Here is a 55,558-nt window from a genome sequence, read left to right on the forward strand (position 1 = left end):
ACGGCGGAACCGGACGCCGGACCGGCGGCACCGGCCGACGGCGGGTCGGCAGCCCGGGTGCCGGTGTCCGTGGCCGTGCCGGACGGCGGCGCGGGGGCGGGCGGCACCGGTTCACCGGCCGGTGATCCGAACGCCTCGGACACCGGTCGGCCGGAGCCGTCCTGCGCGGCGGTCGGGCGCCCGGGCGCCAGTGCCCAGGTGCCGAGCGCGGCGAGGAGGACCAGCAGGGCTGCGGCCCCGGCCAGCCTCCGACGGCGCCGGTCGCGGCTCGCCGGGGAGGCCGTCCGCACGGCGTGCGCCGCAGCCCGCGGCGCCGCCCCACCTACCGGGAGCGCGGCCGCACCGCCCGAAACCGCCGCCACGCCGCCCGAACCCACGGTCACGTCGGTCGTCGCCGTGGGCGCGTCGACCGCCTCGTCCACCGGGCTGGCGACCGCCGGCCCAGAATTCCCGTCGGTCGCCAGCGCCGGGTCGGCCGTGCCCCCGCCCGCCGGAACGGCGTCCCCGCCGGCCGCCGGATCGGCCGTGACCGCACCCGCCGGATCGGCCTCCGCGCCCGGCGCCGGGTCGGCCCCGACGCCGGTCGCGCTGGTCTCGGCCAGTCGCGGCCACACCGTGTCGGCGACGACCAGGAAGGCCGGGGCCGTGTACGCCGACAGCAGCGCGGCCGGACTGAGCTGTTCCCGCCGGAGCAGCCCGCACACGGCGCAGCTCTCGATGTGCCGCGAGACCCGCTTGCGCAGGGTCGGGGTGAGCCGGCCCTGCCAGCCGTCGATCAGGCCGGCGAGGGTCGGGCAGTCCCGGGCTCCGGTGCGGGCCACCAGCAGCGCCCCCAGCGCCCGTTCGAGCTGTGAGCGGGCGCGCGACAGGCGGGCGTGCGCGTGGTTCGCGGGCACCCCGAGGGCCGCGCCGATGTCGGCCGACGACAGGTCGTGGCGGATGGCCAGGTGGACCACCTCACGGTCGCCCGGGTTCAGCGCGGCGACGGCGGTGTGCACCAGGTCGCGTACCTGATCGGCGTTGACGCCCGTGCCCGGGTCGGCGGTGTCGGCCGCCGGTTCGTCGGCCTCCTCCAGTGGCAGGAAGCGGGACCGCTCCCGCAACTGCCGGAGGCACTCGTTGCGCACGATCGCGTACAGCCAGGAGCGCAGCCGGTCGGGCTCGCGGAGCTGACCGATGCGCTGGCTGGCGGTGAGGAACGCGTCGTGGACGGCGTCCGCGGCGGCCTCCGGCTCGCGCAGCATGGTCCGGGCGTACGTGTAGAGCCGGTCGGCGTACCGCCGGTACATGCCCTCCAGCCCGGCCCGATCACCGCGGCGCACCGCCTCGACCAGTGCGGTGTCGTCCCGTGCCGCCGTGTCCATCCGTCTCCCTCGCTGCTCGTCGACGGGTCCAGTAGAACCGCGGATTTTTTTCTTCGGGTCTTTCTGTTGGCATCCCGACCCGACCGCGCTCCTACCGGTGTCAGCAATACCGAACAGCCCCGAGAAAGGTAGAGACACCATGCGAGAGGGATCGAACCGCACCCGGTGGACGCGTCGGACGGCCGCAGTGGGGGGAGCCGCGCTGAGCGCGCTCGTACTCGGCCAGCTGGCCCTCGCCGGGCCGGTGGCGGCGGTGCCCGGGCTGAGCGTCAAGACGACGACCGGCCCCAGCAACAGCTCCGCGAAGACGCAGAACACGACCTGCCCGGCCGGCACCAAGGTCATCGGCGGCGGTGGCGCGATCACCGGTTCCGGCCTCGGGCAGGTCGGCATGGACATCATGCGTCCGCTGATCGGCGGGGACGCGTACTCGGTGACGGGCCGGGAGGACGAGAACGGCGTCGGCGGCAACTGGGCGGTCACGGCGAACGCGATCTGCGCCACGCCGCCCGCCGGCCTGGTGATGGTGTCCGGCAGTTCGGCGCCCAGCTTCGGCACGTCGAACTGGTTCGAGAAGTCCTGCCCGGCCGGCAAGCACGCCATCGGGGTCGGTGGCGCGGTCGTCGGGGCGGCGAACAGCGAGGTCGTCCTGGAGGACCTGCGCATCCACCAGAACAGCGTCGTGGTGGCGGGTGCCGAGGACGGCACCGGATTCGCCGGCAGCTGGTGGCTGGACGCGGCGCGATCTGCGCCGACCCGCTGCCCGGCGAGCAGCGCGTGATCGACGACAGCGTCTACAGCTCCGCCGCCACCCGGTCGGTCACGGCCACCTGCCCCGCCGGGACGCGGGTGCACGGGGTGGGCGGCGAGATCCTCGGCGGCGACGGGCAGGTGCGCCTGACCCAGATGCGGGCCACCACCTCGACCGTCGTCACCGTCTCCGCCGCCGAGGACGAGGACGGCTTCAGCGGCAACTGGAAGGTCCGCGCGTACGCCGTCTGCGCGAGCTGATTCGCCGATCGAGGAACTGGGACGGGCCGCCGGTCATCCGGCGGCCCGTGCCCGCACCGGTCGTAGTTCGTCGCGGCAGCCGGCTCGGGTCCGACTACCGCGTCACCGTGGCCGGTCAGCCGGTGCGGCGCTTCGGGCCGCGTCGGCGTCACCGGCGCGCAGGCGGCGGGAGCGGGCCAGAGCCAGCCCACCGAGGGTCACGGCGATCAGCCCCACCACCAGCGCCACGATGGCCCCGCCCAGACCGTTGCCGGTGCCGACGGCACCGTCGGAGGTGGCCATGACCAACCCACCGAGGGCCATGCCGACCACCCCCGCCGCGACGGCCACGATGACGCCGAGTCGCCCGGAGCCGGTGCCGAAACGACCGGCGGGGCGAGCCAGAGCCAGCCCACCGACGACCACACCCGACAGCCCCAGCACGACGGCCACGGTGGCCCCGAGTCGCCCCGAGCTCATGGCGGTGACGCCGGCGGCGACCGGCTGGGCCGAGCCGTCCGCGGCCGCCGGTACGGCAGGCGCGAACACCCCGAGCAGGGCCGCCCCGACCACGGCAAGCACACGTCGGACTGACGACAGGGCTCCTGATGACCTCATGTCGTTCTCCTCTTTCCTGGGTCCCGTTCCGGGATCCGGTGTCGCCCGATCATGCCGCCGGGCGTACCGCGGGTCGTCCCGCAGCCGGATGCACTTCGTGCTGCCGCCGCTGGGGCATCCGGCTGCTACGGACGCCGCAGGCGCCGGGAAGGTACCGCGGACGCGGTACGCGACCGCTCGTTCGCGAGCGGGATTCGCCTGCGGCGGCATCCGGCTAGGGTGCGCGCATGAGCACGAAGCGGTCCGAGGTCCGGGCTGGCGTCGGAGACTGGGCGTTCGCCGTCGGTGTGGCAGCGGCGCTGCTGGTCACCGGGCTGTCGAGGAACTCCGCCACGAACCTCGATCTGCTCGGCTACGCGCTACTGACCGGCGGCGGTCTGGCGGTGGCGGCGCGCCGCCAGGCGCCAGTTGCCACCCTGGCCGTCACCGGACTGTGCGCGGTGGGCTACCAGGCGGCTGGCTTCGACGTACCCGCCGTCGCGTACCTGTTCGCGGTGTACACCGCCGTACGGGCGGGGCACCGGGGCATCACGGTGGCGGCAAGCGCGGTCATGCTGGCCGCTCTCCCCCTCGCGGCCCTGGCCTCGGGCCTGCACGACACGGGCGAGGCGTTCGCGCGGGCCCGGGGCGCCCTCGAGTTGGCCTGGCTGGTCGCGGCCGGGGCCGCGGGCGAAGCGTTGCGGCAGGCCGAACGGCGGGCAGAGGAAGCCGAGCGCACCCGGGAGGAGACCGCGCGGCGCCGCGCCGACGAGGGACGGCTGCACATCGCGCGGGAGCTGCACGATTCGCTCACCCACCAGATCTCGATCATCAAGGTGCAGGCCGAGGTCGCCGTCCACGTGGCCCGCAGGCGCGGCGAACACGTGCCGGAGGCCCTGTTGGCGATCCAGCAGGCCGGACGTGAGGCTACCCGGGAGCTACGCGCGACGCTGGAGGCGCTGCGCGGCGACGACACGGCCCCGCCGCGAGGGCTCGACGACGTCCTCGAACTGGTGGAGGGGGCCCGCACCACCGGCCTGCACACGACACTGACGATCGAAGGACAACGACACGGCGTGCCGGCCACGGTGGACCGGACCGGCTACCGGATCGTTCAGGAGTCGCTCACCAACATCGTCCGCCACGCCAACGCCGCCACCGCGTCGGTACGGATCGACTACCGTCCGGACACCCTCGCCATACGAGTCGACGACGACGGCAAGGCCACGCCGGGCACCGCCCCGGTGTCCGGCGTCGGGCTACTCGGGATGCGCGAACGGGTCAGCGCCCTCGGCGGCAGCCTGCGAGCGGAGCCACGCGGCGAGGGCGGGTTCACCGTCCAGGCTGAACTCCCCGTGGACCGCACCTCATGATCCGTGTCCTGCTGGTGGACGACCAGCCGCTCATCCGCAGCGGCTTCCGCGCACTCCTCGACCTCGAGGACGGCATCCAGGTGGTGGCCGAGGCCGCCGATGGGGAACAGGGCCTCGCCCTGGCCAAGGAACACCTGCCTGACATCGCTCTCATCGACATCCAGATGCCGGTCGTCGACGGCATCGAGGCGACCCGGCGCATCGCCGCGGACCCGGCCCTGGCCGGGGTGCACGTCGTCATCCTGACCAACTACGGCATGGACGAGTACGTCTTCGACGCGCTGCGCGCCGGCGCAGCCGGATTCCTCGTCAAGGACATCGTGCCGGAGGACTTCCTGCACGCCGTACGCGTCGCCGCCCGCGGCGACGCGCTGCTCGCACCGTCGATCACCCGCAGGCTGATCGACCGGTACGTCGTCCAGCCGCTCCCCGCCCGTCTCGACAGGAGACTGGAGGGCGTGACCGCCCGCGAACGCGAGGCCGTCGCCCTGGTCGCTCAGGGCCTGTCCAACGACCAGATCGCCGAACGCATGGTCATCAGCCCGATGACCGCGAAGACCCACATCAATCGGGCCATGAGCAAGCTCCACGCCCGGGACCGAGCCCAACTCGTGGTCCTCGCCTACGAGTCCGGCCTGGTCACCCCCCGCAACCGCTGACACCACCGGTCACGGGCCGATCAGCTCGGCCCGCAGACCGCCCACGGGGGTGCGACGGCGCACGATCCGCCATCCCGATGCTCCTGTCGACCCGTCCCGGGCCGCCATGCTCTTCGGGCCGGTGACGGTTCTGGTGGTGAATTGGGTGGGCGCGGCAGGTTTCGAACCTGCGACCCCTCGCTTGTAAGGCGAGTGCTCTCCCACTGAGCTACGCGCCCGGAACGCCCGTACGGCGGGCCGGAGGGTGGCAAGCTTACCCTGCCCTCCACCGGCCCGGTCGTACGGCGTGCCCGGTTGGTCAGGCGGCGACGGCCTCGGCGAGGGCCTTGCGCCAGCCCTGCTGGTCGCGCGCCTCGCCCGGCATGTTCATCTCGGCGAAGCGGACCACGCCCGCCTTGTCGATCACGAAGGTGCCCCGGTTGGCGATGCCGGCGACGTCGTTGAAGACGCCGTACGACTGGGCCACCGCTCCGTGCGGCCAGAAGTCGGCCAGCAGCGGGAACTGGTAGCCCTCCTTGTCGGCCCAGATCTTGTGGGCGTAGACCGAGTCGACGCTGACGGTCAGCACCTGGACGTCGTCGTTGACGTAGTCGTTGAGGTTGTCCCGCACCTCGCACAGCTCACCCTGGCAGATCCCGGTGAAGGCGAGCGGGTAGAAGACCAGCAGCACGGTGCGCTTGCCACGGAAGTCCGAGAGCCGGACCTCCTGGTTGTTCTGGTCCTTGAGCACGAAGTCCGGCGCCTCGGCGCCAACCTCGATCGGCATGCGAGCTCCTCAGGATGGGGTCGGATGGGCAACAGCCTGCCACACCCGGCAGCGGGCGCCGCCGGGTGATCGCCGGCGGCGGCCTACTTCTTGCCCTTGGCCCCGCGGCGCAGGACGAGGCGGGCGCCGCTCCAGTCCCGGCCGGCGTTGACGGTGGAGGTCTGCTGGAGGCCGGCGGTGGGCGCGGACTCGGCGACCTCGCTCGGCTCGACGTGCCCCTCGCGCCCCGCCTTGGGCGTGAGCAGCCACACGACACCGTTGTCGGCCAGCGGGCCGAGGGCGTCGACGAGAAGCTCGAAGAGATCACCGTCGCCGTCGCGGTACCAGACCAGCACCGCGTCGACCACCTCGTCGGTGTCCTCGTCGACCAGATCTCCACAGCGGTCGGTCAGGGCGTCACGGAGATCCTGGTCGACGTCGTCGTCGTACCCCATCTCCATGACGACCATCCCCGGTTCGATCCCGAACCGGTCCGCCAGGCTGCGTACCCCGTCGGCGGCCTGACCAGCGGTCGCGCTCACTGTCGCGTGCCTCCTCATCTCATCCCTGCCCGCAGCGCCGCGTCGACGCCGTCAGGCAAAGTCCACACAGTTGTGGCTCCCCGCGCAAGTGGCGCACCGGGTGGAACGGAATTTACCGTGCCAGAAGCGTGCGGGCACCCTGGGTAATTGCTTCCTCGGAGACCAGAACCTGACGGGCCGCCGGACCTAATGGTACAAACGAGTCAACTCCGGCCACTCGCCGTGCCGCCCCGACATATCCGGCATCCACCAGGGCCGCGATGACCCCCTCGCCGACCCCGCCGGAGCGGCGGGTCTCGTCCACGACCAGCACCCTGCCGGTCGCCGCCGCCTCCCGGATGACGTCGGCCACCGGCAGCGGGGACAGCCAACGCAGGTCCACCACCCGGGTGCCGATCCCCTCGTCGGCGAGCGTCGCCGCCGCGCGCAACGACATCGGCACGCCGTTACCGAAAGTGATGATCGTGACGTCCTCGGCGGAACCGACGCCGTAGACGCGGGCCCGTCCGATCGGCACGTGGCCGCCGGTCCAGGCGCCGGGCTCGGTGTAGTGGGCCAGCCACTCACCGTCACCGTCGCCGTACAGGTCGCGGGTGTGGTAGAGCGCGGCCGGCTCCAGGAAGACGCAGACGCTGCCGTCCACCGCCGCGCTGGCCAGGCAGGTGCGCAGCATGGGCGCGGCGTCGTCCGGCCGCGCCGGCACCGCGATCACCAGGCCCGGCACGTCCCGGAGTACGGCCACCGAGTTGTCGTTGTGGAAGTGCCCGCCGCCCTCCTGGTACGCCAGGCCGGCCACCCGCACCACCATCGGGTTGCGGAAGGCACCCTGCGAGAAGAACTGCATCGTGGCGGCCTCGCCACGCACCTGGTCCTCGGCGTTGTGCAGGTACGCCAGGGACTGGATCTCGGGCACGGGCAGCATCCCGGCCAGCCCGGCGCCGAGCCCCAGCCCGAGGATCGAGGTCTCGTCGAGCAGCGTGTCGAAGACCTGGGCCGCGCCGAAGCGGTCGCGCAGCCCCCTGGTCACCCCGTGGACGCCGCCCTTGACGCCGACGTCCTCGCCGAACACGGCCATCTGCGGGTGGTCGAGCATCCCGTCGGCGAGCGCGGCGTTGATGCTCTGCGCCAGCGTCAGCGGGCCGGTCAGCTCGGGCGGCCGGCCACCGAACGCCTCCGTACGGGCGGCGGCGCCGGGGCCTGCGGCGCGGGCCGCCGCGTCGGCCACCGCCCGGGCGAGGCGGACCGGCCGGCGCGGGGCCAGCGGGGCCAGCACCTCCGCGGGTGCGGTCAGCTTCGGCTCGTCCAGCACCTCCTCGGCGATCCGGCGCACCTGCCAGCCGATCTCGTCGTAGCGGGCCAGCAGTTCCCCGCCGGTGGCGATCCCCGCCCCGACCAGCAGCCGCGCGGTGCCGGCCAGCGGGTCGCGGTCGAGGTCGGCGGCGATCTCCTCGGCGCTGCGGTAGGCGGTCTCGGCGTCCGCGCCGGCGTGCCCCATCAGCCGCACGGTCGACAGGTGGAGCACGGCGGGGCGGCGGTGCCGGCGCACCCAGGCCGCCGCCTCGGCCGCCACCTCGTACGCCCGCACCAGGTCGTCGCCGTCCGCGGCGAAGTAGCGGACACCCGGCTTGGACCGCAGCGTGGTCTCCACCCACCCCTTCGGGGAGCGGACGCTGAGGCCGAGGCCGTTGTCCTCGCAGACGAAGAGCACCGGGATGCGCAGGCCGGTGTGGTCGTACCAGCCGGCGGTGTTGAACGCGGCGGTGGCGCTGGCGTGGTTGACCGAGGCGTCGCCGAACGAGCAGACCACGATGGCGTCCGGCGGCCAGGACGCCTGCGCGGTGTCCCCACCGCTGCCTACCCGCACCCCGTCCCGCCGGCCGGAGGTCTCCAGCCGGCGGAGCCGCTCCACCGCCAGTCCCATGCCGACGGCGCGGGGCAGGTGCGAGGCGATGGTGGGGGTGGTCGGGACGACGGCCAGGTCGGCGCGGCCGAAGACCTTGTGCCGCCCGCCGGCGAGCGGCTCGTGACTCGAGGCGACCATGCCCCGCAGCACGTCGCGGGCCGCCTCGGCGTACCCCGGTTGGAGCGGCCGGTCCACGACGGCCCCGGAGCCACCGGTCGACTCCTCCGGGTCGGGGGCGTCCGGTGCGGAGGAGTCGCCGGGCCCGTCCGGACCGGCCGGCGCGGCCTCGACGGGCCGGTCGGCCGCGGCCGGCTGGTCGACCCCGTCCTGCTCCGCCCCGGGCCGCTCGTCCGGCACCGACCGGGCGGCCTGGGCGGCGCGGACGCAGTAGAAGGCACCCGAGCGGTAGTGCAGCAACGCCGGGTCGGTGGCGCGCAGCGCGGCGGCGACCGCGGCGTTGCCCTCGTGGCCGGCGGAGCCGATCGTGTGGAAGCCCTCGCCGAAGCTGTGCAACCACCGGCCGGCCAGGTCGAGCTGGCGGCTGGTGGCCTGCGCGTCGAAGAGGTCCAGCGCCCGCGCGCCGGTCAGCGTCGTGTCGTCGGTGACCGGCCGTGCGGGGTCACGCCGCTGCGGCGGGGTGTCCAGCGCGGCCAGCGTCTCCCGGAACCGGTCGTCGAGATCTTGCGGGGTGGTCACGTCGGACAGCATTACCGACGAGCGGCCCGTGCGCCCACTCGGACACGAACGACGTGGTGTGGGTCAGTCGTCGTCGCACCGCTCGGGGCAGCCGCCGTCGGAGACCTTCCAGACCAGCTCGCGCAGAATCGCCAGCTCTTCGACGGTGAGCCCGGCGAGCAGCCGGGAGTCCGTCATGACCTGCTGCACCCGGGCCCGTACCTGCCGCCCCGGCCCGGTCACCACCAGCGTCTTCTGCCGCCGGTCGGCGGGGTCGGGGCGCCGCTCGACCAGCCCGGCCCGCTCCAGCTTGTCGACCAGGGCGGTCACGTTGGAGCGGTCGCAGCCCAGCCCTTCGGCGAGGTCACGGGCCGGCAGCGGCCGGTCGGGGTCCAGCTCGTGCAGTGCCCGCGCGGTCGCCGGCGTCAGCCCCAGCTCCGCGATCTCCAGGTCCTGGTGGTGGCGCAGCGCGGCGGCGACGTGCGTGATCCGGCGCACCACGTCGCCGGCCAGCGCCGCGCGGTCGGCGGAATGCGGCGGGGTGGAGGGGGCGGTGTGCTGCGCCATGCCCCACATCCTACTTGCGGCCAATAGTTTAACAGCTCTACTGTTTAGCTGCTCACGCAAATCGCGTCGAGCGCCGAACGGAGGCACCCCGCCATGTCCGACTTCTCGGTCCTCGCCATCTCCGGCAGCCTGCGCCACGCGTCGTACAACACCGCCCTGATCCGGGCCGCGCAGCGCCTCGCCCCGGAGCGGCTGACCATCGAGCTGTACGAGGGACTGGGCGCCATTCCGCCCTTCGACGAGGACGTCGAGGCCACGCCGCCTGCGCCCGTGGTCGACCTGCGCCGGCGGGTGGCGGCGGCGGCGGACGCGCTGCTCATCGCCACCCCGGAGTACAACTACGGGGTGCCCGGGGTGCTGAAGAACGCGCTCGACTGGGCGTCCCGGCCGAGCTTCCCGGTCACCTCCTGGGTGTCGCCGCTGGCACACAAGCCGGTGGCCGTCATGGGCGCGGCGCCGACCGGCATGGGCACCGTCCGGGCCCAGCTCCAGCTCCGGCAGCTGTTCCTGTGGACCGACTCCACGGTGCTCAGCAAGCCGGAGATCATCGTGACCAACGCGCACGAGAAAATCGCCCCGGACGGCACCGTCACGGACGAGACCACCCGGGCGCTGCTGCGCGGCCTGCTCGACGCCCTGACCACCCGCATCCGCATCAGCCAGCTCGCCGCCGCCTGACCGCTCCCGCCGCTCCCGCACGCCGCACCCCTTGCTCCGGTGCCCCCCTCGCACGTATCCTTCGTTCAGAACATATTGAACGTTCGAAACGGGGAGCCCATGACGGAACTCTCCGCCCGGCGCCACTACGCAGAGGAAGCCGCCGTCGTACTGAGTGGGCTCGGCCTGCCACCGGCGTACGGCAAGCTGCTCGGGTGGCTGCTCGTCTGCGAGCCGCCGTGGCAGACCAGCGCCCAGCTCGCCGAGGGGCTCGGGCTCTCCAAGGGTTCGGTCAGCACCGGCATGCGGATGCTCGAGACCAGCGGTCTGGCCCGGCGGGTGCCGGTGCCGGGCCATCGAGGACACGCCTACGAGGTCAGGCCGGACGCGATCATCCGGATCGCCGCCGACGCCGCCAAGTTCCGGGTGTTCCGCCAGCTGATGGAGCAGGGTCTGACCGTCGTCGGCGGGGAGGACGCGCCCGGCAGCGAACGGCTGCGGGTGATGCGCGACTTCTATGCGTTCGTCGAACGCGAGGTGCCGAAGCTCGTCGAACGCTTCGAGTCCGAGTACGCGGAGAGGGGAGGCAGGGATGGCTGACCCCGCCATCGAGACCGGGAACCTGATCAAGACCTACGGGCGCAACCGTGGCCTGACCGGGCTGGACCTGCGGGTCGAGCGCGGCGAGGTGTACGGGTTCCTCGGGCCCAACGGCGCTGGCAAGTCCACCACGATCCGGCTGCTGCTCGACCTGATCCGCCCGACCAGCGGCCGGATCAGCGTCCTCGGTGCCGATCCCCGTCGCGACGGGGTCGCCCTGCGCCGCCGGATCGGCTACCTGGCCGGCGACTTCGTCGTGGACGGCCGGCAGAGCGCCCGGGAGCTGCTGACCTACCTGGGCAACCTCCGTGGCGGGGTGCCCCGGGCCCGGATCGACGAGCTGGCCGCCCGGCTCGACCTGGACCTCGGCCGGCGGATCAGAGGGCTCAGCAAGGGCAACCGGCAGAAGGTCGGCGTGGTGCAGGCGTTCATGCACGAACCGGAGCTGCTGATCCTCGACGAGCCGACCAGCGGGCTGGACCCGTTCCTCCAGCAGGAGTTCCTGTCGATGGTGCGGGAGGCTCGCGCCGACGGCCGGACGGTGTTCATGTCCTCGCACGTCATGAGCGAGGTGCAGCAGACCGCCGACCGGGTGGGCATCATCCGCGAGGGCCGGCTGGTCACCGTGGCGCGGGTCGAGGAGTTGCGCGAGCGTGCCGTACGCCGGGTGGAGGTCACCTTCGCCGAGCCGGTCGTCCCGGCGGAGTTCGCCGCCCTGCCCGGCGTGAGCGAGGTGACGGTCACGGGAGCGACCCTGCGCTGCCGACTCGACGGACGGGCCGACGCCCTGGTCAAGGCGGCCGCCGGGCACACCGTGGTCGGGCTGCTCTCCGAGGAGCCCGACCTGGAGGAGTTGTTCTTCGGCTACTACTCGCGGGAGGAGTCCGCCCGTGCTGCTGCGTGACCCGTTCACCAAGGCCCTGCACGACGCACGCCGCTCACTGCTCGGCTGGACCGTGGCGATCGTCGCCGTCGGGGCGATGTACGCCTCGTTCTGGCCGACGATGCAGACGCCGGAGATGACGAAGGCGTTGGAGGCGTACCCGGAGGGTCTGCTGGAGGCGTTCAACTACAGCGACCTCACCAGCGCCGCCGGCTACCTCGGCAGCGCCGTCTACGGCCTGCTGGTCCCGCTGCTGGTCGCCGTGTTCGCCATCGCCGCTGGCGCCCGCGCGGTGGCCGGCGACGAGGAGGCCGGCACGCTCGACCTGGTGCTCGCCCATCCGGTCGGCCGGACCCGGCTCGTCCTGCTCCGCTTCGCGGCGGCGGCGGTCGGCATCGTGGTGGTGACCATCCTGCTCGGCCTGGCGATGGTCGTGCTGAGCGGCCCGGCGCAATTCGACGGCATCAGTGTCGGCGGCTTCGCGGCGATGACCCTGCACCTGGCCCTGTTCGGGCTGGTCTTCGCCGCGCTCGCCTTCGCCGTCGGCGCGGCCACCGGGCGGCGGGCCGTGGCCCTCGGCACCGGCGCCGCGGTCGCCGTGCTCGGCTATCTGGCGAACTCGGTCCTGCCCCGGGTGGAGGGGCTGACCTGGGCGCGGGAGCTGTCCCCGTTCCACTGGTACCTGGGCGGCTCGCCGCTGGTCGACGGCGTGCAGCCGGTCGGGGCGCTGCTGCTCGCCGGCGCCACCGTGGCGCTGGGCGCCGTCGGCGCGGCCACCTTCGCCCGGCGCGACGTGGCGGTCTGACCCGAAGCGCGGAACGCGCCGTCGCGGTTCGGACCGGGCGGCTCGGGGCGCGCCGTCAGCCGGGCAGGAACGAGAAGCGGACGCTGCGGGTGGGGTTGTCGCCGTTGGGGTCGACCAGGCAGACCGACTGCCAGGTGCCCAACGCCAGCCGGCCGTCGACGACCGGCAGCGTCGCGTACGGGGGGACGAACGCCGGCAGGACGTGGTCGCGCCCGTGGCCGGGCGAGCCGTGCCGGTGCCGCCACCGGTCGTCGGTGGGCAGCAGGTCGTCGAGCGCGGCGAGCAGGTCGTCGTCGGACCCCGAACCGGTCTCGATGATCGCCAGCCCGGCGGTGGCGTGCGGCACGAAGACGTGCAGCAGGCCGTCGCCCTGCCCGGAGACGAACCGCTCGGCCTCCGCCGTGATGTCCCGGACGGTCGGCCGGGCCCCGGTCTGGACGGTGATGACCTCACTGCGCATACGACGCATTGTGCCCGAGGGGGTCGACGGCCGCCCACTTCCCACCGAGCGGTCCCGTTGCGCAAAGTTACCGGCGGGTACCTGTGTCGCGCGTCGCGTCTCCGGGCGGTGGGCGTGACGGCGGGTGCCACCAGGAGGCAGGATGGCGCTAGAGACCTATCCCACACAGAACCGAGGGAACGCCTGTGGCTACGGAACGCAAGCGCCCGGTGATCACCGCTGGTCTGCCGAGCCAGCTTCCGGACATCGACCCTGAAGAGACCAGCGAATGGGTCGAGTCGCTCGACGGTGTCATCGACGAGCGCGGGACAAAGCGCGCCCGCTACGTCATGCTGCGCCTGCTGGAGCGGGCCCGCGAGCGCCAGGTCGGGGTGCCGTCGCTGACCACCACCGACTACATCAACACCATCCCGCCGGAGCGCGAACCGTGGTTCCCGGGCGACGAGCACGTGGAACGGCGGATCCGGGCGTACGTCCGGTGGAACGCGGCCATGCTGGTGCACCGGGCGCAGCGCCCCGAGATCGGCGTCGGCGGGCACATCTCCACCTTCGCCAGCTCGGCCTCGCTCTACGAGGTGGGCTTCAACCACTTCTTCCGTGGCAAGGACCACCCGGGCGGCGGCGACCACATCTTCTACCAGGGCCACGCCTCGCCCGGCATGTATGCGCGGGCGTTCCTGGAGGGGCGGCTGACCGAGCACCAGCTCGACGGGTTCCGCCAGGAGCTGTCGCACCCGGGCGGCGGCCTGCCGTCGTACCCGCACCCCCGGCTCATGCCGGACTTCTGGGAGTTCCCCACGGTCTCGATGGGCCTGGGCGGGCTGAACGCGATCTACCAGGCGCGGTTCAACCGCTACCTGCACCACCGGGGCATCAAGGACACCTCGGACCAGCACGTGTGGGCGTACCTGGGCGACGGCGAGATGGACGAGCCGGAGACGCTCGGCGCGATCGGTGTGGCCGCCCGCGAGGAGCTGGACAACCTCACCTTCGTGATCAACTGCAACCTCCAGCGGCTCGACGGGCCGGTGCGCGGCAACGGCAAGGTCATGCAGGAGCTGGAGGCGTTCTTCCGGGGTGCCGGCTGGAACGTCATCAAGGTGGTCTGGGGCCGCGAGTGGGACCCGTTGCTCGCCGCGGACACCGACGGCGCGCTGGTCAACCTGATGAACACCACGCCCGACGGTGACTACCAGACCTACAAGGCGGAGTCCGGGGCGTACGTCCGGGAGCACTTCTTCGGCCGCGACCAGCGGACCCGCAAGATGGTCGAGGACCTCAGCGACGACGAGATCTGGAACCTCAAGCGGGGCGGGCACGACTACCGCAAGCTCTACGCGGCCTACAAGGCGGCGATGGAGCACACCGGTCAGCCGACCGTCATCCTCGCAAAGACGATCAAGGGCTGGACGCTGGGCTCGCACTTCGAGGGCCGCAACGCCACCCACCAGATGAAGAAGCTGACGCTGGAGGACCTGAAGACCTTCCGCGACCGGCTCTACCTGGACATCCCGGACAAGGCGCTGGAGGACAACCCCTACCTGCCGCCGTACTACACGCCGGGCGAGAAGTCCGACGAGATCGCCTACCTCAAGGAGCGGCGCCAGCAGCTCGGCGGCTACCTGCCGTCGCGGCGCTCCGGCCAGAAGCGGCTGGCCATCCCCGGCCCGGAGCGCTTCGCCGACGTCAAGCGCGGCTCGGGCAAGCAGAAGGTGGCCACCACGATGGCCTTCGTCCGCCTGCTCAAGGACGTGATGAAGGACAAGGAGTTCGGCAAGCGCTGGGTGCCGATCATCCCGGACGAGGCCCGCACCTTCGGCATGGACTCGCTCTTCCCGACGCAGAAGATCTACTCGCCGCACGGCCAGCGCTACACCTCGGTCGACCGGGAGCTGTTCCTGTCGTACAAGGAGTCCACCGGCGGGCAGATCCTGCACGAGGGGATCAACGAGGCCGGCTCGGTCGCCTCGTTCACGGCGGCGGGCTCGGCGTACGCCACCCACGACGAGCCGATGATTCCGATGTACATCTTCTACTCGATGTTCGGGTTCCAGCGCACCGCCGACGGGCTGTGGGCCGCCGCGGACCAGATGGCCCGGGGCTTCCTGCTCGGCGCCACCGCCGGCCGGACCACGCTCAACGGCGAGGGGCTCCAGCACGAGGACGGCCACTCGCTGCTGATCGCCGCCACCAACCCGGCGGTGGTCGCGTACGACCCGGCGTTCGCGTTCGAGATCGCGCACATCGTGGAGAACGGCCTGCACCGGATGTACGGCGAGGCGCAGGAGAACGTCTTCTACTACCTGACGATCTACAACGAGCCGATCCTCCAGCCGGCGGAGCCGGAGGGGGTGGACGTCGAGGGCCTGCTCAAGGGCATCTACCGCTACTCCCCCGCCCCGTCGGTGGGCGACGACGCGCCGAAGGCCAACGTGCTCGCCTCGGGCACCGGCATGCAGTGGGCGCTCAAGGCGCAGCAGCTGCTGGCCCAGGACTGGGGCGTGGCCGCCGACGTCTGGTCGGTGACCTCCTGGACGGAGCTGCGCCGGGACGCGGTGCAGTGCGAGGAGCACAACCTGCTCAACCCGGGCGCGGAGCAGCGGGTGCCGTACATCCAGCAGAAGCTGGCCGACACCGAGGGCCCGAAGGTCGCGGTCAGCGACTGGATGCGCGCGGTGCCGGACCTGATCGCCCGCTGGGTGCCCGGCGACTACACCTCGCTCGGCACCGACGGGTTCGGCATGTCCGACACCCGGCACGCCCTGCGCCGGCACTTCCACGTCGACGCCGAGTCGGTGGTCGTCGCGACGCTGCGGCAGCTCGCCCTGCGCGGCACGGTACCGGCGAACGTGCCGGCCGAGGCGGCCAAGAAGTACGCCATCGAGGACGTGAACGCGGCCCCGGTCGGCGAGACCGGCGGCGACAGCTAGGACGTACGCGACGAAGGGCCCGGCGCACCCGCGCCGGGCCCTTCGTCGTCCGACGAGCGAAGCGGCGGTGGTCCGGAGCCCCTGGCGGGGACACCGGGCCACCGCCGTCGCGGGTGACGCCAGGACGTGCCCGGCTCAGCCGACGGCGGCCAGATCGGTCAGCCGGGCGAGCGAGTCCTCCAGGTCGGCGCCGACCCTGCGCAGGCCGAGGCGGAGCAGGGCGGCCTTGACCGGACCGGCCGGCCAGCGTACGACGATGAGTCGCACGATCGTCCCGCCCTCCTCCTCGTCCGCGGTGAGCTGGACGTAGATCTCGGTGCGCGCCTCCGCCCGGGCACCGGCGCCCTTGGCGCGTTCGCGCCAGCCGATCAGGGTCGGCGCCTGATAGGCGATGACCTCGGCCTCATGCGCGGCGCCACGTCCGGCCTGGACGAGTTGTCGTCGCCCGAAGCCCTCTCCCGAGAGCACCTCGGCCGCACGGACCCCCGCCAGCCAGGCCGGCAACTGCTCGGCCCGCTGCACGACGTCCCAGACCGCTTCCACTGGCGCCATCACGTGCGCACTGCGTTCCACGAGGATCATTTCCGTCTTTCCTCCAGTGAGGACATCCCACGATATCGGCACTCTATGCGCAAATTCGGACGTACTAGGACGGGTTTGGAAAAGACACGCCGAAATCCATTGCGCTGCGGCGCCGTACGGCCTATGGCGCATCGATCGACGGCGCTCTAGAGTCGCGAGCACGATTCACGTAAGACGGGAGGGCGCATGTCGACCGCAGCGATGCCCGAGTTCCCCGCCGGATTCCGCTGGGGAGTGTCCACCTCGGCCTACCAGATCGAGGGCGGCGTCGACGAGAACGGGCGGGGAGCGTCCATCTGGGACACCTTTGCCCACACCCCTGGACGGATCGCCGACGGCAGCACCGGCGACGTGGCCTGCGACCACTACCACCGGCACGCCGAGGACGTCGCGCTGCTCGCCGGGCTGGGGGTCTCGGCGTACCGCTTCTCGATCGCCTGGCCCCGGGTGCGACCCACCGGTGACGGCCCGGTCGACGCGCGCGGGCTGGACTTCTACGACCGGCTCGTCGACGACCTGCTCGCCCACGGTGTCGACCCGGTCGCCACGCTCTTCCACTGGGACCTGCCGCAGGCCCTCGAGGACGCGGGCGGCTGGCTGAACCGGGACACCGCCCACCGCTTCGCCGAGTACGCCGACGCGACCGCCGCCCGCCTCGGCGACCGGGTGAAGCTCTGGATCACCCTCAACGAGCCGTTCATCCACATGAGCCTCGGCCACGGCACGGGCGAGCACGCCCCCGGCCGGACGCTGCTCTTCGACGCCTTCCCGGTGGCCCACCACCAACTGCTCGCCCACGGCCTCGCCGTCGCCGCGCTGCGGGCGCGCACCGCCAGCCCGGTCGCCATCGCCAACAACTACTCGCCCGTGCGGCCGGCCGGGGACACCGACGCCGACCGGGCGGCCGTCGCCGCGTACGAGGCGCTGCACAACCGCCTCTTCACCGACCCGCTGTTCGGCCGGGGCTACCCCGACGGGCTGGGCTTCGACACGGGCGTGGTGCGCGCCGGGGACCTCGACGTGATCGCCGCGCCGATCGACGTGCTGGGGGTCAACTACTACAACCCGACCGGCGTACGTGCCGCGCAGGAGGGCTCGCCGCTGCCGTTCGAGCTGGTGCCGCTCGACGGATACCCGCGCACCGCCTTCGACTGGCCGGTCGCCCCCGACGGGCTGCGCGAGCTGCTCGGCTGGCTGCGCCGCACGTACGCCGACGACCTGCCGCCGATCCAGGTCACCGAGAGCGGCTGCGCGTACGACGACACGCCCGACGCCGACGGCCGGGTGCACGACCCGGAGCGCATCGCCTACCTCGACGGGCACCTGCGCGCGGTACGGGCGGCGATGGACGAGGGCGTCGACGTGACCGGCTACTTCGTCTGGTCGCTGCTGGACAACTGGGAGTGGGCGGAGGGCCTCACCAAGCGCTTCGGCCTCGTGCACGTCGACTTCGACACGCAGCTCCGTACGCCCAAGTCCTCGTACGCCTGGTTCCGTGACCTGATCGCCCGGCCGTGACCACCGTCGATCCGACGCCCGCGTCGCTGCCGGCGGCGCTCGCCGAGCCGACCGTGCCGGTGCGGCGGGGCTGGATCGCGCTGATCTTCGCGGCGAACCTCGGGGTCTGGATGGCGTTCTTCACGCCGATCCAGGTGCTGCTGCCGCAGCAGCTGGGGCGGATCGCACCGGCCGACAAGGAGACCGCGCTGGCCCTGGTCACCGGCCTCGGCGCGCTCGCCGCGGTGCTCGCCAACCCCCTCGCCGGGGCGCTGTCGGACCGGACCTGCCTGCGGCTGGCCGGGCGGGAGTTCGGCCGGCGGCACGTCTGGACCGCCGGCGGCGCGCTGCTCGGCGCGGCGGCCCTGGTGCTGCTGGCGCAGCAACGCACCGTCGCCGGGGTCGCGCTCGGCTGGGTCGCCGCTCAGGTCTGCTTCAACGCGATGCTGGCCAGCCTCACCGCCGCCGTGCCGGACCGGGTGCCGGTGGCCCAGCGGGGCGGCGTCTCCGGCTGGGTCGGCATCCCCCAGGCGCTGGGGCTGGTGCTCGGGGTGGTGCTGGTCACCGCCGTGGTGAGCGGCACCGCCGCCGGCTACGTGGCGATGGCGGCGGCGGTGCTGCTGCTGGCCCTGCCGTTCGCGCTGCTCACCGCCGACGACCCGCTGCCCCGGGCGCACCGCCCGGCGCTGCGGTGGCGTGCCCTGCTCGCGTCGATGTGGATCTCGCCGCGCCGCCACCCCGACTTCGGCTGGGCCTGGATCACCCGGTTCCTGGTGCAGCTCGGCAACGCGCTCGGCACGCTCTACCTGCTCTACTTCCTCACCGACGAGGTGCGCCACGTCGACCCCGAGGGCGGCCTGCTGGTGCTGATCCTGCTCTACACGGCCGGCCTGGCGGCCACCGCCGTGGTGGCCGGGCGGCTGTCGGACCGCTCCGGCCGGCGCAAGGTCTTCGTCATCACCGCCGGCGGGATCATGGCGGTCGCCGCGCTGCTGCTGGCCGTCGCGCCGGTCTGGCCGGTGGCCGTGGTCGCCGCGCTGCTGCTCGGCGCCGGCTACGGCGTCTATCTGTCGGTGGACGCCGCGCTCATCACGCAGGTGCTGCCGGCCGCGGCCGACCGGGCCAAGGACCTGGGCGTGATCAACATCGCCAACTCCGCCCCGCAGGTGCTCGGGCCGGCGATCTCCGCCCCGCTCGTGGTGCACCTCGGCGGCTATCCGGTGCTCTACGCGGTCACCGCGGCGGTCACCGTGCTGGGCAGCGTCCTGGTGCTGAAGATCCGCTCGGTGCCCTGAGCCGCACCCCTGGCGGAATCCGGTCGCGGGCCGCCGTAGGCTGGGGACGTGACGGTACGTGTACGCTTCGCCCCCTCCCCGACCGGTATGTTCCACGTCGGCGGCGCCCGCTCGGCGCTGCAGAACTGGATCTACGCCAAGCAGCAGGGCGGGGTGTTCGTGCTCCGCATCGAGGACACCGACGCGGCCCGCAACAAGCCGGAGTGGACCGAGGGCATCCTCTCCGCGCTGGACTGGATCGGCATCGAGCGCGGCAGCTACGAGGGCCCCCACTTCCAGTCGCAGTACGCCGGCGAGCACCGGGCCGCCGCCGCGCGGCTGCACGAGTCCGGCCGCGCGTACTACTGCGACTGCACCCGCGAGGCCGTGCAGGCCCGCACCGGCTCGCAGTACCAGGGCTACGACGGCTTCTGCCGCGACCGGGGCCTGCCGGCCGGCGAGGGGCGCGCCCTGCGCTTCCGCACGCCCGACGAGGGCGAGACCGTGGTGGTCGACCTGATCCGCGGCGAGCCCACCTTCGAGAACAAGCTGGTCGAGGACTTCGTCATCGCCCGGGGCGACGGCTCGCCGGTCTTCCTGCTCGCCAACGTGGTCGACGACATGACCATGGGGATCACCCACGTGATCCGGGCGGAGGAGCACCTGCCCAACACCCCCAAGCAGCAGCTCCTCTGGGACGCCCTCGGGGTCAAGCCGCCGATCTGGGCGCACGTGCCGGTGGTGGTCAACGAGAAGCGGCAGAAGCTCTCCAAGCGCCGGGACAAGGTGGCCCTCGAGGCGTTCCGGGACGAGGGCTACCTGGCCGAGGCGATGCGCAACTACCTGATGCTGCTCGGCTGGGCGCCGTCGGGCGACCGGGAGATCGTCCCGTGGTCGGTGATCGAGGAGGAGTACCGGCTGGAGGAGGTCAACCCCTCCCCGGCGTTCTTCGACGAGAAGAAGCTCCGGGCGTTCAACGGCGAGTACATCCGGGCGCTCGGAGTCGAGGAGTTCGTCGAGGCCTGCCGGCCGTGGCTGACGGGCACCGGCACCATCGCGCCGCCGCCGTGGCAGCCGGAGGAGTTCGACGCGGACGCCTTCGCGGCCGTCGCCCCGCTGGCGCAGACCCGGATCGCGCTGCTCAGCGAGATCGTGCCGAACGTCGACTTCCTCTTCCTCGACGCACCGCTGATCGACGAGGCCGCCTGGGCCAAGGCGATGAAGGAGGGCTCGGCGGAGCTGCTGGACGCCGCCACGGCGGCGTTCGAGGCGCTGGAGTCGTGGGACGCGGAGACGCTGAAGTCGACGCTGGAGGCGGTCGGTGCCGAGCGCGGGCTCAAGCTCGGCAAGGCCCAGGCCCCGGTGCGCGTCGCGGTCACCGGGCGCACCGTCGGGCTGCCGCTGTTCGAGTCGCTGGAGGTGCTCGGCCGCGAGCGCGTCCTGAGCCGGCTGCGCGCCGCCCGGGTCCGCCTGGTCTGAGCCACACACCGCGCCAGCGCGGCGTACCCATCGGGCGCCCGGACCGTCCGGTCCGGGCGCCGAGGCGTTGAGCCGTCGGGCGTTGAGCCGTCCGGGTGCCGGGGCGTCGGGGCGGTGCCGCTCAGCGACGGGCGGAGCGGCGGCGCAGCAGCAGGCCGGCCGCGAGGGCGGCGAGGAGAAGCACGCCGCCGAGGGCCCACAGCCAGCCGCGCCCGGCCGCGTCGTCGTTCTCCTGCGCCGCGGGTACGGCGGATCCCGGCGAGCCCGCGCCCGCCGGGTCGGGCGCGGGCGAGGTCGGCCCGGCAGCGGGCGAGGTCGGCCCGGCAGCGGGCGAGGTCGGCGCGGCAGCGGGCGAGGGCGGTACGGCCGACGCCGGGGCGGTCGGGTCGGCGGTGCCCGCGCCGGCCGGCGACCCGGCGGGGGTGCCGGTGGTCAGGGTGAACCGCACCTCGCCGGAGACCGGGTGCCCGTCGCTGGACGCCACCCGGTAGTCGACGATGTAGAGCCCCGCCCGGCCCGGCTTGAACGGCACGCTCACCCGGGAGCCGGAGAAGGTCGGCGCGCCCCCCAGCGCGGCCACGTTGTCCGGACCGGTGACTGTGATCTTCGTCGTATTCGGCTCCACCTTCGCCAGGAAACGCAGCTCGATCCGGGACGGCGCCTCGGCCACCCGGGCGCCGTTGCGCGGATCGCTGCCGGTCAGCGAGTTGTGGGCGGCCGCCGGCGCGGCCGGCAGCAACAACGACACACCGAGCGCCACGCCGAGCACCACTGGCCAGGTGCGCGCCACCCGTGGGAACCTGCCCCCCATGAACCCCTCCGTAAAGGTACGATCCGCCCGCTGATCCACGGCTACCGTTCATTGGTCGGGCCGGGATCACAGATAGTTCCAATTACTGTTCCACGAGCTGCAACCGATCGACGTTCTGCGCAGTCTTGAGGGTGGCACCCCGCACGGGTCCGGTCACCCCCGTCAGCCAACCAACGCGTGACCTGCAGCAAGCCAGCCATCGAACGGGGCGAGGAGGCGGCGATGGTCCGAACGATGCGGCGGTTGGTCGCGGTGTTGGCGGGCGGGCTCGCGGCGGCGGTCCTGTCGCTCGGTCCGGCCGGGACGGCGACGGCGGCACCGAAGCCCCCACCGGCCGGAGTGGAGATCACCGGGCAGGGGTTGGCGGAGCCGCTGCGGCTGCGCGCCGAGGCCCAACCGGCGCACGTGGTGGCGATCATCGACCAGGTCAACTTCCTGGGCCGTACGGGGCAGCCCAAGGGCCCGAAGGCGGCCGACCTCGGTCCGAAGTACACGGTCGTGGTGTTCGCCGGTGACGTCCCGAAGCAGACGTACGACCTCTACCCGAAGGCGGTCGGCGGGCCGCGCGTCTACCGCCCGGCCAAGCAGCCGGACGCCCGCAAGACCGTCGCGGGCTGGTTCCTCGGCCGGCTCAGCATGTCGGAGACCCTCCGCACGGCGGGCGTGCCGCTGGAGCGGCAGTTCGACACCGTCAGCGGGGGCGTCGGCGGCGGCGAGCGGGTCATCCCGGAGGACGCCCTCAACCCGGCGAAGGACATCGGCGAGGCGCTCGGCGAGTTGCAGCGGCTGCTGCTGCTCAACGTCGCGGTGGTGCTGGTCATCACGTCGGGGCTCGCCGGGATCGCGCTGCTGGTCCGCCGCCGCACCCGCTGACCCCGCGCCAGCCCGACCGTCACCCGACGCCGCACCGCCCGTGCCGACCCCCGCCCTGGGCCGGGGGCGGCACGGGCCGGTCGCGGGCCGATGCCCCCGGCCGACGCGCACGGCCTCCGGCCGGGATCAGACCTCCAGGACCACCTTGCCGCGGACGTGCCCCGCCTCCACCAGGCGCTGCGCGTCGGCCGCCTGCGCCAGCGGGAACGTCCGTTCCACATGGACGGTCAGCCGACCGGCGTCCACCAGCCCGGCGAGCACGCCCAGGTCCACGGTCGACGGCTTGACGAACAGATAGCTGCCGCCAAGCCGGGTGACGTGCTCCGGGTCGGCCGTCGAGATCAGCCGCGCGGGACGGGTGATCAACTCGGCCGACACGTCGAGCGCGTCGCCGCCGAACAGGTCGAGCACCACGTCCACCCCGTCGGGCGCGACCGCGCGGACCCGGTCGGCCAGCCCGTCGCCGTACGCGACCGGCTCGGCGCCCAGCGACCGGACGAAGTCGTGGTTGGCCGCGCCGGCCGTGCCGATCACGCGGTCGGCGCCGAGCGCGCGGGCGACCTGCACCGCCAGGTGGCCCACCCCGCCGGACGCCCCGTGCACCAGCACCGTGTCGCCGGCTCCGGTGCGGGCCGACTGGAGCGCCTGGTACGCCGTGAGACCCGCCAGGGGGAGGCCGCCCGCCTCGGCCCAGGACGCCCGCACCGGCTTGGCCGCCAGCGCCCGCTCGGGTGCCGGGACGAGTTCGGCGTACGTGCCGTACTGGACGTGGTCGCGTCGGACGTAGCCGACGACCTCGTCGCCGACGGCGAACCCGGTCACCGCCGGCCCGACCGCCTCGATCACCCCGGCCGCGTCCCAACCGGGAACGAGCGGGAAGTGACCCGGGATCGCACGGGCCAGGTGCCCCTCGCGCACCTTCCAGTCGACCGGGTTCACCCCGGCCGCCCGGACCCGTACGAGCACCGTGTCCGGGCCGACCGGCGGGTCGGGCAGGTCCCGGACGGTCAGCAGGTCGGCCGGGCCGTACGTGTCGATCGCGATCGCCTTCACCCCGACCACGCTAGCGGCCGGGCGGCGTCGCCGTGGTCAGCACCAGCGGCGTGGGGGCCGCTCCCGGCGGGTGGCGCGCTGCCGGGGGCGGACCGGGCCGTGCCGGTGCGCGCCGGCCCAGCCGGGTAGGTCGCTGCGGCAGCCCGGGGCCTCCGCCGGCTCGGCCTCGCCGGTCGGAGCCGGCTCGGCGACGCGCTGCCGGGGCACCGTGACGTCGTCCTCGGGGCGCTCGGGCGCGCGGGCGGCCGGGTGCTCCGGCGAGTGGGCCGGGAACCCGCCGGGCAGCCGGCGGTGCTTGGCTGCCGCCGGCTGCTCGTGGTGGCCCGGCCGGCAGGGCTCGCCCTGGGCGCAGCCGTGCTCGGCCTCCCCGTGCGCCATCGGAGTCTCCTCACGCTCGCCCCGCCCGCCGGGGTCGCTCCGACGGGCCCTGTCACCGTACTGGCCGGCACCGACGCCCCCACAGCCACCCGCTCCCCCACCCCGCACACCCCCCTCCCCTCGCGATCATGGAGTTGTGGTGGGAATTTCGTACGCCGGTGCAGCTTTCGTCCCCCACCACAACTGCATGATCGGCGGGGAGGGGCGGGGTGGGGGTGTGGTGGGATCGGGGGGTGGGAGCGGGGGTGGGAGCGGGGGTGGGGGTGGGGGGTCGGGTGGGGAGATGGGTGGGGAGATGGGTGGGGGTGGGGACGGGTGGGCGGGATCTTGTGCTCGCGTGCGCGTCCCTGGTCGGCGGGGCGGTCATGTACGGCCTGGGCACGCAGCCCCAACTGTCCTGGCACCCGGGCCTGCCGGAACCGCTGTTCCTGCTGCCGCTGGCGGTGGTCTGCGTGGCCGTGGGCCTGCGCCGTGTCGCCACCCGGGCCAGCCTGGCGCTCGGCACGGTGGCGGTGCTGGCCGACCTCGCGATGGGCGGCTCGCTGGCCACCGTCCTCGTCTACACCCAGGTGCTCTACGACGCGTGCGTGTTCGGCTCGGCCCGGACCTGGCGCCGGCTGCTCCAGGTCATGGTCGGATTGAGCGTCCTCGGCACGGCGGTGGGGGTGCTGCTGAGGGGCGACTGGCGGGGCGTGGGCATCGGGGCGCCCGTGGTGCTGGCCGGGGTGCTGCCGGTGCTCACCGGGATCAGCGTGCGGCAGTACCGCGACCAGGCGGTCGCCGAGCGGGCCCGGGCCGAGCAGACGGCCCGGCTGGTGGAGCTGGACCGCCGGCAGGCGGTCGGCGCGGAGCGGGCCCGGATGGCGCGGGAGCTGCACGACGTGATCGCCAACCACCTCAGCGCGGTGGCCATCCACGCCACGGCCGCGCTCTCCGTGCCCGGGCTCGACCGGTCGCAGGTCGAGTCGGCGCTGCGCGTGATCCGGGAGAGCAGCGTGCAGGGGCTGGGCGAGATGCGCCAGATGATCGGCCTGCTGCGGGAACCGGCAGAGGGCGGGACGGCCGTCGACGCGACCGACGAGACGACCCGGGCGCGGCTCAGCGAGGTGGACGCTCTCGTGGACCGGGTCCGCGCCGCCGGGCTGACCGTACGGGCGACCCGGCGCGGCGAGCCCCGCGCGCTGCCGGTCGGGGTGGACCTGGCCGCGTACCGGATCGTGCAGGAGTCGCTGACCAACGCGCTCAAGCACGGCGCCGGCGAGGCCGACCTGCTGGTCGCGTACGAGCCGGCGGGGGTGGTGGTGGGCGTGGAGAACCCGGTCGGCGCCGGCCGTGGCCCCCTGACCGGCGCGGGCGCCGGCCTGATCGGGATGCGGGAGCGGGCGGTGCTGCTGAACGGCCGGTTCGCCGCCGGCCCGGCGGAGGGCCGGTGGCGGGTACGGGTGGAGCTGCCGACGGAGGTGGCGCCGTGAGGGGACGGGGCGCGACATGGCCGAGGTGATCCGGGTGCTGCTCGCCGACGACCAGCCGGCGGTGCGGGCCGGGCTGGCGCTGATCCTGGCCGGGGCGGCCGGCGTCGAGGTGGTGGGCGAGGCCGAGGACGGCGCCGAGGCGGTCCGGCTGTGCCGGGAGCTGCGCCCGGACGTCGCGGTCCTGGACGTGCGGATGCCCCGGCTGGACGGCATCTCGGCCACCCGGGAAATCGCCGCCGACCGCCTCGCCGACGTGCTCGTGCTCACCACCTTCGACGTCGACGAGTACGTCTTCGGGGCGCTGCGGGCCGGCGCGGCGGGCTTCGTCCTCAAGGACATCGACGCGGAGGGACTGGTGGCGGCGGTACGGACGGTCGCCCGGGGCGAGGGGTTCATCGCCCCGGCGGTCACCCGCCGCCTGATCACCGCGTTCGCGGCGACCGTCCCGGCCACCTCCGCCGCGACCCGCGGGGCGGTGGACGCGCTGACCCCCCGGGAGCGCGACGTGCTGGCCTGTCTCGGGCTCGGCCTGTCCAACCAGCAGGTCGCCGACCGGTTGGCGATGGCCGAGAGCACCACCAAGACCCACGTCAGCCGGATCCTCGCCAAGCTGGACCTGCGCAGCCGGGTGCAGGCCGCCATCCTGGCCCAGGAGTTGGGACTGCCCGCCCCGCCGCCGGCCTGACCTCACCGCCGCCCGGGGCACGTGCTTCGTCGCGACGGGTGGGCGGGCCGCCCGGTGGTCACGGCGGGTGGACCACCCGGGCCACGGCGGGCGGGCCGCCCGGCGCGGAGCCGCAGGTCGGGGCGTGTCAGGCTGGGGTGGTGAGCGAGCCGGGCGGGACGGAACTGTCTGCCACGCTGCGCCGGATCGAGCGGGCGGCCGGGGCGCTGGCCAGCGCCAGCGTGGCCCGGATGGACGAGACACTGCCCTGGTTCCGCGACCTGCCGCCCGACCACCGCTCCTGGGTGATGCTGGTGGCCCAGGCCGGCGCCCGGTCGCTGGTGCAGTGGCTGCGTGACGGCGGCGGCACGGCGGACAGCACCCAGGAGGTCTCGGACGAGGTCTTCGCCACCGCGCCGCAGGCGCTCGCCCGCTCGATCAGCCTCCAGCAGACCGTCGCGCTGGTGAAGGTGATGATCGACGTCGTCGAGGAGCAGGTCTCGCACCTGGCGGCGAAGGGCGAGGAACAGCAGTTGCGCGAGGCGGTGCTGCGGTTCTCCCGGGAGATCGCCTTCGCCGCCGCCCGGGTGTACGCCCGGGCCGCCGAGTCGCGCGGTTCGTGGGACGCCAGGTTGCAGGCGCTGCTGGTGGACGCGCTGCTGCGGGGCGACTCGCCGGACGTGCTGGCGAGCCGGGCGGCGGCGCTCGGCTGGGCGGACGCCCCGCCGGTGGCGGTGGCGGTCGGCCGCTCCCCCGGCGGGGAGGTCTCCGCCGTGCTGCACACCGTGCACCGGCAGGCCCGGCGCATCGGCACGGAGGTGATCGGCGGGGTGCACGGCGACCGGCTGGTCATCGTGCTCGGCGGCGCCGCCGACCCGGTCGCGGCCACCGGCAAGCTGCTCGGCGCCTTCGGCGACGGGCCGGTGGTGGTCGGTCCGGCCGTACCGAGCCTGGACGAGGCGACCGAATCGGCACGCGCCGCGCTGGCCGGCTTCCGGGCCGCACCGGCCTGGCCGACCGCGCCCCGGCCGGTGCCGGCGGACGACCTGCTGCCGGAGCGGGCGCTGGCCGGGGACGCCGAGGCGCGCCGACGGCTGCGACACGACGTCTACGCCGCGCTGGTGCGGGCCGGCGGGGAACTGCTGGAGACCCTGGACGCCTTCTTCGCGGCCGGCGGCACGCTGGAGAGCGCCGCGCGGTCCCTCTTCGTGCACCCGAACACGGTGCGCTACCGGCTGCGGCGGATCTCCGACGTCACCGGCTTCTCGCCGCTCGCGGCGCGGGACGCGTTCGCGCTCCAGGTGGCCCTCACCGTCGGTCGGCTCGACCCGGTGGTCCCCGTGGTACCAACCCAGACAATGATCCCGAATGTCAACAAAACGTCACACACAGGTGATGATCGCCGCCGATTTTTGTAGGAACCATCCAAAGGTTCTAGTGCGGTTTGGTCGGGGGCGGCACAGCGCTACCCGCGCGTATCCGGGAGAGTCATAGACGTGCTCGCCGTACTCTCGCCCGGCCAGGGTTCCCAGAAACCCGGCTTCCTGACTCCCTGGCTGGACCTCACCGGCGCCGAGGCACGTCTCCGCTGGTGGTCGGCGCTGGCCGGGGTCGACCTGCTGCACCTCGGCACCGCCGCCGACGCGGACGAGATCAGGGACACCGCGCGGACCCAGCCGCTGCTGGTCGCCGCCGCGCTGCTGGCCGCCGAGCACCTGCCGATGTACGACGTCACGCTCACCGCCGGCCACAGCGTCGGCGAGCTGGGCGCGGCGGCGCTCGCCGGGGTGCTCCCGGCGGAGGCGGCGATCACCCTGGCGGGCGTCCGCGGCCGGGAGATGGCCGCCGCCTGCGCGCTGGAGCCGACCGGGATGGCCGCCGTGCTGGGCGGGGACCCCGACGAGGTGCTCGCCTCGATCGTCGCGCACGGGCTGCACCCCGCCAACCGCAACGGCGCCGGCCAGTTCGTCGCGGCCGGCGCCGTCGAGGGGCTGGAGAAGCTCGCCGCCGAGCCGCCCGCGAAGGCCCGGGTGATCCGCCTGAAGGTGGCCGGCGCCTTCCACACGCCGTACATGGCCCCCGCCGAGACGGCGCTGGCCGCCGTGGCGGCCGGGATCACCCCGACCGACCCGGCCCGGATCCTGCTGTCGAACCTCGACGGGGCCGCGGTCAACCACGGGCGCGACATGGTGCAGCGGCTGGTCCGCCAGGTCACCGCGCCGGTGCGCTGGGACCTCTGCATGCGCACCCTGGCCGACCTCGGGGTGACCGGCGTGATCGAGCTGCCCCCGGCCGGCACCCTCGCGGGCCTGGTGAAGCGGGAGCTGAAGGGGGCCGGCGCCCCCGAGGTGGTCACCCTCAACACCCCGGACGACCTGCCCGCCGCCCGGGACCTGATCGCCCGGCACGGGATGGCGCCGAGTCACGAGCCGACCATGCACTTCCGCGTGGTGGTGGCCCCCTCGGCCGGTACCTTCGAGCCGGCGCGGGAGCTCACCGAGGGCGACGCGCTCCGCGCCGGCCAGGTCGTCGGCCACGTGGCCACCCGGCAGGGCCCGGTCGAGGTGACCGCGCACGGCAGCGGCGTGCTCACCGAGTGGCTCGCCCACCACGACGACCCGGTCGCGCCGGGCCAACCGCTCGTCCGCATCGGAGGACACGCATGACCGGCAGCCGGATCGTCGCGCTGGGGCACTACCAGCCCTCGCGCGTGGTCACCAACGACGACATCGCCCAGTTGGTCGAGACCAGCGACGAGTGGATCCGGGACCGGGTCGGCATCGTCAGCCGGCGGATCGCCGACGGCGAGACGGTCGCCGACATGGCCGCCGCCGCCGCCGACAAGGCCCTGGCCAACTCCGGGCTCACCGCCGCCGACATCGACCTGGTCGTGGTGGCGACGTGCAGCTCCGCCGACCGCAGCCCGAACGTGGCCTGCCGGGTCGCCGCCAAGCTCGGCATCACCGCGCCCGGGGCGTTCGACCTCAACACGGCCTGCTCCGGCTTCGCGTACGCGCTGGGCACCGTCGACCACGCCATCCGGGCCGGCGCCTCGCGCAACGCCCTGGTCATCGGCGCGGAGAAGCTGTCCGACATCGTCGACTGGACGGACCGCTCCACCTGCATCATCTTCGCCGACGGCGCCGGCGCCGCCGTGGTGTCGGCCGTGGGCGAGGGCGAGCCCGACGGCGTCGGCCCGGTGGTCTGGGGCTCGGTGCCGGAGCGCGGCGACGCGGTACGCATCGAGGGCTGGCGCCCGTCCATCCAGCAGGAGGGCCAGTCGGTCTTCCGCTGGGCCACCACGGAGTTGGCGCCGCTGGCCCGGCAGGCGTGCGAGCGCGCCGGGGTGGACCCGTCGGAGCTGGCGGCCTTCGTGCCGCACCAGGCCAACGCCCGCATCATCGACGGCATCGTCAAGCGGCTCGGGATCCCCAACGCGATCGTCGCCAAGGACATCGTCGAGTCCGGCAACACGTCGGCGGCGAGCGTGCCGCTGGCCCTGTCCAAGCTGGTCGAGCGGCGGGAGGTGCCGTCCGGCGCCCCGGTGCTGCTCTTCGGCTTCGGCGGCGGCCTGACCTACGCCGGTCAGGTCGTCCGCTGCCCCTGACAAGCCCCTCCGGCCGCTGCGCCGGGGAGTGACGGCCGGCGTCGTCGGCCGTCGAATGATCCACGATGAGAGGAACCAACCGCAATGACCCGTGACGAGATCACCGCCGGCCTCGCCGAGATCCTCGAAGAGGTTGCCGGGGTGAACCCGGACGACGTGGCCGAGGGGAAGTCCTTCACCGACGACCTGGACGTCGACTCGCTCTCCATGGTGGAGGTCGTGGTGGCGGCCGAGGAGAAGTTCGGCGTCAAGATCCCGGACAACGAGGTGCAGAACCTGAAGACCGTCGGGGACGCCGTCAGCTACATCGAGGCGCAGTCCTGATCATGGCTCACACCGACGTCGTCGTCACCGGGCTCGGCGCGACCACCCCGCTGGGCGGGGACGTCGCGTCGACCTGGGACGCCATGCTCGCCGGCCGCTCCGGGGTGGGTCCGCTCACCCAGGAGTGGGCCGAGCAACTGCCCGTCCGCATCGCCGCCCGGCTCGCGGTCGAGCCGACCGGCCTGATCGACCGGGTCAAGCTGCGCCGGCTCGACCGCTCCGAGGCGATCGCGATCATCGCGGCGCAGCAGGCCTGGGCGGACTCCGGCCTGGCCGACTCCGGCCTGGACCCGGAGCGGCTGGGCGTCAGCGTCGGCTCGGGCATCGGCGGCGCGCTGACGCTGCTCGCCCAGGACGACATCCTGGAGGCGTCCGGCCCGCGGCGGGTCTCCCCGCACACCATCCCGATGCTGATGCCGAACGGCCCCGCCGCCTGGGTGGGGCTGGAGCTGGGCGCGAAGGCGGGGGTGCACTCGGTGGCCAGCGCCTGCGCGACCGGCGCCGAGGCGATCGCGCTCGGCATGGACATGATCCGTGCCGGCCGGGCCGACGTGGTGGTGGCCGGCGGCACCGAGGCGGTCATCCACCAGTTGCCGATCGCCGGGTTCAGTTCGATGCGGGCGATGTCGACCCGCAACGACGAGCCGGAGCGGGCCTCCCGGCCGTGGGACAAGGGCCGCGACGGCTTCGTGCTCGGGGAGGGCGCGGGCATCCTGGTGCTGGAGCGGGCGGAGCACGCCGCCGCCCGGGGCGCCCGGGTCTACGCCCGGCTGGCCGGCGCCGGCCTCACCTCCGACGGCTACGACATCGTCCAGCCGCATCCGGAGGGCGAGGGCGCGATCCGGGCGATCGCGAAGGCCATCGCGGACGCGGACGTCGCCAAGGCGGACATCGTGCACGTCAACGCGCACGCCACGTCGACCCCGGTCGGCGACGTCGCGGAGATCACCGCGCTGCGCGCGGCACTGGGTGACCACCCGGTGCTGACCTCGACCAAGTCGATGTCCGGTCACCTGCTGGGCGCGGCGGGCGCGCTGGAGTCGATCGCCACCATCCTGGCGATCCGCGACGGTGTCGTACCGCCGACGATCAACCTGGACGACCCCGACGACGGGCTCAGCCTGGACGTGGCCGCCAACGAGGCGCGCCACATGGACATCCCCGCCGCGCTGAACAACTCGTTCGGCTTCGGCGGTCACAACGTGGCTCTCGTCTTCACGCGGGCCTGAGACCACAGCCATGGAGGCTCACGTGACCACCACCGCCGTTGGCGTGGACGCGTCGTCCGTCGCGGACCACCGGGATCCGGAGGTGCGGCTCCGGGCGTTGTTCGACGCGGGTTCGTTGCGGTTGTCGGTGCCACGCGACACCTCGGGTGTGCTGTGGGCGCGGGGTGAGATCGACGGCTCGCCGGTCGTCGCGTACGCCACGGACGCGACGCGGATGGGCGGGGCGATGGGCACCGAGGGGTGCCGGCACGTCGTGGACGCGATCGACACCGCGGTGCGGGAGCGGGTCCCGGTGATCGGGTTGTGGCACTCGGGTGGCGCGCGGTTGGCCGAGGGCGTGGTCGCCCTGGACGCGGTGGGTCAGGTGTTCGCGGCGATGGTGCGCGCCTCGGGGCGGGTGCCGCAGATCTCCACGGTGCTGGGCCCGGCGGCCGGTGGCGCCGCGTACGGGCCGGCGCTGACCGACATCGTGGTGATGAGCGGCGCGGGCCGGATCTTCGTGACCGGCCCGGAGGTGGTGCGCAGCGTCACCGGTGAGCAGGTCGACATGGCCCGCCTCGGTGGGCCCGAGCCGCACGGCCGCCGCTCCGGGGTGGTCCACGTGACCTGCGCCGACGACGAGACGGCGCTGGTCGAGACGCGCAAGCTCGCCGCGCTGCTCGGCCGGCAGGGGCGGCTGTCGCCCGACGACGTGGCCGCCCAGGACGAGGGGGCACACGACCTGACGGCGAAGATGCCGGTCGAGACGAACCGGGCCTACGACGTCAAGCCGGTGGTGAAGGCGCTGCTGGACGCCCCCGGGGTGGAGCTGCACGCCAAATGGGCGCCGAACGTCGTGACCACCCTGGGACGCTTCGCCGGGCGTACGGTCGGGGTCATCGCGAACAACCCGCTGCGCCTGGGCGGCTGCCTGGACGCCTCCAGCGCCGAGAAGGCCGCCCGGTTCGTGCGCATGTGCGACTCCCTCGGCGTGCCGCTGATCGTCCTCGTCGACGTCCCCGGCTACCTGCCCGGCCTGGGCCAGGAGTGGGACGGCGTCGTCCGCCGGGGCGCGAAGCTCCTGCACGCCTTCGCCGAGGCCGTCGTGCCCCGGGTCACCCTGGTCACCCGCAAGGCCTACGGCGGGGCGTACATCGCGATGAACTCCCGCTCCCTGGGCGCCACCGCGGTGTTCGCCTGGCCCAACGCCGAGGTCGCGGTGATGGGCGCCGGCGCCGCCGTCAACATCCTGCACCGCAAGAAGCTCGCCGCCGTCCCCGCCGAGGAGCGCGAGGCGCTGCGCGCGCAACTCGTCGAGGAGCAGACCCGCATCGCCGGCGGCGTCAACCGGGCGCTCGAGATCGGCGTCGTCGACGACGTCATCACCCCGGCCGAGACCCGCCGCCGCATCGCCGAGGCCCTCGCCGCCGCCCCCGCCGCACGTGGCGCCCACGGCAACATCCCCCTCTAGGCCGGCCACGGCATCGGTGCGGGCCACCGCCTGACGGTCGGCCGCACCAGGGCGGCGCCACGCGCAGCACCACCGCCGGCAGCACCGCGCCACCCGGCACGGCCGCGCCGGCGGGGAACCGGCCCAGCAGGACCGGGGCGCGGTGGCCCGGGCCCGCCGCGATGGGCCACGTACCGCCGGAAGGGTCCGCGCAAGGCACGAGCGCGGGCCCTTCCGCGTCGCTCAGCCCCGGTTGCGGGGGTGCTGGCGGGCGGTCCGCTCGTTGCCCCGGCGGTAGTTGCCGGTCCAGCGGGCCATCACGAGCTGCGGGTCGCCGTCGACCTCGGCGAGGAACTCCGCCGCCCGGCCGCCGCGCAGGGTGCCCGCCGCCCGGCCGTGGTGGGTGATGACCACCGTGCCGTCCGACCGCTCGACGTACGCGAAACCCTCAGCCGTTGCCATGTGCGCGAGGGTGCCAGGCGGGGCGGCCGGACGCGACCCGGTTTTCCCGCTTGACTCTCCAGCGGCTGGAGGCAGGAGGCTTCTCGACGTGGACGACCGCACCGACCTGTTCACCATCGGGCAACTCGCCCGCCGCACCGGCCTCTCCGTCCGGACGATCCGCTTCTGGTCCGACCTCGACCTGCTCCCGCCCACCGCCCGGTCCACCGGCGGTTACCGCCTCTACGACGCGGCGGCCGTGGCCCGGCTGGACCTGGTCCGGAGCCTGCGTGAGCTGGGGATCGGCCTGGACGACGTCCGCCGGATCCTCCAGCGGCGGATGAGCGTCCGGGAGGTGGCACAGGCGCACAGCCGCGCCCTGGACGCGGAGATCCGCACGCTGCGGCTGCGCCGGGCGGTGCTGCGGTCGGTCGCCCGACGTGGCAGCACGACCGAGGAGTTGAGACTGATGAACGACCTGGCCCGCCTCTCCGCCCAGGAGCGGCAACGGATCATCGACGAGTTCGTCGCCGAGGTCTTCGGTGGCGTGCAGCCCGGCCCCGGCGGCGACGGGCTGGCCCTGGCGATGCGGACGCTCCCCACCGACCTGCCCGACGAGCCCACCGACGAGGAGGTGGACGCCTGGATCGAGCTGGCCGAGCTGGTCGCCGACCCCGCCTTCCGGCTGCGGGTACGGGCGATGGCGGTGGCCGGGGCGGCGGCGACGTCCCCGCCGCCGGCGATGCCCTCCGTCGAGCCGGCGCGCGCCGCGCTCGCCGCCGGGATCGCCCCGGACTCCGGGCAGGCGCGGGCGGTGCTCGACGAGATGGTGGACCCGGGGCTGTCCCGCGCCGAACGGCTCGCGCTCGCCGACGGCATCGCGGCCTTCACCGACCGGCAGGTGGAGCGGTACTGGCAGCTGATCGGGGTGCTCAACCGGCGGCCCCCGTTCCCGCCCGCGGTGCCGGCCGTGGAGTGGCTGGTGGCCGCCCTGCGCGCGGCGCCGTAGATCAACCGGGTTGACGGTGCCGGTCCGCGCCGCTTTGATGAGCCGGCTCTCGTCGTCAACGGGAAATGGACACCATGGAACGTCGTACGCTCGTCGCCGTGCTCGCGGCGCTGACCGCCGCGCTGACCGCCGGCTGTGCCGGGGGGGAAGGAGCCGTCGTCGGGCGTTGGCCCGCCGTCGGCCGCGCCGAGCCCCACCGCCTCGCCGGTGACCCCCGGCCCGCCCTGGCACGACGAGGTGCCGGCGGCTCCCGCCGGCATCACGGTGGGCGGCAAGGGCACGCCCTGCGAGCTGCCGGTCACGTTCTCGGTGCCCGCCGAGTGGAAGGTCGAGGCGGTCGAGGGCTCGGCGAAGTTCGGCGAGCCCCGCCTCGACAAGGCCCTCATGCTGTGCGAGATCGACGCCCGGCCGACCGGCGCCATCGGGTTCCTGCGGGTGTGGCGGGTCGACGGGGTCGTCGGCGGCGCCCAGGAGCACCTGAGGCACTTCCTCGACGCGTACGCGCCGGAGGCCGCGGACGCGGAGTACCGGCGGGTGAAGGCCGGCACCGTCGACGCCGTCGAGGCGAGCTACCCCAAGAAGGACGGCGGCCCGGTCCACGACCGGGCCATCGCGATCTCCTCCCTCTACGGTCCGATCGTGCTGAGCCTCGACACGCCGGAGCCGACGGAGCTGCTGTCGGCGTACCAGCTGGTGAAGCAGTCGGCCCGGATCAACCGCGACTGACGCGGCTCAGGCGCCGCAGGTCGTGGCGGGCAGACCGGTCACCGGCACCGGGGACCGGCCGCCCGGGCGGGTCTTGCCGGCCAGCACCCCGGCGAGGGCGGTCATCGACGCCCGGCTGGAGGAGTAGGTCGCCAGCAGGGTGGGCGACTTGGCCTTCGCCAGCACGTACGGGGTGTCCATGGCGACCGTGACGGCGGCGTCGGCGCGCAGGTCGCCGGCGCCGTCGCCGTACCCGACGAGGTGCACCACCGTGCCGCCGCCGGCCACCACCTTGACCCCGGCCGCCTTGAGCGCCTCGGTCAGTGCCGCCCGCGTGTGGTCCCGCCCGCCGGAGGCGGTCACGGTCACCGGGCCCCGTACGCCGCCGCCGCAGGCGCCCCGCAGCACCGTCACCGCCGCCGCGGCCAGGTCTTCCGCCGCCTTGCGGTGCGCCGGGCCGGCCAGCGTGGACAGCTCGGGCGTGGGCCGGTCGGCCAGCTTGAACTTCATCGTCAGCACGCGGGTCGCGGCCTCGACGAGGCGGGCCCGGGGCAGCGAGCCGTCGCGGAGCGCGGCGAGCAGCCCGTCGTACGCCTGGCGGACGTTCGGCGGCATCAGGATCAGGTCGTTGCCCGCCTTCAGCGCGCGCACCGCGGCCTCGCCCGGCGACCAGCGCTTCGCCGGCGGCATGTTCATCCCGTCGGTGATCACCACGCCCCTGAAGCCGAGCTGGCCACGGAGCACGTCGGTGAGCAGCTTGCGCGAGAAGGTCGCCGCGGTGCCCGGGTCCACCGACCGCGCGTCGAGGTGGGCGGACATCACGGCCATCGTGCCCGCGTCGATGGCGGCGGAGAAGGGCGGCCACGCCCCGGTCTCCAGCGTCCGGCGGGGCTGGTCGAGCACCGGAAGTCCTTCGTGGGAGTCGGCGGCGCTGTGCCCGTGCCCCGGGAAGTGCTTGACGGTGGCCGCCACGCCCGCGGCCTGCAGGCCCCGGACCGCGCCCGCGACCTGCCCCGCAGTGACCTTCGGGTCCGCCCCGTACGACCGGGAGCCGATCACGGTGCTGCGGGTGGCGAGCACGTCGGCGACGGGGGCGAAGTCGAGGTTGATCCCCATCGCGGCGAGTTCGGTGCCGGCCGCCCGCCAGGCGGCCTCGGTCAGCTCCGGTCGCCCGGCGGCGCCGGCGGCGAGGGCGCTGGGCAGCAGGGTCACGCCGTCGGTGATCCGGGTGACCACGCCGTGCTCCTGGTCGGTGCCGATCAGGAAGGGCGCCGGCCCGGCGGGCAGCCGGCCGGCGGTCGCGCGCAGGCCGTCGGTCAGCGCGCGGACCTGCTTCGGGTTGTCGACGTTTGTCGTCTCCTGGTTGCCCTTGGTGGGGTCGTCGGCGCTGAAGCCGACCAGGATCAGCCCGCCGAGCCGGTACTTCTCGACCATCTGGGCGGGGGTGTCCACCCCGGCCAGCGCCTGGTTGCCGGCCGCGGAGCCGGACGAGACCCGGGTGGCCGCGTCGCCATAGGCGTACGGCATCAGCACCTGGCCGACGAGGTCCTCGTCGGCCAGCGAGGCCACGAGGGCCGCGGCGCGGGCGGCGGGGTCGGCGCCGGGGACGCTCGCGGCGGGTGTCGGTGTCGGGGCGGCCGTCGGGGCGGCGGCGCTCGTCGGCGCCGGGTCGGGACGGCGGTCCGCCGGCCCGGAGCACCCGGAGACGAGCAGTGCGGTCAGGGCGGCGAGCGCGACGCCGGCACGTCGCGGGGTAGTCGACACGCGGCCCATCCCACCAGTTCACCCCTTATCGGGGCAACTTGACCTTCACCCGGCAGGAGGAGTCGGCCCCGGTCCGGGCCCCTGCGTCAGCCGACGCGGGTGAGCAGGGTCACCGGCGCGCCGTCGCCGGCGTAGCGGTAGGGCTCCAGCTCGGCGTCCCACGCCGTGCCGAGCGCCTTGTCGAGGGCGTGCGCGAGGGCCTCGGGCGCCCGCGCGCCCGCCATGATGCTGCGCAGGCGGTCCTCGCCGAGCTGGATGTCGCCGGCCGCCCCGACGCTCGCCCGGAACAGGCCCCGCCCGGGCACGTACATGAAGCGCTCGCCGTCGGCGCCGGGGCTCGGTTCCTCGGTGACCTCGAAACGGATCATGGGCCACTGCCGGAGGGCAGCAGCCAGCTCGGCGCCCGTCCCCGGACGACCGGTCCACCCGCACTCGGCCCGGCGTGCGCCGGGGTCGACGGGCTGAGCCGTCCACTGCAGGTTGACCGGCGCGGCGAGGACGCGCGCGATCGCCCACTCGACGTGTGAGCACACGGCGAGCGGGGTCGAGTGGACGTATACGACGCCACGCGTTGGCACGGTGACCTCCCGGAGAGCGAGGTGCGTCTTCCCCTACGACCTCGACCACCCGAGTGGTTGCTGGAACACATGATGACTGGTGTGACGGATGGTGCGCCAGGGAATCGGAAAATTCGCGGGTCGGAATAGTCGGACGGGTGCCCCCGTTGACCCCTCACGACGCGATGACCAGCCAGGGATCGTGGTCGTGTACAGTTCCATCGGCGGCCTGTGCCGCGCACATCTTCCGCGGGCCCACCCATCAGGGTGTCGTCCGCACAGCCCCCGGACGTTCCGTCCTCCCGTACGTCTTGCAAGGAGTACCTCCGTGGCGAGCAACACCTCTAAGACCGCGCGCGCGTCAGTCCGGGCCGGCCAGGCTGGCCAGGGTGGCGCCCTCAGCGTGCTGGGCGAGTTCAAGTACCTCATCCCGCTCAACGGCGGCAAGCACGCCTACGTGCGGAACCTGACCAACGGCAAGACCGCGCACCTGCGCACCGACTCCGAGGCCTTCGTCGAGGAGATCCGGGTGCTGGCCGCCGCCGGCCACGCCGCGAAGATCCGCGCCGAGATCAACAACCTCAACACCACCCACCCGGGTGACGGCTGGGACGCCACCGAGAAGCGCCTCGTCGAGGCCGGCGTCTTCGAGGGCTGAGCCCTCCCCCACGCGACACCGCGACCGCCCGTCGGGATCATCCCGGCGGGCGGTTCCGCGTCCGCGGACCCCGGGCGGGGGGCTTCCTACGTCTCCAGCAGGGCCACCTCGCCGGTCGCCAGGTCGTAGAGGGCGCCGACCACAGTCAGTCGGCCGACGGCGACCGGGACGGCGAGCCGGTCGTCGGCGCGCAGGGCGACGACCGTACGGAGCACGTGCCGCCGGACCGCCCTCGGATGCACCCGGGGGTCGTCGACGCCCACCTCACGCACCGCCGGGGCGATCTGGTCGACGAGGTGGGCCAGCGCGCCGCCCGGCGACCGCCCGGCGCGCAACGCGTCCACGGCGGAGGCCACCGCGCCGCACCGCTCGTGCCCGAGCACCATCACCAGCGGCACGCCCAGCTCACCGACCACGTACTCGATGGAGCCCAGCACCGCCCGGTCGAGCACGTGCCCCCCGGTGCGGATCACGCAGATCGAGCCGAAGGTCTGGTCGAAGATCGCCTCCAGCGGCACCCGCGAGTCGATGCAACCGAGCAGCACCGCGTACGGCTGCTGGTCGCCGGAGGCCGCCGCGGCGGCGGCGGTGACGTCGTGGCCGTGCACCGGCTGGCCGCTGACGAAGCGGCGGTTGCCGGCGAGCAGCTCGGCCAGCGCGGCCCGGGGCGACCCCATGTCCCCCAGCTTGGCGGGCCCGCCGGAGACCCGGAGCGGGTTGCGAATCTTCTCACCGGCACGGTTGTCGTGGTCTCATGACGGGTAGCCGGTGTTACCACCGGGTATCCCCGGTGTTGCGGTTCCTTGCGGCCCTGGGGAGGTGACGATGCCGGAGCACGTCGAGGTGCGTCTTCCCGACGACGTACGCCTGCACGTCGAGGCGACCGGACCGGCCGACGCCGAGGTCACGGTCATGCTGCTGCACGGCTGGACGCTGGACGGGCGCGCCTGGCACCGGCAGCTCGCCGACCTGCGGCGACGCTTCGGCGACGCGGTCCGGGTGGTGACCTACGACGCGCGCGGCCACGGCCGGTCGAGCTGCATGGCGCTGCCCACCGCCACCGTGGCCCAGCTCGGCGACGACCTGGCCGCGGTGCTGGACGAGGTGGCCCCCGCCGGTCGTGTCGTGCTGGTCGGCCACTCGATGGGCGGCATGACGATCATGGAGTACGCGCACCGCCACCCCGCGCACTTCGCCGCCCGGACGGCCGGGCTGGTCTTCGTCTCCACCACCGCCGAGGGCCACACGCACACCGCCTACGGCCTCTCGCCCCGGATCGCCCGGCTGATCCGGCTCGCCGAGACGACCGGGGCCGGCGTGCTGGCCCGCTGCGGGGCCTGGCGACCGCCCCGGGCGCTGCTGCGCGCGCTGCGTCCCAGCATCCGCTGGATGCTCTTCGGCGACCGCTGCGACCCGCACGACATCCGGCTGGTCACCTCGGCGGTGGCCCGCGCCACCCTCCGCTCGATCGGCGGGTTCCGCGCCTCCATCGGGGCGCAGCACCGGCTGGACACCCTCGCCGAGCTGGCCCACCTGCCGGCCGCCGCCCTGGTCGGCGACCGGGACCGGCTCACCCCGCCGCCCTGCGCCGAGTCGATCGCCGGCGCGCTGCCGGCGACCGAGCTGACCGTCTGCCCGGGTGCCGGGCACATGCTGATGATGGAACGCCCCGACGAGGTCAACGAGGCGCTCGGCGGCGTGCTCCGTCGCGTGCTCGCCGCCCCCGGGGCCGGCGCCACCGCCGCCGCCCGGGCGGACTGAACCGGGTCTCGGGGAACGCGACGCGGCCCCCGCGGGCGTGACGCGGGTTCCTTTCCCGCACCGGTCGCGCCGCTGGTTGCGCGCGGGCCGTACCCTCTTGCGGTTGGCCTGGCGCGGTTCGCGCGGTTCGCGCCGCCCGCCGCCGACGTCAGGAGGAGCGAGCGGTGAGCGACCAGACCACCCTGGAACAGGAGATCGCCGTCGAGCAGCGGCATCTCGACCGGGTGTACGCCCGACTGGCCGAGCTGCGCCGGTCGGCGGTCAGCGCCGAGAAGGAGGGCTACCGGCTCGCCCGGGTGGGCAACTTCGGGGCGCTGGTCGAACGGGACGCGATGGTGTTCCACGCCGCGCGGCGGCGGCACATGCTGGACGCCGAGCACGAGGGCCTGGTCTTCGGCCGGCTGGACCTGCTCGACCGGCAGGTGCTGCACGTCGGGCGGCTCGGCATCCGCGACGACGACGCCTCCACCCTGGTGGTCGACTGGCGGGCCCCGGCCGCCGCCGCCTTCTACCAGGCCACCCCCGCGCAGCCGCTGGGCGTGGTACGGCGACGCACGATCCAGTCCTCCGCCGAGCGGGTCACCCGGATCGAGGACGACCTGCTCGATCCCGTCGCCGCGCCCGCCGACATGGCGGTGGTCGGCGACGGCGCGCTGCTGGCCACGCTGTCGAAGGCCACCGGCCGGGGGATGCGGGACATCGTCGCCACCATCCAGCGGGAGCAGGACGAGGCGATCCGCTCCCCCGGCTCGGGCGTGACGATCGTGTCCGGCGGTCCGGGCACCGGGAAGACGGCCGTCGCCCTGCACCGGGCCGCGTACCTGCTCTATTCCGACCGCAGCCGGTTCGCCGGGGGCGGCATCCTGGTGGTGGGCCCCTCGTCGGTCTTCGTCGAGTACATCGCCTCGGTGCTGCCCTCGCTCGGCGAGGACACCGCCACCCTGCACTCGCTGGGCACGCTCTTCGCGGGCATGACCGCCACCCGCACCGATCCGCCGGCGGTGGCGGCGGTGAAGGGTTCGCTGCGGATGCGGCGGGTGCTGGAGCGGGCGGCCCGGGACGGGGTGCCGGACGGCCCGACCGAGCTGCGCCTGCTCTACCGGGGCGCGCTGCTCCGGCTGGAGCGCCGCGAGCTGGACGGCATCCGCGACCGGGCGATGCCCCGGGGCGCCCGGCGCAACGAGGTGCGCCGGGCCGGCTTCGACGGGGTCTTCGCCGCGCTCTGGGCGCAGGCCCGCAGGTTGGGCGTCGGCCGGCTGCCCGAGCAGCGCGCGTTCGAGGACGAGATCGCCGAGCGGCCGGAGTTCCGGGAGTTCCTCAAGGCGTGGTGGCCCCGGCTGCACCCCCGGCACGTGCTCGGCTGGCTGGCCCGCCCGGACCGGCTGCACCGCTACGCCGGGGGGATCCTCTCCCGCGCCGAGATCCGGCTGCTGGCCGACGCGTACCGGCGCCTCGACGCCGCGGGGCTGACGATCGCCGACATCGCGCTGCTCGACGAGTTGGACGCGTTGCTCGGCAAGCCGATGCGGCCGGCCCGGGCGAAGCGGGACCCGTTCCAGCTGGCCGGCGGGGTCCGCGAGCTGAGCACCTTCGCCGACCGGCAGCGCGCCGCCCGCGACGCGGCCCGGGAGCGTCCCGACGACTACCGGGAGTTCGCGCACGTGGTGGTCGACGAGTCGCAGGACGTCTCGCCGATGCAGTGGCGCATGATCGGCCGGCGGGGCCGGCTGGCCTCGTGGACGGTGGTGGGCGACCCGGCGCAGACGGCGTGGACGGGGGATCCGGAGGAGCTGACCCGGGCCCGGGACCAGGCGTTGGGCCGGCGCAAGCGGCACCACTTCACCCTCACCACGAACTACCGCAACTCGGCGGAGATCTTCGCGGTGGCGGCGGCCGAGATCCGTCGGCTGCACCCGGACCTCCCGCTGCCCAGGGCGGTGCGCTCCACGGGCGTCGAACCGGTCGAGCTGGTGGTGCCGCCGGCGGAGCTGGAGGCCGCGGTGGTGGCGGCGGCCGGCGCGCTGCTCGCCGAGGTCGAGGGCACGGTCGGCGTGATCACGCCGGTGCCCCGCCGCGACGAGGTGGCCGGCTGGCTGGGCGGGCTCGGCGCGCCGCGCCTACAGGTGGTGACCAGCCTGGAGGCCAAGGGCATGGAGTACGACGGGGTCGTCCTCGTCGCCCCGAGCGAGATCCGGGCCGACCCGGGGTCGGGGGTACGGACGCTCTACGTGGCGCTGTCCCGGGCCACCCAGCGGCTGACCACCGTCGACCCGATCGGCTGAGGATCCGTTACTTGCACACATAGCGATGTGAGCATAAATTGAACGCGAATCCGGATCCCCAGAGGGAGGATGGGCGCGTGGGCGCAGGTCATGACCACCATCACGGGTCGGTGGCGAACGCCGCGCACCGCCACCGGGGCCGGCTCTGGGCGGCGTTCGGGCTGCTCGCCGGCCTGATGGTGGTGGAGGCGGTGGCGGCCTTCCGCACGGGCTCACTGGCCCTGCTGAGCGACGCCGGGCACATGTTCACCGACGTGCTCGGCATCGGCATGGCGCTCGCGGCGATCGCCGCCACCCGGCGGGCGGGCGCCGACCCGCAGCGCACCTTCGGCCTCTACCGGCTGGAGGTGCTGGCCGCGCTGGCCAACGCCGCGCTGCTCTCGGGGGTCGCGGTCTACGTCGTGATCGAGGCGGTGCGCCGCTTCGGCGACCCGCCCGAGGTGCTGGCCGGCCCGATGCTGGTGGTCGCCGTGCTCGGCCTGCTCGCCAACGTCGGCGCCTTCGCGCTGCTGCGCTCCGGGGCGAAGGAGAGCATCAACGTCCACGGCGCGTACCTGGAGGTCCTCGGCGACCTGCTGGGGTCACTCGGTGTGATCGGGGCCGCGCTGCTGATCGTCACCACCGGCTGGTGGTGGGCGGACCCGCTGGTGGCGGTCGGAATCGGCGTGTTCATTTTGCCGCGCACCTGGCGGCTCGGGCGGGCCGCGCTGCGCATCCTGGTGCAGGCCGCGCCGGAGCACCTCCAGGTCACGGCCGTGCACGACCGACTGGCCGCCGTGCCCGGCGTCGCCGAGGTGCACGACCTGCACGTCTGGACGCTGACCTCCGGGATGGAGGTGGCCTCGGCGCACCTGACCATGGCCCCCGGCGCCGAGGTCGGCGCGGTGCTGGGCGCCGCCCGGGCCGCGCTGCACGACGACTTTCAGATCGAGCACGCCACGTTGCAGATCGAGCCGGGAGCGTCGCCCGGGACCTGCGGGGCGGTCGAGTGGTAATGAGGACAACCTTAAATCTGGGAGAGTATTGTGGGCTTATGTCGGATTTGACTGTTAGTGGATGTACACCGTCCGTCACCTGCGGTGCACCAGTCACACCGGCACCGGTAGGCTCGGCTTCGGCCTCCGCCAGGCGGCACCCACCGGTGCCGGCGGTGGCCGCCGCCTAATCGCCCGACGGGGCGAACCGGGGAACCAAGTTCGTGGGGTGCATCCGCGTCAGCGGTAGGGATCTTCCGTCCCGAACCCGTCAGCTAACCCGGTCGGCGGCTGACGGAAGGACACGTGTATGCCAGTGATGGCACCCGTACGACGACGTGCCGCCCGGACGGCGGCCCTGATCGCCACGATGCTCGCCCTCGGCGCCGCCGTGGCCCCGGTCACCGCCGCCCCGGCGGCGGCCGCCACCCGCGCCGGCCTGCTCGCCGCGGCCCCCGGCCAGGACGAGGAGGGCGGCACCCCCGCCCTGCGGGCCCAGTTGGAGGCCGCCAGCAAGGGCTACCTCGACGCCAAGCGCGCCCTGGACACGTCGGCCAAGCGGCAGCAGCAGCTCGCCGCGCAGCTCAAGACCACCGAGGTCGAGCTGACCGCGCGCACCGCCAAGGTCGGCGAGATCGCGGGGGCCGCCTACCGCACCGGCCGCCTCAGCGTGGCGTCCGCCCTGCTCAACAGCAGCTCCCCGGACGGCTTCATGGACCGTGCCGCCGCCCTCGACGCGGTGGCCGCCAAGGAGGACCGGGCCCTGCGCGAGCTCCAGGAGACCCGGGACGAGGCCACCCGCACCAAGCTGGCCCTGGACGGCGAGATCCGGGAGCAGCGCAAGCAGGTCAGCGTGATGGCCAAGCGCAAGGAGCAGGCCGAACGGGCACTGACGGTCGCCAACCGCGAGCAGCAGCAACAGCAGCAACAGCGGCAGCAGTCCGCGGGCGGCGGCTCCTCGCCGGGCGGCAGCTCGAGCAAGACGGCGAAGGCGGCGCCGCGCAACTCCGACGGCTCCTGGCCGCGCGAGTCGTGCAGCGTCAACGACCCCACCCCCGCCAACGGCTGCATCACCCCGCGCACCCTGCACGCGCTCAACCAGGCCAAGGCGGCGGGCTTCACCCGTTACGTCTCCTGCTACCGCCCCGGCGGCTCGGGCGAGCACCCGAAGGGTCGGGCCTGCGACTTCGCGGCCCAGAAGGGCGGCTTCGGCGGCGACGCCTCCGGGGGCGACCGGACGTACGGCAACAACCTGTCGGCGTACTTCGTGCGCAACGCCGACCGGCTCGCCGTGCTCTACGTGATCTGGTACCGGCAGATCTGGCTGCCGAGCAGCGGGTGGAAGTCGTACAGCGGAGCCAACGGCGACCCGTCCAGCGACCACACCAACCACGTGCACCTGTCGGTCTACTGACGCCCGTGCCCCGGTGCCCCGCCCGTCGCGGGATCGCCGGGGCACCACGGCGCCCGTCGCCTCCGGCCGGGCCTGGCTGCCTCGCGGTCAGCCGCCCGGCGGCCCGGTCCGGTCCGTGTCGAGGGCCGCGGCGAGGCGCGCGGCCAGCCCGAGATGGGCGGCGCGGGCCTGGCCGAACGCGTACCCGAAAAGCGGCGCGGGCGCGGCGAGGGTGATCTCGACCTCGATGCGGACCACGCCGTCGGGCTCCGCCCGCAGCCGGGTGTGGTTGCGCACCGTGGTGGCGGGCCACTGACGGGCCACGGTGACGATCTCGTCCGGATCGTCGACGAGGACGTCGGCGCGGTAGGTGATCGGCAGACGCACCGGCCCGGCGGCCAGCCGGTCGGTGATGTCGTAGCTGGCGCGCGCGCCGGGACGGGGCGGCACCCGACGGACCCGGACGATCAACGGGTGCAGGTCCACCTGCCGGGCGGGGTCGGCGAGCAGCGCCGCCGCCTCCACGAGGGAGCAGCGCGCCTGGACGGTGTAGCTGAAGGAACTTCGCCTGAGCACGCCGTCTCCCAGCGTCGGTGGTCGCCCGATCGTCGCGCATGCCGGGCGCGCTGGCAACGCCGCGCCGATCCCGCCCGGAGTCCGGACGTCCGGCCGCCGGTCGCACTACGGTCAGCTGATGGATGGTCATGGCGCGTGTCGATCGGCGGAGGGTGGGCGCATGAACGGGTACGACGGATGAGCGGGCACGTGATGGTCTTCGCGCCCACGCCCCGGCTGACGGTGACCGTCGACCAGCCCAGCGAGGCGCCGGAGCTGCACCTGCACCCCGGCGGGCAGGGCGTCTGGCAGGCCCGGATGGTGATGTCGCTCGGGGTCGACGTGGTGCTCTGCACCGCCCTCGGCGGCGAGATAGGCCAGGTGCTGGAGCCGCTGCTGGTCAGCGAGGGGGTGAACCTCAAGGTGGTGGTCCGCGACTCCGGCAGCGGCGGGTACGTGCACGACCGGCGCGAGGGCTCCCGGCAGGAGATCGTGGACGTGCCCGGCCAGCCGCTCAGCCGGCACGAGCTGGACGAGCTCTACAACCTGGCGCTCGGCGAGGGCCTACGCGCCACGGTCAGCGTGCTGAGCGGGCCGAACGAGCCGTCGCTGGTCCCGGCCGACCTCTACCGGCGGTTCGCCGCCGACCTCGGGGCCAACGGCAGCCGGGTCGTGGTCGACCTCTGCGGCGAGCACCTCGACGCCGTGCTGGACAGCGGCGTCTTCTTCCTCAAGGTCAGCCACGAGGAGCTGATCGCCGACGGCCGCGCCGACGGCGAGGACGAGGAGCAGCTCACCCGGGCCCTGTACGACCTGCACGCCGGCGGCGCCGAGAACGTGGTGGTGAGCCGGGCCGACAAGCCCGCCCTCGCCCTGGTCGACGGCGAGGTCTTCGAGGTCGAGATGCCCCGGCTGGAGGCGGCCGACCCGCGCGGGGCGGGCGACTCGATGACCGCCGGGGTGGCGGCCGTGGTGGCGCGCGGCGGTGACGTGCGCACCGCGATCCGTACCGGCGCGGCGGCCGGCGCGCTGAACGTGACCCGGCACGGCCTGGGCACCGGCCGGCTCGACTCGATCACCGGCCTGGTCGACCGGGTGCGCCTCGTACCGGCCGGCAGCCGGCCGCAGGAGCGGACCAGCCCCGACGAACTGGCCGACCGGGCGGCCGGGCGATGACGCTGCGGGTACTGGTCACCAACGACGACGGGATCGCCGCGCCCGGCATCCAGGCGCTCGCGCGGGCGGCGGCGGACCGGGGCCTGGACGTGGTCGTCGCCGCGCCGCTGGAGGAGGCGAGCGGCACCAGCGCCGCGATGACCGCCGTGGAGCGCGACGGGCACGTGGTGGTCCACGAGCACCCGCTGCCGGAGGCGCCGGGGGTGCCGGCGTTCGCGGTCGGCGGCTCCCCCGGCTTCATCGCGCTGATCGCCGTGCACGGCGCCTTCGGGCCCCCGCCCACGGTGGTGCTGTCCGGCATCAACCGGGGCGCGAACGCGGGACGCGCGGTGCTGCACTCGGGCACGGTGGGTGCGGCCTTCACCGCCGCCGCGAACGGCTGCCGGGCGATGGCCGTCTCGCTCGACGTGCTCTCGGCCGGGGAGGCCACGGCCGCCAGCGGGGGCGCCGCGGTGGCCGCCGCGGCCCGGGTACGTGACGCCGAGCGGCACTGGGCGACGGCCGCCCGGGTCGCCCTCGACCTGCTGCCCCGGCTCACCGCCGGGCCGGTGGAGAGCGTGCTCAACGTGAACGCGCCGGACCTGCCGCACGGCCGGCTGCGCGGGGTGCGCCGGGGCACCCTCGCCACCTTCGGCCAGGTGCAGATGACGGTGGCGGAGGCCGGGCACGGCTTCGTCCGCACGTCGTTGGAGGAGCCGGGGCAGGCCGTGCAGCCCGGCACCGACCTGGCCCTGCTGGCCGACGGGTACGCCTCGGTGACGGCGATCCGCGCGGTCACCGAGGTGGCGGACGTCGACCTGTCGGGCCTCGGCGACGTCTGAGCGGCCCGCCTCATGCCGGGGCGGGCCGGGCGGGGCCGTCGGCGGGTCAGGCGCCGGGGAGGACCTCGGGGGTGGGCGCGCCGGCGTAGTAGGGCTCGGGGGCGCCGAAGAGGCCGAGCAGGCCGGTCACCCAGAGCTGCCGGTGCACGAAGCGGCTCGGCTCGGTGACGACGAGCTTGACGCCACTCACCTCGGCGGTCTGGAAGCCGGCGACCATCGCGCTGATGCCGACCGAGTCGATGAAGGTGACGAGCCGCATGTTCAGCTCGATCCGACCGGGGCGCCCCTTGGTCAGGACCTCGGCGATCGCCTCGCGCACCTCGTATGCGGTGTCGACGTCGATCTCACCCCGCGGGGCGATCTCGATGACACCACCGGGCAGGACCGACTTCACGATCGACAGGCTCACGCGAGCACCTCCACTCGCCCGTCCGACGGGCGCCTCATCAGTACGCGGGCCGCGACCGAGAGTATTCCTCTGACGGCCTCGGTCGCCACCCCTCGGGATGAGCAATTCGCGGATCAGGGCACAGCAAGTCGCCCATATCCGGACTATTGACGTTTTGTCCACCCGACGATCAGCTACCGCTGACGCGTCGCGCCCCAGGGTAGCCGTCTCCCACCGGCAACGCCCAACAGCCGGCCCCCGGGCGTGGCCTCTTCCGCTTCGGCCCCGGGCCTTGCCCGTTCTGCCTAGCATCGGCTCGGAGACACGACTACGACCGGGAGGACGATCGATGCTCAGGAGACTTGCCACGCTGGCCGGCGTCAGCGCGCTGTTGGCCCTCGTACTGGCCTGCGGGTTCGGCGGCGGCGGAGGCGATGACGACGACGACGGCGACGACGACTTCGCGCGGGGCGTGACCGTGGCGGTCGCCGTCCGCTGACGCCGGCCCGCGCACCGCCGCACGGGGGTTTGCGGAGCGGCCCCACCGGGCACAGGCGGAAAAGAGCGAACCGTCACACGCCGGTGCGACGCCGAAGTCCGAAGTGGCCGCCGGCTTCGGCACCCGAGGAGGTACCCACCATGTTCGGAAGCAACCTGCTGGACCGCCGCAGCAAGCCCGAGCGGATCACGGACCAGGCGTGGCAGCACCTGGTCTCGGCGGTCAGCTCCGCCAGCGACAGCGTCCGGGACACCGCCCGTTCGGCCCGCCGGGGCGGCTCCGGTCTCGCCGACGAGGCCGGCGACCTGGTGGGCTCCGCGGCGGACGAGGCCCGCCGCCGGGCCACCCAGGCCTTCGACGCGCTGGCCGGCCGCCGGCCCGCGCTGCCCTGGACGCTGCTGATCGGCGCCACGCTGGTCGGCGCGGCGATCGGCTGGGCCGCCGGCACCGCCGCGCGGGCCGCCGGCAGCCGGGGCGACCGGGCGATGGACGACATCGAGTTCGTTGACGTCGACCGGCCCAACTCCCCCGTCGGCCTCGACGGCTGACCGGCTCGGCACGCGCTCGCGACGAACGGGCCCCGGAAGACCGTCGAGGTCCTCCGGGGCCCGCGCCTGTTCCGGACGACGTCCCGCGACGGGCGGCCCGTCGTCCCGCGCCCGCTCAGAGGCCGGCGACGCTCGCCGGAGCCCGCTCCGCCCGGCTCAGGGCGCGCAACACCGCCGGCTGCCCGTGCCGGCGTACGGCGAGACGGGCCAGCAGCGTCAGCACCGGGTCGACCACCTCGGCCGGCAGCTCCGGGGTGGGCACGCCGACGCTGACCGCGAGGTCGTCCGCGTGCACGACGAGCTCCATCAGCCGGGTCTCCAGGTAGTCGTCCAGGGTGAGCGACCACGGGCCACGGACCACGTGCACCACCCGCCCGGGTGGCTCCACCGCCAGCACGTCCGCCAGCTCACGCAGCGTGGCGGCGCACCGGTCGACCAGAGCGGCCGGGCCGTCGGCGGCGAGGCCGTCACCGGCGCGGCGGATGGCGACGTTCACCGTGGCGTCGACCGGGGCGCCGAGCCAGGCGCCGCGCGCGTAGTGGTCGAGCAGCCCCACGGGGTCGCCGGCGGGGACGGGTGCGGCCAGCACGGCGGGGACGCCGAGCACCTGGCTGCCGAGGTGGCCGGCCAGACCCCGCACGCCGAACGCGGGCAGGGCGCTCGGTTCGTCCCAGCGGGCCGCGACGGCAGGGTCGGCGAGCAGCTCCACCGCCGAGCGCGCGGCGGTGAGATAGGCCGTCCTGATCGGACTCACTGAGGGTCCCTCCTTCGACGGGCGATCCCCCGAGCCTATGGCCCGCCGGGACAACTGCCCTCTCTGTGCGTGCCGGGTAGGCCGCTCCCTCCCGTCCACGGACCGGAGGCGGTGCCGGGCGAAACGGGACAGCCGAAACTCGTCCGCGCTGGTAAAAACCCCCATGCATCTCACTCTCGTGCGCCGACTGGTCCACCGGCCCGGGCCACCGGCCGCTCCGCACGACCGCGCACGTCACGTCCCTGGTGGGCACGGGGTGCGCGGTCGGCGGAGCGGGACGGTCAGCGGGCGGTGCAGGTGACGGTGGCCGGCGCGGTGTTCGCCCCGGTCGTACTGCCCAGGAAGCCGGCGGTGGCGGTGGCGCCCGCGCCGAGGGCGCCGTTCCAGCCGGCGTCACGGACGGAGACGGTCGCCCCGCTCTGGGTGTGGGTGCCACCCCAGAGCTGGGTAATCTTCTGACCGTCCGGGAAGGTCCAGCCCACCGTCCAGCCGGCGATCGCCGCGCTGCCGGCGTTACGGACCACCAGCTCGCCCTGGAAGCCGCCCTGCCAGGAGCCGGTCACCCGGTACGTCGCCGTACAGCCGTCGGTGGGCGGCGGCGTCGTCGGGGGCGGCGTGGTCGGCGGTGGGGTCGTCGGGGGCGGGGTCGTCGGCGGCGGGGTCGTCGGCGGTGGGGTCGTCGGCGGTGGGGTGGAGGTGGTCGGCGTCGGGTCGGGCGTGCCGCCGAGCCGGTCCGCCACCAGGATCCCGCGGCCGTTGGTGCCGAGGTAGACGCGGCCGTAGACCCGGGGGTCGCCGGTCAGGGCCTCGCCCGCGTTGCCGTACTGGTGCTGGTCGTCGTTGATCCGTACCCAGGTCGCGCCGGTGTCGTCCGAGCGGTGCACGCCGGGTTGACCGTCGACGGTGCCGAACAGGTACAGCGCCGGGTACGTCCGGCCGGGCGCGGCCTTGCCGAAGCCGACGTTGCCGGCGGTGCTCACCGCCGCCAGCTTGGCGAAGGTGGCCCCGGAGTCGGTCGAGCGCCACAGCCCGCCCTCGCCGGCCAGCCACAACTCGCCCTCCCTGCCGGGCAGCGCCTTGAACTTGACGTTGCCGGTGGTGGGCAGGCCGGCGGCGGCCGAGGCGGTGAAGCTCGCCCCGCCGTCGGTGCTGACGTAGAGCCTGCCGCCGCTGAAGGCGTAGAACTTGTTCGGGTTGACGCGGTCGGACTCGATGGTCGCGTTGGCCGGGACGCCCGTCGACGCGGCCCACGAGGTGCCGAACCCGACCGAGTGCACCACCCGCTGGCCGGCGTCGCCCGGCGCCCAGACGAACCGGCTGCCGTCGGCCGACGCGGCGACCGTGCCGCCGCTGTTGACGCCGGACGGCTCGGTGCCCTGGAACCAGTTCGCCCCGCCGTCGGTGGAGAACGCGACGTGGCTGTCGTTGGGGCGGTCCGCGTCGGCGAAGTTACCGGCCCGCACCATCACGGCCGGCTTCGTCTCGGCGTAGTCCAGGCTGGTGGTGCTGGTGAAGTTCGGCTGGGTGAACATCATCGGCGGCACGGCGTCCAGGTCGGCGTGCCGGAAGCCGCCGATGTCGCCGAGCGCGCTGACCAGCGGCGCCCCGGAGGGCGGGCTCACCAGGTCGAGCACCGCGGTCTCCTCCAGGCCCTTGACCATGGGCTTGATGGTGAACTGACCGCCGGCGTCCCACTTGGTGAGGTCGGTGCTGCCGTAGATGGTCGCGCCGGTGCCGTACATGAAGCGGTTGCTGTCGTGCGGGTCGATCTCGACCGACTCGTTCATCCAGCCGAGCTTCGGGGTCTCCTCCGGCGGGGCGGGGTTGCTGCCGAAGGTCAGCCACGGCACCGAGCTGACGTCCATGGTGTAGCGCTTGGACCTGTTCGGGTAGCTGGTGAACTCCCAGATCCGGGTCCAGGTGGCGCCCCCGTCGGTGCTGCGCCAGAAGATGGCGTCCGGCCACCACGAGATCTGCGTGGCCACCATCAGGGTGTTCGGCTTCTGCCGGTCGATGGTGAGGCCGCTGTAGCCGAAGTACGCGTCGGTGCTGGTGGACGGGATCGGGCTGATCCGCGTCCACGCGCCGGTGGCGCGGTCGAACTTCCAGACGTCACCCTTGCCGCCGTCGTACGGGCCGCCGGTGTCGCTGGTGGCGATGTAGAGGAAGCCGCCCACCGGGTCGACGACGCCCTTGTGCGCGAGGTAGCCGGTGGGCTGCCCGGCGATCCGCTCCCAGCTCGCGCCGCCGTTCGTGCTGCGGTAGACCGGGTTCTCCTTGTCGGCCACGCCGACGTAGACGGTCTGCGTGGCGTTGCCGGCCGTACCGGTGCTCTTGTCGAAGCTGACCCAGGTCAGGCCCTGGTTCTGGCCGTTGTACCCGTTCGGGTCGCTCGGGTCGGCCCGGTAGTTGCCGACGTTGGGGAAGTTGGCCACCTTGGCCCAGGTCGCCCCGAAGTCGGTGCTGCGCCACAGGCCGTTGCCGCCCTCGGCGCCGTAGTACAGGATGCTGTTCTTGTTGGGGTCGACGGCGAGCCGCTCGCCCATGCCCCGGCCGGGCATGTTCCCGCCGTTCTTGAACGGCAGCTCGGTGACCTGCCAGGTGGCGCCCTTGTCGGCCGAGCGGAGGATGGCGCCGTTGTTCGGGTCCCAGTCGTTGGTGTACATCCCGACGGCCGCGTAGACGCGGTTGGTCTGCACCGGGTCCGTGGCGACGCTGACCACGCCGTTCCAGCCCCACCTGTCGGCGCCGACCCAGTCCAGCAGCGGCGTCCAGGACTGCCGGGCCTGCTCCCACCGGTACATGCCGCCGATGTCCGTGCGGGCGTAGATCAGGTTCTTCTCGGTGGGGTTGAAGACGATGCCGGGGACGAAGCCGCCGCCGTCGATCCGGACGTTCTTCCAGGTGTACGGCTCGGCGGCGGCTGCGGCGGCGGCGCTGGGCGCGCCGGCCGCGGTGAACGGTGCCGCCACGACGGCCGCGGCGACGACGAGCGCGGACACGACCGCGCCGACGTAACTTCTCCGCATCTGCGGTTCCTTCCGGGTTCGGACGCCGGGAGCGGACGTGGTGACGGCCACGCCCGGCAACGGGGACGTGCGGAATCGCACCGGAGCTGCCCTGGCTCCGGTCATCGGCGCGACGGCTCCCGCACCCGAGGAACGGGCTTACCCTAGCCGATTCCCCCGACCCCTTGGAAGCGCTCCCAGGAACCACCCGGGTCGGGTGAGGGGCCCTCATCCCGGCCGGCGCCAGGATCGGTCCCGGCGGGCCCGTGCGCACCGGACAGCTATCCCGTGAGGAGTGACAGATGGCCATCGAGACGATCAGCCGCACCGACCAGGACATCCAGTCGGCCGTCCTCGACGAGCTGACCTGGGAGCCCCGGGTACGGCCGCACGAGATCGGCGTGACGGTCGCCGAGGGCGTGGTCACGCTGACCGGCCCGGTGGACAGCTACGCCAAGAAGTGGGCCGCCGAGCGGGCGGCGCACCGGGTGGCGCGCGTCCGGGCGGTCGCCAACGACCTGGCGGTACGCCTCGGCACCGGCGCGGAACGCGCCGACCCGGACATCGCCGCCGCCGCCGGGCACGCGCTCGAGTGGGACGCGTTCGTCCCGCTGGAGCAGCTCGACGTGACCGTCTCGCGCGGCTGGGTCACGCTGCACGGCGAGGTCGACTGGGAGTACCAGCGCCGCGCCGCCGAACGCGCCGTGGCCCGGCTGACCGGCGTACGCGGAGTCAGCAACGGCATCACCGTGCGCCCGGACGCCCGGCCGGACGGGCACGCCCTGGCGGTGCGGATCGTCGACGCGCTGGCCCGCAACGGGGCCACCGAGGCGGAACGGATCACCGTCCGGGTGCACGGCGACACCGTGGTGCTCGGCGGGCTGGTCCACTCGATGCCGGAGCGGGCCGAGGTGGAACGGACCGTCTGGTGCGCACCGGGCATCCGCGAGGTGCAGAACCACATCGCGGTCGCCCCGGTGCTGGGCTGAGCCGGGTGCCGGACCACCCGGGCGGGGTGAGCCACCCTCACCCCGTCGCGGCGAAGGCTGGGAGGCATGACTGAGGGGACCACCCGATGACGACTCCACTCCAGGTCACCGCCCGCCTGCGGACCCCGGTGACCGGGCACGACCACATCCGCGGGCCGGTGGACGCGCCGGTGACCGTCGTCGAGTACGCAGACTTCCAATGCCGCTTCTGCGGAGCCGCGTACGCGAACCTGCGGGAGCTGTTGCGGCAACGGGCCGACACGGTGCGGCTGGTGTACCGGCACTTCCCGATCACCAACATGCACCCGTACTCGGAGCAGGCCGCCGAGGCGACCGAGGCGGCCGGCCGGCGCGGGCAGTTCTGGGCGATGCACGACTGGCTCTACGAGCACCAGGACCAGCTCGATCCCGTGCACCTGTCGCTCGGCATGGAGCAGCTCGGCCTGCCCGCCGACGAGGTCGCCGTGGAGGTGGAGCGGCAGGCGCACGGCGACCGGGTGCGGCGGGACTTCGTGGGCGGCATCCGCAGCGGCGTGCACGCCACCCCGACCCTGTTCGTCAACGGCACCCGCCACGACGGGGACTACGACGTGGCGGACCTCCTCACGGCCGTCGACGCCGCCACCCCCTGACACCCACCCCCACCCACCCCCACCCACCCCCGCCCACCTCCGCCCCCACCTCCGGCGACCGGCCTCCGGGCCGCCTCCGGTCCCGGTGGGTGGGTGGGTGGGTGGGTTAGATCAGGTGGAGGGAGCGGGCTCGGCGGACGGCCTCGCGGCGGCGGGTGGCGTCGAGCTTGCGGTAGATGTTGCGCACGTGGGTCTTCACCGTGTTGACCGACAGGGACAGCTCGGCCGCGATCTCCACGTTGGACAGGATGCTCTGCAGGTAGCGCAGGATCGTCAGCTCCCGCTCGGTCAGCGGCTCGTCCAGCGCGCCCGTGCCCCGCTCCGCCGGGGGTCGCTCGGCCGGCGCGTCGGCGCCCCGCACCAGGTCGCTGACCGTCGGCCAGTGCGCCGTACCGGCGTCAAGGTGCGCGGCGAGCAGGTCACGGACGCCGGGCTCGGCGCGCGTGAACGCCCGCCGGAACCCCTCCGGCCCGGCCAGGTCGAGGGCCCGCTCCAGCAGTCGGCCGGCCCGCCGGTCGTCGCCCGCGCGCCCGGCCAGCACCGCGTCGAGCACGGCGGCGTCCAGGCGTACGGGCAGCGGCCAGCCGGCCGCCTCCGGCGACTCCCAGTCCGGCAGCGCGTACCCGGCGGCGCGCGGGTCGCCGGCGCGCAACTCGACCCGGGCGAGGGCGACGGCCAGCGGTGGGGCGGTCGCGTCGGGTACCCGCGCGAGCAGTTCCCGGGCGGCGGCCAGGTCGCCCCGTGCCCCGCGTACGTCCGACTCGGCGGCCAGCAGCCAGTGCGTCAGCTCGCCGGCCCGGGGGCGGCCGGTCAGCCGCTCCCGCGCCTCGGCCAGCACCCGGTGCCCCTCGGGCAGGTCACCGGCGTCCCGCAGCAGGTACGCCCGGCACAGCGCCGCCAGCGCCCCCACCACGGGCTCGCCGGTGGCCGGCGAGGCCAGCGCCAGGTTCGCCTCCGACTCCTCGGGCTGGTCCCGGTGCAGCGCGACCAGGGCCAGCGCCAGGTACGCGTGGGCGCAGTCCTCACGACAGGACCAGCCGTGGCAGGGCGGCATGGCGAGGGCGTCCCGGGCGAGGGTCTCGGCGGCCCGCAGCTCGCCCCGGACGGCGTGCAGCAGGGCCGCCCGGCTGGCGCAGACCAGCTCCGTACGCGGTCGCCCGGCCTCCCGGGCCGCCGACAGCGACCGGGCGAAGGCGCGGCCGGCGGCGGGCAGGTCCCCGTCCGCCAGGTCGGCCAGGCCCCGCGCGGTGCCGGCCACCGCGCGCACGTCGGCGTCCTCGGCGGCGGCGCCGCGCGGCTCGGCGGGAACCGGCGCGGCGAGCAGCCCGTCGGCTGCGCTCCCCGGCGGCGCCGGTTGCCCCGCCGGCCCACCGGTCGCCGCCGACGGTGGCCCTGCGGCCGACCCCGACGACGGGGATGTTCCGGCCGGCACCGGAGGCCCGGACGGTCCGGTCGACGGCGACGGCGACGCTCCGCCCGGAACGGACGGCGACTCCGGCGCCGGGGACACGGACGGGCCGGGCGACGACGCCGGGGACACGGACGGATCGGGCGACGCCGGGGGCGGCGCGGGGCGGGTGGCGAGCAGCCGGGTCGCGGCGGCGCGTACCGCCTCGGGGTCGTCGGCCAGCCGGGCCAGGGTGAGTTCCAGCGCGGTGACCAGGCGCCGGAACCGGTCCCGGCGCGGCGCCGGCAACGTCCGGGCGGCCTCGACGGCGCCGCGCAGGTGCCCGGCGGCGGCGGTGGCGTCGCCGGCCCCGGCCCGCTCGGCGGCGCAGGCCAGCCCGAGTTCCGGGTCGCGGCGCACCGCCTCCGGCGGCGGGGGCGCGGGCGGACGGCCGGCCGGCGTCTCCCGGTCGTACGGGACCAGTTCCGGCCAGCGGGCCACGAAGAGCGCGGCGGCCCGGTCGTGGTCGCCGCCGGCCAGCGCGTGCCGCAGCCCCTCGGCGGGCCGCCCGTTGTCGGCGTACCAGCCTGCCGCGCGCAGGTGCAGGTCGCGCAGTTCGTCGGCGGGCAGCCGGCCCAGCTCGGCGTGCAGCAGGTCGGCCAGGAGCGGGGGGCACCGGTACCAGGGCGGGCGGCTGTCGTCGCGGCGCAGCAGCCCGCCGTCACCGGCCAGGCCGGCCAGCGTCTGCTCGGCGTCGGTCCGACCGGTCAGCGCGTCGGCGAGGCCGGCGCAGACCGCGTCGGCGACGGCGGAGCGGCGCAGCACGTCCCGCGCG

At 74.3% G+C, this 55,558-nt stretch carries 53 protein-coding genes, 1 tRNA gene, 1 pseudogene and 1 riboswitch (1 of these 56 only partly in view); of the genes and pseudogenes, 34 read left to right on the forward strand and 21 right to left on the reverse strand.

Going from position 1 to position 55,558, the window contains the following annotated elements; all coding sequences use genetic code 11:
- Window positions 1-845: 845 nt before the first annotated feature.
- A pseudogene (locus ACFHW0_RS02135) lies at window positions 846-1,505 on the reverse strand (RNA polymerase sigma factor); the annotation flags it as partial.
- Here ACFHW0_RS02135 and ACFHW0_RS02140 point away from each other — a divergent pair.
- Window positions 1,504-2,145, forward strand: a complete 642-nt coding sequence (locus ACFHW0_RS02140) for a hypothetical protein (RefSeq protein ID WP_416605077.1) — start codon at window positions 1,504-1,506, stop codon at window positions 2,143-2,145. The pseudogene ACFHW0_RS02135 and the gene ACFHW0_RS02140 sit on opposite strands and share 2 nt — an antisense overlap.
- On the forward strand, window positions 2,142-2,375 hold the full coding sequence (locus ACFHW0_RS02145; protein WP_416605078.1) for a hypothetical protein: 234 nt from the start codon (window positions 2,142-2,144) through the stop codon (window positions 2,373-2,375). Before ACFHW0_RS02140 ends, ACFHW0_RS02145 begins: the two co-directional genes overlap by 4 nt.
- Before the next feature lie 102 nt (window positions 2,376-2,477).
- On the opposite strand, the gene ACFHW0_RS02150 is transcribed toward ACFHW0_RS02145, so the two are convergent.
- The gene (locus ACFHW0_RS02150) at window positions 2,478-2,972 is read right to left on the reverse strand and encodes a DUF6223 family protein (RefSeq protein WP_416605079.1); all 495 of its coding nucleotides are present in this window, start codon (window positions 2,970-2,972) and stop codon (window positions 2,478-2,480) included.
- A gap of 227 nt (window positions 2,973-3,199) precedes the next feature.
- On the opposite strand from ACFHW0_RS02150, the gene ACFHW0_RS02155 reads away from it, so the two are divergent.
- Together ACFHW0_RS02155 and ACFHW0_RS02160 are read left to right on the forward strand one after the other, a co-directional pair.
- Window positions 3,200-4,324 (forward strand): sensor histidine kinase, encoded by a 1,125-nt coding sequence (locus ACFHW0_RS02155; RefSeq protein WP_416605081.1) that lies wholly within the window; start codon window positions 3,200-3,202, stop codon window positions 4,322-4,324.
- Complete coding sequence (locus ACFHW0_RS02160; protein WP_416605083.1) at window positions 4,321-4,983, forward strand: response regulator; 663 nt, start codon at window positions 4,321-4,323, stop codon at window positions 4,981-4,983. The genes ACFHW0_RS02155 and ACFHW0_RS02160 overlap by 4 nt, the downstream gene beginning before the upstream one ends.
- 146 nt (window positions 4,984-5,129) lie before the next feature.
- Here ACFHW0_RS02160 and ACFHW0_RS02165 read toward each other — a convergent pair.
- From ACFHW0_RS02165 to ACFHW0_RS02185, 5 genes are all read right to left on the reverse strand, one after another.
- Window positions 5,130-5,201, reverse strand: a tRNA-Val gene (locus ACFHW0_RS02165).
- A gap of 80 nt (window positions 5,202-5,281) precedes the next feature.
- Window positions 5,282-5,749: a peroxiredoxin gene (locus ACFHW0_RS02170; protein ID WP_121400357.1), complete on the reverse strand. Its 468-nt coding sequence runs from the start codon at window positions 5,747-5,749 to the stop codon at window positions 5,282-5,284.
- An 83-nt stretch (window positions 5,750-5,832) separates the two neighbouring features.
- Entirely contained in the window at window positions 5,833-6,270 is a 438-nt protein-coding gene (locus tag ACFHW0_RS02175; protein ID WP_132237238.1) for a DUF3052 domain-containing protein, read from the reverse strand.
- 112 nt (window positions 6,271-6,382) lie between these two features.
- Window positions 6,383-8,881, reverse strand: coding sequence for a transketolase C-terminal domain-containing protein (locus tag ACFHW0_RS02180; RefSeq protein WP_416605084.1), 2,499 nt, complete (start codon window positions 8,879-8,881; stop codon window positions 6,383-6,385).
- Between the two features lie 51 nt (window positions 8,882-8,932).
- A complete protein-coding gene (locus tag ACFHW0_RS02185; RefSeq protein ID WP_416605085.1) occupies window positions 8,933-9,415 on the reverse strand; it encodes a MarR family winged helix-turn-helix transcriptional regulator in 483 nt (160 codons plus the stop codon).
- A 93-nt stretch (window positions 9,416-9,508) separates the two neighbouring features.
- Here ACFHW0_RS02185 and ACFHW0_RS02190 point away from each other — a divergent pair, with 93 nt between their 5' ends.
- From ACFHW0_RS02190 to ACFHW0_RS02205, 4 genes are all read left to right on the forward strand, one after another.
- Window positions 9,509-10,093, forward strand: a complete 585-nt coding sequence (locus ACFHW0_RS02190; RefSeq protein WP_416605087.1) for an NADPH-dependent FMN reductase — start codon at window positions 9,509-9,511, stop codon at window positions 10,091-10,093.
- 99 nt (window positions 10,094-10,192) lie between these two features.
- Window positions 10,193-10,672: a GbsR/MarR family transcriptional regulator gene (locus ACFHW0_RS02195; protein WP_416605088.1), complete on the forward strand. Its 480-nt coding sequence runs from the start codon at window positions 10,193-10,195 to the stop codon at window positions 10,670-10,672.
- Complete coding sequence (locus tag ACFHW0_RS02200) at window positions 10,665-11,576, forward strand: ABC transporter ATP-binding protein (protein WP_416605090.1); 912 nt, start codon at window positions 10,665-10,667, stop codon at window positions 11,574-11,576. Before ACFHW0_RS02195 ends, ACFHW0_RS02200 begins: the two co-directional genes overlap by 8 nt.
- Window positions 11,563-12,360 (forward strand): ABC transporter permease subunit, encoded by a 798-nt coding sequence (locus ACFHW0_RS02205; protein WP_416605091.1) that lies wholly within the window; start codon window positions 11,563-11,565, stop codon window positions 12,358-12,360. The genes ACFHW0_RS02200 and ACFHW0_RS02205 overlap by 14 nt, the downstream gene beginning before the upstream one ends.
- Before the next feature lie 55 nt (window positions 12,361-12,415).
- Here the strand turns inward: ACFHW0_RS02205 and ACFHW0_RS02210 are convergent, their stop codons facing one another.
- Window positions 12,416-12,820: a YjbQ family protein gene (locus ACFHW0_RS02210; RefSeq protein ID WP_088999025.1), complete on the reverse strand. Its 405-nt coding sequence runs from the start codon at window positions 12,818-12,820 to the stop codon at window positions 12,416-12,418.
- 185 nt (window positions 12,821-13,005) lie between these two features.
- On the opposite strand from ACFHW0_RS02210, the gene aceE reads away from it, so the two are divergent.
- A complete protein-coding gene (gene aceE, locus ACFHW0_RS02215) occupies window positions 13,006-15,750 on the forward strand; it encodes a pyruvate dehydrogenase (acetyl-transferring), homodimeric type (protein ID WP_416605092.1) in 2,745 nt (914 codons plus the stop codon).
- Between the two features lie 135 nt (window positions 15,751-15,885).
- On the opposite strand, the gene ACFHW0_RS02220 is transcribed toward aceE, so the two are convergent.
- Window positions 15,886-16,332, reverse strand: coding sequence for an SRPBCC family protein (locus tag ACFHW0_RS02220; RefSeq protein WP_121400347.1), 447 nt, complete (start codon window positions 16,330-16,332; stop codon window positions 15,886-15,888).
- 186 nt (window positions 16,333-16,518) lie between these two features.
- Between ACFHW0_RS02220 and ACFHW0_RS02225 the strand changes: the two genes are divergently transcribed.
- Genes ACFHW0_RS02225 through gltX form a run of 3 tightly spaced genes read left to right on the forward strand, consistent with a single transcriptional unit; the run spans window position 16,519 to window position 20,582 of the window.
- Entirely contained in the window at window positions 16,519-17,850 is a 1,332-nt protein-coding gene (locus ACFHW0_RS02225) for a GH1 family beta-glucosidase (RefSeq protein WP_416605094.1), read from the forward strand.
- The gene (locus tag ACFHW0_RS02230) at window positions 17,847-19,124 is read left to right on the forward strand and encodes an MFS transporter (RefSeq protein WP_416605095.1); all 1,278 of its coding nucleotides are present in this window, start codon (window positions 17,847-17,849) and stop codon (window positions 19,122-19,124) included. The genes ACFHW0_RS02225 and ACFHW0_RS02230 overlap by 4 nt, the downstream gene beginning before the upstream one ends.
- A 48-nt stretch (window positions 19,125-19,172) precedes the next feature.
- On the forward strand, window positions 19,173-20,582 hold the full coding sequence (gene gltX, locus ACFHW0_RS02235) for a glutamate--tRNA ligase (RefSeq protein WP_416605096.1): 1,410 nt from the start codon (window positions 19,173-19,175) through the stop codon (window positions 20,580-20,582).
- A gap of 121 nt (window positions 20,583-20,703) precedes the next feature.
- Here the strand turns inward: gltX and ACFHW0_RS02240 are convergent, their stop codons facing one another.
- Window positions 20,704-21,393, reverse strand: coding sequence for a copper resistance CopC family protein (locus ACFHW0_RS02240; RefSeq protein WP_416605098.1), 690 nt, complete (start codon window positions 21,391-21,393; stop codon window positions 20,704-20,706).
- A 222-nt stretch (window positions 21,394-21,615) separates the two neighbouring features.
- On the opposite strand from ACFHW0_RS02240, the gene ACFHW0_RS02245 reads away from it, so the two are divergent.
- The gene (locus tag ACFHW0_RS02245) at window positions 21,616-22,266 is read left to right on the forward strand and encodes a hypothetical protein (RefSeq protein ID WP_416605099.1); all 651 of its coding nucleotides are present in this window, start codon (window positions 21,616-21,618) and stop codon (window positions 22,264-22,266) included.
- 126 nt (window positions 22,267-22,392) lie between these two features.
- On the opposite strand, the gene ACFHW0_RS02250 is transcribed toward ACFHW0_RS02245, so the two are convergent.
- Both ACFHW0_RS02250 and ACFHW0_RS02255 read right to left on the reverse strand, forming a co-directional pair.
- A complete protein-coding gene (locus ACFHW0_RS02250) occupies window positions 22,393-23,319 on the reverse strand; it encodes an NADP-dependent oxidoreductase (protein ID WP_416605100.1) in 927 nt (308 codons plus the stop codon).
- A gap of 36 nt (window positions 23,320-23,355) precedes the next feature.
- Window positions 23,356-23,697, reverse strand: a complete 342-nt coding sequence (locus ACFHW0_RS02255; protein WP_416605102.1) for a hypothetical protein — start codon at window positions 23,695-23,697, stop codon at window positions 23,356-23,358.
- Between the two features lie 287 nt (window positions 23,698-23,984).
- On the opposite strand from ACFHW0_RS02255, the gene ACFHW0_RS02260 reads away from it, so the two are divergent.
- The 8 genes from ACFHW0_RS02260 to ACFHW0_RS02295 all read left to right on the forward strand — a co-directional run bounded on the left by ACFHW0_RS02260 (window position 23,985) and on the right by ACFHW0_RS02295 (window position 32,443).
- A complete protein-coding gene (locus ACFHW0_RS02260) occupies window positions 23,985-25,169 on the forward strand; it encodes a sensor histidine kinase (protein WP_416605103.1) in 1,185 nt (394 codons plus the stop codon).
- A gap of 16 nt (window positions 25,170-25,185) precedes the next feature.
- Window positions 25,186-25,854 carry a response regulator gene (locus ACFHW0_RS02265; protein WP_416605104.1) on the forward strand — a complete coding sequence of 223 codons (669 nt, stop codon included), beginning with the start codon at window positions 25,186-25,188 and terminating at the stop codon, window positions 25,852-25,854.
- A gap of 38 nt (window positions 25,855-25,892) precedes the next feature.
- Window positions 25,893-27,251: a PucR family transcriptional regulator gene (locus ACFHW0_RS02270; protein ID WP_416605105.1), complete on the forward strand. Its 1,359-nt coding sequence runs from the start codon at window positions 25,893-25,895 to the stop codon at window positions 27,249-27,251.
- Window positions 27,252-27,329: 78 nt separating this feature from the next.
- Window positions 27,330-28,499 (forward strand): acyltransferase domain-containing protein, encoded by a 1,170-nt coding sequence (locus tag ACFHW0_RS02275; protein ID WP_416605106.1) that lies wholly within the window; start codon window positions 27,330-27,332, stop codon window positions 28,497-28,499.
- Window positions 28,496-29,440, forward strand: a complete 945-nt coding sequence (locus tag ACFHW0_RS02280) for a beta-ketoacyl-ACP synthase III (protein WP_416605107.1) — start codon at window positions 28,496-28,498, stop codon at window positions 29,438-29,440. Before ACFHW0_RS02275 ends, ACFHW0_RS02280 begins: the two co-directional genes overlap by 4 nt.
- Window positions 29,441-29,524: 84 nt before the next feature.
- Window positions 29,525-29,764 carry an acyl carrier protein gene (locus tag ACFHW0_RS02285; RefSeq protein WP_007072348.1) on the forward strand — a complete coding sequence of 80 codons (240 nt, stop codon included), beginning with the start codon at window positions 29,525-29,527 and terminating at the stop codon, window positions 29,762-29,764.
- 2 nt (window positions 29,765-29,766) lie between these two features.
- Window positions 29,767-30,993 (forward strand): beta-ketoacyl-ACP synthase II, encoded by a 1,227-nt coding sequence (gene fabF, locus ACFHW0_RS02290; RefSeq protein WP_416605109.1) that lies wholly within the window; start codon window positions 29,767-29,769, stop codon window positions 30,991-30,993.
- A gap of 10 nt (window positions 30,994-31,003) precedes the next feature.
- The gene (locus tag ACFHW0_RS02295) at window positions 31,004-32,443 is read left to right on the forward strand and encodes an acyl-CoA carboxylase subunit beta (RefSeq protein WP_199729555.1); all 1,440 of its coding nucleotides are present in this window, start codon (window positions 31,004-31,006) and stop codon (window positions 32,441-32,443) included.
- A 222-nt stretch (window positions 32,444-32,665) separates the two neighbouring features.
- Here the strand turns inward: ACFHW0_RS02295 and ACFHW0_RS02300 are convergent, their stop codons facing one another.
- Complete coding sequence (locus ACFHW0_RS02300) at window positions 32,666-32,884, reverse strand: hypothetical protein (protein WP_121400334.1); 219 nt, start codon at window positions 32,882-32,884, stop codon at window positions 32,666-32,668.
- 88 nt (window positions 32,885-32,972) lie between these two features.
- Here ACFHW0_RS02300 and ACFHW0_RS02305 point away from each other — a divergent pair, with 88 nt between their 5' ends.
- Window positions 32,973-33,872 (forward strand): MerR family transcriptional regulator, encoded by a 900-nt coding sequence (locus ACFHW0_RS02305; protein WP_416605110.1) that lies wholly within the window; start codon window positions 32,973-32,975, stop codon window positions 33,870-33,872.
- A 207-nt stretch (window positions 33,873-34,079) separates the two neighbouring features.
- Window positions 34,080-34,598 carry a lipoprotein gene (locus tag ACFHW0_RS02310; RefSeq protein ID WP_416605111.1) on the forward strand — a complete coding sequence of 173 codons (519 nt, stop codon included), beginning with the start codon at window positions 34,080-34,082 and terminating at the stop codon, window positions 34,596-34,598.
- A gap of 6 nt (window positions 34,599-34,604) precedes the next feature.
- On the opposite strand, the gene ACFHW0_RS02315 is transcribed toward ACFHW0_RS02310, so the two are convergent.
- Together ACFHW0_RS02315 and ACFHW0_RS02320 are read right to left on the reverse strand one after the other, a co-directional pair.
- A complete protein-coding gene (locus tag ACFHW0_RS02315; protein WP_416605112.1) occupies window positions 34,605-36,350 on the reverse strand; it encodes a glycoside hydrolase family 3 protein in 1,746 nt (581 codons plus the stop codon).
- Window positions 36,351-36,427: 77 nt separating this feature from the next.
- Window positions 36,428-36,919 carry a DUF3145 domain-containing protein gene (locus ACFHW0_RS02320; RefSeq protein ID WP_121400330.1) on the reverse strand — a complete coding sequence of 164 codons (492 nt, stop codon included), beginning with the start codon at window positions 36,917-36,919 and terminating at the stop codon, window positions 36,428-36,430.
- 307 nt (window positions 36,920-37,226) lie between these two features.
- Here ACFHW0_RS02320 and ACFHW0_RS02325 point away from each other — a divergent pair, with 307 nt between their 5' ends.
- Window positions 37,227-37,556 carry a hypothetical protein gene (locus ACFHW0_RS02325; RefSeq protein WP_074313395.1) on the forward strand — a complete coding sequence of 110 codons (330 nt, stop codon included), beginning with the start codon at window positions 37,227-37,229 and terminating at the stop codon, window positions 37,554-37,556.
- Window positions 37,557-37,642: 86 nt separating this feature from the next.
- Here ACFHW0_RS02325 and ACFHW0_RS02330 read toward each other — a convergent pair whose 3' ends face one another.
- The gene (locus tag ACFHW0_RS02330; protein ID WP_416605115.1) at window positions 37,643-38,233 is read right to left on the reverse strand and encodes a carbonic anhydrase; all 591 of its coding nucleotides are present in this window, start codon (window positions 38,231-38,233) and stop codon (window positions 37,643-37,645) included.
- Between the two features lie 148 nt (window positions 38,234-38,381).
- Between ACFHW0_RS02330 and ACFHW0_RS02335 the strand changes: the two genes are divergently transcribed.
- From ACFHW0_RS02335 to ACFHW0_RS02350, 4 genes are all read left to right on the forward strand, one after another.
- Window positions 38,382-39,317, forward strand: coding sequence for an alpha/beta fold hydrolase (locus ACFHW0_RS02335; protein WP_416605117.1), 936 nt, complete (start codon window positions 38,382-38,384; stop codon window positions 39,315-39,317).
- Between the two features lie 164 nt (window positions 39,318-39,481).
- On the forward strand, window positions 39,482-41,599 hold the full coding sequence (locus ACFHW0_RS02340; RefSeq protein WP_416605118.1) for a HelD family protein: 2,118 nt from the start codon (window positions 39,482-39,484) through the stop codon (window positions 41,597-41,599).
- Window positions 41,600-41,676: 77 nt separating this feature from the next.
- The gene (locus ACFHW0_RS02345) at window positions 41,677-42,594 is read left to right on the forward strand and encodes a cation diffusion facilitator family transporter (RefSeq protein ID WP_416605119.1); all 918 of its coding nucleotides are present in this window, start codon (window positions 41,677-41,679) and stop codon (window positions 42,592-42,594) included.
- Window positions 42,595-42,747: 153 nt separating this feature from the next.
- Window positions 42,748-42,879: riboswitch (cyclic di-AMP (ydaO/yuaA leader) on the forward strand.
- A gap of 13 nt (window positions 42,880-42,892) precedes the next feature.
- On the forward strand, window positions 42,893-43,987 hold the full coding sequence (locus tag ACFHW0_RS02350; protein WP_416605247.1) for a coiled-coil domain-containing protein: 1,095 nt from the start codon (window positions 42,893-42,895) through the stop codon (window positions 43,985-43,987).
- A gap of 87 nt (window positions 43,988-44,074) precedes the next feature.
- On the opposite strand, the gene ACFHW0_RS02355 is transcribed toward ACFHW0_RS02350, so the two are convergent.
- Window positions 44,075-44,542: an SRPBCC family protein gene (locus ACFHW0_RS02355; protein WP_416605120.1), complete on the reverse strand. Its 468-nt coding sequence runs from the start codon at window positions 44,540-44,542 to the stop codon at window positions 44,075-44,077.
- A gap of 177 nt (window positions 44,543-44,719) precedes the next feature.
- On the opposite strand from ACFHW0_RS02355, the gene ACFHW0_RS02360 reads away from it, so the two are divergent.
- Both ACFHW0_RS02360 and surE read left to right on the forward strand, forming a co-directional pair.
- Window positions 44,720-45,697 (forward strand): 1-phosphofructokinase family hexose kinase, encoded by a 978-nt coding sequence (locus ACFHW0_RS02360; protein WP_416605121.1) that lies wholly within the window; start codon window positions 44,720-44,722, stop codon window positions 45,695-45,697.
- Window positions 45,694-46,518, forward strand: a complete 825-nt coding sequence (gene surE / locus ACFHW0_RS02365; protein ID WP_416605122.1) for a 5'/3'-nucleotidase SurE — start codon at window positions 45,694-45,696, stop codon at window positions 46,516-46,518. The genes ACFHW0_RS02360 and surE overlap by 4 nt, the downstream gene beginning before the upstream one ends.
- 46 nt (window positions 46,519-46,564) lie before the next feature.
- On the opposite strand, the gene ACFHW0_RS02370 is transcribed toward surE, so the two are convergent.
- Entirely contained in the window at window positions 46,565-46,927 is a 363-nt protein-coding gene (locus ACFHW0_RS02370; RefSeq protein ID WP_088998998.1) for an STAS domain-containing protein, read from the reverse strand.
- A gap of 328 nt (window positions 46,928-47,255) precedes the next feature.
- Here ACFHW0_RS02370 and ACFHW0_RS02375 point away from each other — a divergent pair, with 328 nt between their 5' ends.
- Window positions 47,256-47,405, forward strand: coding sequence for a hypothetical protein (locus ACFHW0_RS02375; protein WP_416605123.1), 150 nt, complete (start codon window positions 47,256-47,258; stop codon window positions 47,403-47,405).
- Window positions 47,406-47,545: 140 nt separating this feature from the next.
- Window positions 47,546-47,953, forward strand: a complete 408-nt coding sequence (locus ACFHW0_RS02380; RefSeq protein WP_121400322.1) for a hypothetical protein — start codon at window positions 47,546-47,548, stop codon at window positions 47,951-47,953.
- Between the two features lie 115 nt (window positions 47,954-48,068).
- Here the strand turns inward: ACFHW0_RS02380 and ACFHW0_RS02385 are convergent, their stop codons facing one another.
- Entirely contained in the window at window positions 48,069-48,707 is a 639-nt protein-coding gene (locus ACFHW0_RS02385) for a maleylpyruvate isomerase N-terminal domain-containing protein (RefSeq protein WP_416605124.1), read from the reverse strand.
- A 281-nt stretch (window positions 48,708-48,988) separates the two neighbouring features.
- The gene (locus ACFHW0_RS02390; protein ID WP_416605126.1) at window positions 48,989-51,736 is read right to left on the reverse strand and encodes a cellulose binding domain-containing protein; all 2,748 of its coding nucleotides are present in this window, start codon (window positions 51,734-51,736) and stop codon (window positions 48,989-48,991) included.
- A 281-nt stretch (window positions 51,737-52,017) separates the two neighbouring features.
- Between ACFHW0_RS02390 and ACFHW0_RS02395 the strand changes: the two genes are divergently transcribed.
- Window positions 52,018-52,704 (forward strand): BON domain-containing protein, encoded by a 687-nt coding sequence (locus tag ACFHW0_RS02395; RefSeq protein WP_416605127.1) that lies wholly within the window; start codon window positions 52,018-52,020, stop codon window positions 52,702-52,704.
- 86 nt (window positions 52,705-52,790) lie between these two features.
- A complete protein-coding gene (locus ACFHW0_RS02400) occupies window positions 52,791-53,336 on the forward strand; it encodes a DsbA family protein (RefSeq protein ID WP_416605129.1) in 546 nt (181 codons plus the stop codon).
- Window positions 53,337-53,442: 106 nt separating this feature from the next.
- On the opposite strand, the gene ACFHW0_RS02405 is transcribed toward ACFHW0_RS02400, so the two are convergent.
- On the reverse strand, window positions 53,443-55,558 hold the 3' portion of the coding sequence (locus ACFHW0_RS02405) for a LuxR C-terminal-related transcriptional regulator (protein ID WP_416605131.1). The gene runs 980 nt beyond the window's last position; the window shows 2,116 of its 3,096 coding nt (coding positions 981-3,096); its start codon lies beyond the right edge, outside the window; its stop codon occupies window positions 53,443-53,445.

The organism is Micromonospora sp. LOL_025, from assembly GCF_048060285.1.
In the GTDB taxonomy this organism is placed as follows: Bacteria; Actinomycetota; Actinomycetes; order Mycobacteriales; family Micromonosporaceae; genus Micromonospora.

Bases quoted from the DNA above. Each gene is read 5' to 3' on its own strand.
- ACFHW0_RS02170 (WP_121400357.1), bottom strand. From the start codon at position 5,749: ATGCCGATCGAGGTTGGCGCCGAGGCGCCGGACTTCGTGCTCAAGGAC.
- ACFHW0_RS02315 (WP_416605112.1), bottom strand. From the start codon at position 36,350: ATGGGCCGCGTGTCGACTACCCCGCGACGTGCCGGCGTCGCGCTCGCC.
- ACFHW0_RS02200 (WP_416605090.1), top strand. From the start codon at position 10,665: ATGGCTGACCCCGCCATCGAGACCGGGAACCTGATCAAGACCTACGGG.
- ACFHW0_RS02155 (WP_416605081.1), top strand. From the start codon at position 3,200: ATGAGCACGAAGCGGTCCGAGGTCCGGGCTGGCGTCGGAGACTGGGCG.
- ACFHW0_RS02225 (WP_416605094.1), top strand. From the start codon at position 16,519: ATGTCGACCGCAGCGATGCCCGAGTTCCCCGCCGGATTCCGCTGGGGA.
- ACFHW0_RS02380 (WP_121400322.1), top strand. From the start codon at position 47,546: ATGTTCGGAAGCAACCTGCTGGACCGCCGCAGCAAGCCCGAGCGGATC.
- ACFHW0_RS02300 (WP_121400334.1), bottom strand. From the start codon at position 32,884: ATGGCAACGGCTGAGGGTTTCGCGTACGTCGAGCGGTCGGACGGCACG.
- ACFHW0_RS02285 (WP_007072348.1), top strand. From the start codon at position 29,525: ATGACCCGTGACGAGATCACCGCCGGCCTCGCCGAGATCCTCGAAGAG.
- ACFHW0_RS02265 (WP_416605104.1), top strand. From the start codon at position 25,186: ATGGCCGAGGTGATCCGGGTGCTGCTCGCCGACGACCAGCCGGCGGTG.
- ACFHW0_RS02195 (WP_416605088.1), top strand. From the start codon at position 10,193: ATGACGGAACTCTCCGCCCGGCGCCACTACGCAGAGGAAGCCGCCGTC.
- ACFHW0_RS02150 (WP_416605079.1), bottom strand. From the start codon at position 2,972: ATGAGGTCATCAGGAGCCCTGTCGTCAGTCCGACGTGTGCTTGCCGTG.
- ACFHW0_RS02190 (WP_416605087.1), top strand. From the start codon at position 9,509: ATGTCCGACTTCTCGGTCCTCGCCATCTCCGGCAGCCTGCGCCACGCG.
- ACFHW0_RS02220 (WP_121400347.1), bottom strand. From the start codon at position 16,332: ATGATCCTCGTGGAACGCAGTGCGCACGTGATGGCGCCAGTGGAAGCG.
- ACFHW0_RS02160 (WP_416605083.1), top strand. From the start codon at position 4,321: ATGATCCGTGTCCTGCTGGTGGACGACCAGCCGCTCATCCGCAGCGGC.
- ACFHW0_RS02255 (WP_416605102.1), bottom strand. From the start codon at position 23,697: ATGGCGCACGGGGAGGCCGAGCACGGCTGCGCCCAGGGCGAGCCCTGC.
- ACFHW0_RS02210 (WP_088999025.1), bottom strand. From the start codon at position 12,820: ATGCGCAGTGAGGTCATCACCGTCCAGACCGGGGCCCGGCCGACCGTC.
- surE (WP_416605122.1), top strand. From the start codon at position 45,694: ATGACGCTGCGGGTACTGGTCACCAACGACGACGGGATCGCCGCGCCC.
- ACFHW0_RS02185 (WP_416605085.1), bottom strand. From the start codon at position 9,415: ATGGCGCAGCACACCGCCCCCTCCACCCCGCCGCATTCCGCCGACCGC.
- ACFHW0_RS02400 (WP_416605129.1), top strand. From the start codon at position 52,791: ATGACGACTCCACTCCAGGTCACCGCCCGCCTGCGGACCCCGGTGACC.
- ACFHW0_RS02180 (WP_416605084.1), bottom strand. From the start codon at position 8,881: ATGCTGTCCGACGTGACCACCCCGCAAGATCTCGACGACCGGTTCCGG.
- ACFHW0_RS02360 (WP_416605121.1), top strand. From the start codon at position 44,720: ATGAGCGGGCACGTGATGGTCTTCGCGCCCACGCCCCGGCTGACGGTG.
- ACFHW0_RS02140 (WP_416605077.1), top strand. From the start codon at position 1,504: ATGCGAGAGGGATCGAACCGCACCCGGTGGACGCGTCGGACGGCCGCA.
- ACFHW0_RS02245 (WP_416605099.1), top strand. From the start codon at position 21,616: ATGGTCCGAACGATGCGGCGGTTGGTCGCGGTGTTGGCGGGCGGGCTC.
- ACFHW0_RS02240 (WP_416605098.1), bottom strand. From the start codon at position 21,393: ATGGGGGGCAGGTTCCCACGGGTGGCGCGCACCTGGCCAGTGGTGCTC.
- ACFHW0_RS02280 (WP_416605107.1), top strand. From the start codon at position 28,496: ATGACCGGCAGCCGGATCGTCGCGCTGGGGCACTACCAGCCCTCGCGC.
- ACFHW0_RS02350 (WP_416605247.1), top strand. From the start codon at position 42,893: ATGGCACCCGTACGACGACGTGCCGCCCGGACGGCGGCCCTGATCGCC.
- ACFHW0_RS02330 (WP_416605115.1), bottom strand. From the start codon at position 38,233: ATGGGGTCGCCCCGGGCCGCGCTGGCCGAGCTGCTCGCCGGCAACCGC.
- fabF (WP_416605109.1), top strand. From the start codon at position 29,767: ATGGCTCACACCGACGTCGTCGTCACCGGGCTCGGCGCGACCACCCCG.
- ACFHW0_RS02335 (WP_416605117.1), top strand. From the start codon at position 38,382: ATGCCGGAGCACGTCGAGGTGCGTCTTCCCGACGACGTACGCCTGCAC.
- ACFHW0_RS02390 (WP_416605126.1), bottom strand. From the start codon at position 51,736: ATGCGGAGAAGTTACGTCGGCGCGGTCGTGTCCGCGCTCGTCGTCGCC.
- ACFHW0_RS02375 (WP_416605123.1), top strand. From the start codon at position 47,256: ATGCTCAGGAGACTTGCCACGCTGGCCGGCGTCAGCGCGCTGTTGGCC.
- ACFHW0_RS02295 (WP_199729555.1), top strand. From the start codon at position 31,004: ATGGAGGCTCACGTGACCACCACCGCCGTTGGCGTGGACGCGTCGTCC.
- ACFHW0_RS02395 (WP_416605127.1), top strand. From the start codon at position 52,018: ATGGCCATCGAGACGATCAGCCGCACCGACCAGGACATCCAGTCGGCC.